General features: G+C 41.2%; 52 protein-coding genes and 2 pseudogenes (1 of these 54 running past the window's edge). 45 read left to right on the forward strand and 9 right to left on the reverse strand.

Annotated elements, in window-relative coordinates:
• Positions 1–504: 504 nt before the first annotated feature.
• From ACXJY6_RS09990 to ACXJY6_RS10000, 3 genes and pseudogenes are all read right to left on the reverse strand, one after another.
• Positions 505–1,056, reverse strand: a pseudogene (locus ACXJY6_RS09990) (peptidylprolyl isomerase); the annotation flags it as partial.
• Position 1,057: 1 nt separating this feature from the next.
• Positions 1,058–1,627: a YajG family lipoprotein gene (locus ACXJY6_RS09995; protein WP_456050691.1), complete on the reverse strand. Its 570-nt coding sequence runs from the start codon at positions 1,625–1,627 to the stop codon at positions 1,058–1,060.
• Between the two features lie 89 nt (positions 1,628–1,716).
• Positions 1,717–2,856, reverse strand: coding sequence for a methyltransferase (locus ACXJY6_RS10000; protein ID WP_458768236.1), 1,140 nt, complete (start codon positions 2,854–2,856; stop codon positions 1,717–1,719).
• Positions 2,857–3,036: 180 nt separating this feature from the next.
• Between ACXJY6_RS10000 and ACXJY6_RS10005 the strand changes: the two genes are divergently transcribed.
• From ACXJY6_RS10005 to ACXJY6_RS10060, 12 genes are all read left to right on the forward strand, one after another.
• Positions 3,037–3,354: a BolA/IbaG family iron-sulfur metabolism protein gene (locus ACXJY6_RS10005; protein WP_456050791.1), complete on the forward strand. Its 318-nt coding sequence runs from the start codon at positions 3,037–3,039 to the stop codon at positions 3,352–3,354.
• 439 nt (positions 3,355–3,793) lie between these two features.
• Positions 3,794–5,134: a Na(+)-translocating NADH-quinone reductase subunit A gene (locus tag ACXJY6_RS10010; RefSeq protein ID WP_456050693.1), complete on the forward strand. Its 1,341-nt coding sequence runs from the start codon at positions 3,794–3,796 to the stop codon at positions 5,132–5,134.
• Positions 5,135–5,139: 5 nt separating this feature from the next.
• Positions 5,140–6,384 carry an NADH:ubiquinone reductase (Na(+)-transporting) subunit B gene (locus tag ACXJY6_RS10015; protein WP_456050694.1) on the forward strand — a complete coding sequence of 415 codons (1,245 nt, stop codon included), beginning with the start codon at positions 5,140–5,142 and terminating at the stop codon, positions 6,382–6,384.
• Entirely contained in the window at positions 6,374–7,159 is a 786-nt protein-coding gene (locus ACXJY6_RS10020; protein WP_456050695.1) for a Na(+)-translocating NADH-quinone reductase subunit C, read from the forward strand. Before ACXJY6_RS10015 ends, ACXJY6_RS10020 begins: the two co-directional genes overlap by 11 nt.
• The gene (locus ACXJY6_RS10025; protein ID WP_456050696.1) at positions 7,159–7,791 is read left to right on the forward strand and encodes an NADH:ubiquinone reductase (Na(+)-transporting) subunit D; all 633 of its coding nucleotides are present in this window, start codon (positions 7,159–7,161) and stop codon (positions 7,789–7,791) included. Before ACXJY6_RS10020 ends, ACXJY6_RS10025 begins: the two co-directional genes overlap by 1 nt.
• 7 nt (positions 7,792–7,798) lie before the next feature.
• A complete protein-coding gene (gene nqrE, locus ACXJY6_RS10030) occupies positions 7,799–8,395 on the forward strand; it encodes an NADH:ubiquinone reductase (Na(+)-transporting) subunit E (RefSeq protein ID WP_456050697.1) in 597 nt (198 codons plus the stop codon).
• A gap of 32 nt (positions 8,396–8,427) precedes the next feature.
• Positions 8,428–9,651, forward strand: coding sequence for an NADH:ubiquinone reductase (Na(+)-transporting) subunit F (gene nqrF / locus ACXJY6_RS10035; RefSeq protein WP_456050698.1), 1,224 nt, complete (start codon positions 8,428–8,430; stop codon positions 9,649–9,651).
• A gap of 134 nt (positions 9,652–9,785) precedes the next feature.
• Positions 9,786–10,793 (forward strand): FAD:protein FMN transferase, encoded by a 1,008-nt coding sequence (locus ACXJY6_RS10040; protein WP_458768237.1) that lies wholly within the window; start codon positions 9,786–9,788, stop codon positions 10,791–10,793.
• 13 nt (positions 10,794–10,806) lie between these two features.
• A complete protein-coding gene (gene nqrM / locus ACXJY6_RS10045; RefSeq protein WP_456050700.1) occupies positions 10,807–11,040 on the forward strand; it encodes a (Na+)-NQR maturation NqrM in 234 nt (77 codons plus the stop codon).
• Positions 11,041–11,304: 264 nt separating this feature from the next.
• A complete protein-coding gene (gene dinB / locus ACXJY6_RS10050; protein ID WP_458768238.1) occupies positions 11,305–12,363 on the forward strand; it encodes a DNA polymerase IV in 1,059 nt (352 codons plus the stop codon).
• A gap of 268 nt (positions 12,364–12,631) precedes the next feature.
• Positions 12,632–14,329, forward strand: a complete 1,698-nt coding sequence (locus ACXJY6_RS10055) for an FAD-dependent oxidoreductase (protein ID WP_458768239.1) — start codon at positions 12,632–12,634, stop codon at positions 14,327–14,329.
• 198 nt (positions 14,330–14,527) lie between these two features.
• Positions 14,528–15,271, forward strand: coding sequence for a DUF2884 family protein (locus ACXJY6_RS10060; RefSeq protein ID WP_458768240.1), 744 nt, complete (start codon positions 14,528–14,530; stop codon positions 15,269–15,271).
• A gap of 71 nt (positions 15,272–15,342) precedes the next feature.
• On the opposite strand, the gene ACXJY6_RS10065 is transcribed toward ACXJY6_RS10060, so the two are convergent.
• Positions 15,343–16,818, reverse strand: a complete 1,476-nt coding sequence (locus tag ACXJY6_RS10065; RefSeq protein WP_458768241.1) for an aminoacyl-histidine dipeptidase — start codon at positions 16,816–16,818, stop codon at positions 15,343–15,345.
• 865 nt (positions 16,819–17,683) lie between these two features.
• Here ACXJY6_RS10065 and gpt point away from each other — a divergent pair.
• The 12 genes from gpt (at position 17,684) to pgpA (ending at position 27,485) form a co-directional block, all read left to right on the forward strand.
• The gene (gpt, locus tag ACXJY6_RS10070; RefSeq protein ID WP_456050705.1) at positions 17,684–18,148 is read left to right on the forward strand and encodes a xanthine phosphoribosyltransferase; all 465 of its coding nucleotides are present in this window, start codon (positions 17,684–17,686) and stop codon (positions 18,146–18,148) included.
• Positions 18,149–18,250: 102 nt separating this feature from the next.
• The gene (gene frsA / locus ACXJY6_RS10075) at positions 18,251–19,495 is read left to right on the forward strand and encodes an esterase FrsA (RefSeq protein WP_456050792.1); all 1,245 of its coding nucleotides are present in this window, start codon (positions 18,251–18,253) and stop codon (positions 19,493–19,495) included.
• Positions 19,496–19,602: 107 nt separating this feature from the next.
• Positions 19,603–19,992 (forward strand): sigma factor-binding protein Crl, encoded by a 390-nt coding sequence (gene crl / locus ACXJY6_RS10080; RefSeq protein ID WP_456050706.1) that lies wholly within the window; start codon positions 19,603–19,605, stop codon positions 19,990–19,992.
• 135 nt (positions 19,993–20,127) lie between these two features.
• A complete protein-coding gene (proB, locus tag ACXJY6_RS10085) occupies positions 20,128–21,264 on the forward strand; it encodes a glutamate 5-kinase (protein ID WP_458768242.1) in 1,137 nt (378 codons plus the stop codon).
• Between the two features lie 13 nt (positions 21,265–21,277).
• Positions 21,278–22,528 (forward strand): glutamate-5-semialdehyde dehydrogenase, encoded by a 1,251-nt coding sequence (locus tag ACXJY6_RS10090; RefSeq protein ID WP_458768243.1) that lies wholly within the window; start codon positions 21,278–21,280, stop codon positions 22,526–22,528.
• Positions 22,529–22,630: 102 nt separating this feature from the next.
• Positions 22,631–23,080 (forward strand): transcriptional regulator NrdR, encoded by a 450-nt coding sequence (gene nrdR, locus ACXJY6_RS10095; protein ID WP_456050709.1) that lies wholly within the window; start codon positions 22,631–22,633, stop codon positions 23,078–23,080.
• 30 nt (positions 23,081–23,110) lie between these two features.
• Entirely contained in the window at positions 23,111–24,220 is a 1,110-nt protein-coding gene (gene ribD, locus ACXJY6_RS10100; protein WP_458768244.1) for a bifunctional diaminohydroxyphosphoribosylaminopyrimidine deaminase/5-amino-6-(5-phosphoribosylamino)uracil reductase RibD, read from the forward strand.
• A gap of 6 nt (positions 24,221–24,226) precedes the next feature.
• A complete protein-coding gene (locus tag ACXJY6_RS10105) occupies positions 24,227–24,880 on the forward strand; it encodes a riboflavin synthase (RefSeq protein ID WP_456050711.1) in 654 nt (217 codons plus the stop codon).
• 114 nt (positions 24,881–24,994) lie between these two features.
• On the forward strand, positions 24,995–25,465 hold the full coding sequence (gene ribH, locus ACXJY6_RS10110) for a 6,7-dimethyl-8-ribityllumazine synthase (protein ID WP_456050712.1): 471 nt from the start codon (positions 24,995–24,997) through the stop codon (positions 25,463–25,465).
• Entirely contained in the window at positions 25,465–25,932 is a 468-nt protein-coding gene (nusB, locus tag ACXJY6_RS10115) for a transcription antitermination factor NusB (protein ID WP_456050713.1), read from the forward strand. The genes ribH and nusB overlap by 1 nt, the downstream gene beginning before the upstream one ends.
• A 75-nt stretch (positions 25,933–26,007) precedes the next feature.
• Positions 26,008–26,985, forward strand: coding sequence for a thiamine-phosphate kinase (gene thiL, locus ACXJY6_RS10120; protein ID WP_458768265.1), 978 nt, complete (start codon positions 26,008–26,010; stop codon positions 26,983–26,985).
• A complete protein-coding gene (gene pgpA, locus ACXJY6_RS10125) occupies positions 26,982–27,485 on the forward strand; it encodes a phosphatidylglycerophosphatase A (protein ID WP_458768245.1) in 504 nt (167 codons plus the stop codon). The genes thiL and pgpA overlap by 4 nt, the downstream gene beginning before the upstream one ends.
• A 50-nt stretch (positions 27,486–27,535) precedes the next feature.
• Here the strand turns inward: pgpA and ACXJY6_RS10130 are convergent, their stop codons facing one another.
• The 3 genes from ACXJY6_RS10130 to map form a co-directional block, all read right to left on the reverse strand.
• Positions 27,536–28,249, reverse strand: a complete 714-nt coding sequence (locus ACXJY6_RS10130; RefSeq protein ID WP_458768246.1) for a hypothetical protein — start codon at positions 28,247–28,249, stop codon at positions 27,536–27,538.
• 104 nt (positions 28,250–28,353) lie between these two features.
• The gene (glnD, locus tag ACXJY6_RS10135; RefSeq protein WP_458768247.1) at positions 28,354–30,978 is read right to left on the reverse strand and encodes a bifunctional uridylyltransferase/uridylyl-removing protein GlnD; all 2,625 of its coding nucleotides are present in this window, start codon (positions 30,976–30,978) and stop codon (positions 28,354–28,356) included.
• Between the two features lie 103 nt (positions 30,979–31,081).
• On the reverse strand, positions 31,082–31,924 hold the full coding sequence (gene map, locus ACXJY6_RS10140; RefSeq protein ID WP_456050717.1) for a type I methionyl aminopeptidase: 843 nt from the start codon (positions 31,922–31,924) through the stop codon (positions 31,082–31,084).
• Positions 31,925–32,254: 330 nt separating this feature from the next.
• Here map and rpsB point away from each other — a divergent pair, with 330 nt between their 5' ends.
• The 21 genes from rpsB (at position 32,255) to ACXJY6_RS10245 (ending at position 54,843) form a co-directional block, all read left to right on the forward strand.
• A complete protein-coding gene (rpsB, locus tag ACXJY6_RS10145; RefSeq protein WP_456050718.1) occupies positions 32,255–32,983 on the forward strand; it encodes a 30S ribosomal protein S2 in 729 nt (242 codons plus the stop codon).
• A gap of 127 nt (positions 32,984–33,110) precedes the next feature.
• Positions 33,111–33,956 (forward strand): translation elongation factor Ts, encoded by an 846-nt coding sequence (gene tsf, locus ACXJY6_RS10150; RefSeq protein ID WP_458768248.1) that lies wholly within the window; start codon positions 33,111–33,113, stop codon positions 33,954–33,956.
• Between the two features lie 192 nt (positions 33,957–34,148).
• Positions 34,149–34,874 carry a UMP kinase gene (pyrH, locus tag ACXJY6_RS10155; RefSeq protein ID WP_456050720.1) on the forward strand — a complete coding sequence of 242 codons (726 nt, stop codon included), beginning with the start codon at positions 34,149–34,151 and terminating at the stop codon, positions 34,872–34,874.
• A 69-nt stretch (positions 34,875–34,943) separates the two neighbouring features.
• On the forward strand, positions 34,944–35,501 hold the full coding sequence (frr, locus tag ACXJY6_RS10160; protein ID WP_458768249.1) for a ribosome recycling factor: 558 nt from the start codon (positions 34,944–34,946) through the stop codon (positions 35,499–35,501).
• 82 nt (positions 35,502–35,583) lie between these two features.
• A complete protein-coding gene (locus ACXJY6_RS10165) occupies positions 35,584–36,342 on the forward strand; it encodes an undecaprenyl pyrophosphate synthase (protein WP_458768250.1) in 759 nt (252 codons plus the stop codon).
• Positions 36,343–36,353: 11 nt separating this feature from the next.
• Positions 36,354–37,199: a phosphatidate cytidylyltransferase gene (locus tag ACXJY6_RS10170; protein WP_458768251.1), complete on the forward strand. Its 846-nt coding sequence runs from the start codon at positions 36,354–36,356 to the stop codon at positions 37,197–37,199.
• A gap of 16 nt (positions 37,200–37,215) precedes the next feature.
• Entirely contained in the window at positions 37,216–38,421 is a 1,206-nt protein-coding gene (gene ispC, locus ACXJY6_RS10175) for a 1-deoxy-D-xylulose-5-phosphate reductoisomerase (RefSeq protein ID WP_458768252.1), read from the forward strand.
• Positions 38,418–39,776 (forward strand): sigma E protease regulator RseP, encoded by a 1,359-nt coding sequence (gene rseP, locus ACXJY6_RS10180; protein WP_458768253.1) that lies wholly within the window; start codon positions 38,418–38,420, stop codon positions 39,774–39,776. The genes ispC and rseP overlap by 4 nt, the downstream gene beginning before the upstream one ends.
• A 46-nt stretch (positions 39,777–39,822) precedes the next feature.
• Complete coding sequence (bamA, locus tag ACXJY6_RS10185; protein ID WP_458768254.1) at positions 39,823–42,249, forward strand: outer membrane protein assembly factor BamA; 2,427 nt, start codon at positions 39,823–39,825, stop codon at positions 42,247–42,249.
• A 19-nt stretch (positions 42,250–42,268) separates the two neighbouring features.
• Complete coding sequence (locus tag ACXJY6_RS10190) at positions 42,269–42,778, forward strand: OmpH family outer membrane protein (protein ID WP_456050727.1); 510 nt, start codon at positions 42,269–42,271, stop codon at positions 42,776–42,778.
• A gap of 16 nt (positions 42,779–42,794) precedes the next feature.
• Positions 42,795–43,823, forward strand: coding sequence for a UDP-3-O-(3-hydroxymyristoyl)glucosamine N-acyltransferase (gene lpxD / locus ACXJY6_RS10195; protein WP_456050728.1), 1,029 nt, complete (start codon positions 42,795–42,797; stop codon positions 43,821–43,823).
• Between the two features lie 119 nt (positions 43,824–43,942).
• Positions 43,943–44,374: a 3-hydroxyacyl-ACP dehydratase FabZ gene (gene fabZ, locus ACXJY6_RS10200; RefSeq protein ID WP_456050794.1), complete on the forward strand. Its 432-nt coding sequence runs from the start codon at positions 43,943–43,945 to the stop codon at positions 44,372–44,374.
• Between the two features lie 2 nt (positions 44,375–44,376).
• Entirely contained in the window at positions 44,377–45,165 is a 789-nt protein-coding gene (gene lpxA, locus ACXJY6_RS10205; protein ID WP_456050729.1) for an acyl-ACP--UDP-N-acetylglucosamine O-acyltransferase, read from the forward strand.
• A 153-nt stretch (positions 45,166–45,318) separates the two neighbouring features.
• A complete protein-coding gene (gene lpxB / locus ACXJY6_RS10210; RefSeq protein WP_458768255.1) occupies positions 45,319–46,464 on the forward strand; it encodes a lipid-A-disaccharide synthase in 1,146 nt (381 codons plus the stop codon).
• Between the two features lie 2 nt (positions 46,465–46,466).
• A complete protein-coding gene (gene rnhB, locus ACXJY6_RS10215; RefSeq protein ID WP_458768256.1) occupies positions 46,467–47,087 on the forward strand; it encodes a ribonuclease HII in 621 nt (206 codons plus the stop codon).
• Between the two features lie 111 nt (positions 47,088–47,198).
• The gene (gene dnaE, locus ACXJY6_RS10220; RefSeq protein WP_458768257.1) at positions 47,199–50,675 is read left to right on the forward strand and encodes a DNA polymerase III subunit alpha; all 3,477 of its coding nucleotides are present in this window, start codon (positions 47,199–47,201) and stop codon (positions 50,673–50,675) included.
• Positions 50,676–50,715: 40 nt separating this feature from the next.
• Positions 50,716–51,675, forward strand: a complete 960-nt coding sequence (accA, locus tag ACXJY6_RS10225) for an acetyl-CoA carboxylase carboxyl transferase subunit alpha (RefSeq protein ID WP_458768258.1) — start codon at positions 50,716–50,718, stop codon at positions 51,673–51,675.
• A 111-nt stretch (positions 51,676–51,786) separates the two neighbouring features.
• Positions 51,787–53,103 (forward strand): tRNA lysidine(34) synthetase TilS, encoded by a 1,317-nt coding sequence (tilS, locus tag ACXJY6_RS10230; protein ID WP_458768266.1) that lies wholly within the window; start codon positions 51,787–51,789, stop codon positions 53,101–53,103.
• A gap of 60 nt (positions 53,104–53,163) precedes the next feature.
• Positions 53,164–53,469 (forward strand): c-type cytochrome, encoded by a 306-nt coding sequence (locus ACXJY6_RS10235; RefSeq protein WP_456050734.1) that lies wholly within the window; start codon positions 53,164–53,166, stop codon positions 53,467–53,469.
• A gap of 119 nt (positions 53,470–53,588) precedes the next feature.
• The gene (glnB, locus tag ACXJY6_RS10240) at positions 53,589–53,927 is read left to right on the forward strand and encodes a nitrogen regulatory protein P-II (RefSeq protein ID WP_456050735.1); all 339 of its coding nucleotides are present in this window, start codon (positions 53,589–53,591) and stop codon (positions 53,925–53,927) included.
• A gap of 40 nt (positions 53,928–53,967) precedes the next feature.
• Positions 53,968–54,843, forward strand: a complete 876-nt coding sequence (locus ACXJY6_RS10245) for an endonuclease/exonuclease/phosphatase family protein (RefSeq protein WP_458768259.1) — start codon at positions 53,968–53,970, stop codon at positions 54,841–54,843.
• Between the two features lie 434 nt (positions 54,844–55,277).
• On the opposite strand, the pseudogene ACXJY6_RS10250 reads toward ACXJY6_RS10245, so the two are convergent.
• Together ACXJY6_RS10250 and gloB are read right to left on the reverse strand one after the other, a co-directional pair.
• Positions 55,278–56,852, reverse strand: a pseudogene (locus tag ACXJY6_RS10250) (lytic transglycosylase); the annotation flags it as partial.
• 71 nt (positions 56,853–56,923) lie between these two features.
• Positions 56,924–57,671 carry the 3' portion of a hydroxyacylglutathione hydrolase gene (gene gloB / locus ACXJY6_RS10255; RefSeq protein ID WP_458768260.1) on the reverse strand. Its footprint extends 8 nt past the window's final position, so the window shows 748 of its 756 coding nt (coding positions 9–756); its start codon lies beyond the right edge, outside the window — the gene reads right to left on this strand; the stop codon is at positions 56,924–56,926.

Consider the following 57,671-nt stretch of genomic DNA (forward strand, 5'->3'; position numbering starts at 1 on the left):
TGCTTCGGCAGCGGCTTGTGCTTCAGCAGCGGCTTGTGCTTCGGCAGCGGCTTTTGCTTCAGCAGCGGCTTTTTCTTCAGCAGCGGCTTGTGCTTCGGCAGCGGCTTTTGCTTCAGCAGCGGCTTTTGCTTCGGCAGCGGCTTTTGCTTCAGCAGCGGCTTTTGCTTCAGCAGCGGCTTGTGCTTCGGCAGCGGCTTTTGCTTCAGCAGCAGCTTTTGCTTCAGCAGCGGCTTGTGCTTCAGCAGCGGCTTTTGCTTCGGCGGCGGCTTTTGCTTCGGCGGCGGCTTTTGCTTCGGCAGCAGCTTGTGCTTCAGCATCACTGCTATTTAAAGCGCTACTTACGATATCGCTTGCAACAGACGCAGCTCCAGCACTGGTAGTTGCTATAATTGCTGCGCTGTCTTTTGATCCTTCTGACGCTGCGATAGATGCGACATCACCAAGAGTTTCACTGAGTATGCCTTGACCATCTGTATCTTCTTCAATTGCTGCGACATCCTGAGCTGGAATATACGTAACATTAGTAATTAGAATTGGCTCTACGGGTACATTTTTCATAAACCCAACTTTCTCAGTTGGTTGTTCAGCCATTTGTTGGATAACTTCAAAACCTTCATTAACTTTACCGAAAACAGCGTACCCCGGTGGTCTTTCACCATAGTCGAGAAAATTGTTGTCGACTAAGTTAATGAAAAACTGACGAGTAGCCGAATCTGGTGCTTGAGTTCGAGCCATTGAAACAGTGGCAGTCAAATTCGTTAGACCATTGTTGGATTCGTTTTTGATGGGTGAATACGTGTCTAACTTGGTTAACCCTTCGTTGAAACCCCCACCTTGAACCATAAAGTCTGGGATAATCCGATGGAATATCGTTCCAACATAACTACCATCTTCAACGTAACGAATAAAGTTTTCGACACTGACTGGTGCTTTCTCTTCATTCAGTTCAATCGTAAAGTTGCCTAATGAGGTTTCAAATTCAACACTAGGCCCAGTCGATGCCCAAGAGCCGAAGCTAACTAATGCAACTAAAGATGCAGTCCAACAAGTTTTCATCTTAAAAACGCTCCGCCATATAGGTTTGAAGTTCTTGATCATTTGCTATTTTTTCTAATACGAGGTTTAAAACATCATTCAACACGAGTTGAATATCATCATTGGATGCGCTTAATGCACCAGTTTTCTTTGCGGTGCCAGTATACGTGCGAACCAATTTACTAATTGGTGTTTCAGCAATAACATTTAAGACGACAGAGGCATTGATCTCATTCTTCATCACCGAATGATTCACCGTAACCAATGTTTCATCAATTGATAAAGTGACTGCATTATTATTACTGGTAACAATCGAAAAACCTTGAGATTCAAACTGCTGAGCTAAAATGTTTTCTAGGGTTAATCGTAAATTTTGTTTTGCGTGTATCGGTTCTACTCGCGAGTGTCCACTATCAACGATGGCCACATATTGTGCGAGTCGAACATCTTTGCTGGTTAATATGAATGATTTATTTCTAACAATATCGCTATTGCTTAACGTTGCTTGTGGCATCAGGTCGATTTGTGCTTGTTCAGTTGAAGCACAAGCAGTCAATAGAAATATTGACATAATAACGAGCAATTTCTTCATATTAGATTCCTTTTCGTATCAAGGTATAAACAGCAATGTACGACAAAGTCGACGCTAGTTCTCTAAGCTAAGTTAATCGAGAACCAGACTTAACTTTTTATGGCTTGTAAGATAGCAAATTTATGATTCTTAGTGATAGTTTTTACTTGCGCTTTACCAAACAATTTGATGAGTTTTGTCTCATAACCGAGATGGCGGTTGCCTATCATCAATAAACGCCCACCGACTTGTAGAACATATTTGGCATCATTAAACATTTGCCAAGCAATATGATCAGTAATGGCATTTTGTTGATGAAACGGTGGATTACAGAGAATTAAATCAGCCGATTTTTCTGAGATGTTATCTAAGCAATTGTTTACCATGCAATTAAACCTAGATTCATCGCTTTTAATATTGTTTTTTAGGTTATCCCTAGCAGAAGCAACGGCCATATAGCTCTCGTCTATAGCTGTAATTTTGGCATTTGGGTTCAACTTTGCAGCTTTGACTGATAAAACACCATTGCCGCACCCAAGATCGATGATATGTTTTATTTTTGGATCGGCGGGAATGTTGGGCATAAAAAAGCGGGCTCCAATATCCAAGCTTTCCCCAGAGAACACATTCGCACGATTACTTATTTCAATTTCTTCATCTTCAATGTTCCAGCTTATCTCGTTGGGTACTTGCTCAGTTATATTAATATCAGGAGTGGTGAATACCAGTCGATGCTTCTTCCATGCTAGAGAAGTCGTTGTTGTACCGAGGTAACGTTCAAATAATTTTAATGTCGATGTGTGTATATCTTTGGCCTTATTAACGGCAATTACGGTGCAATGAGATGTTATCTGTTGTCGTAATTGTGTTAGTTGCCAACTTAAATAGCGATTACTTTTCGGAATCTGAATTAAGACCAGATCAATATCTTGAGGAATTGGATCTATACTCGAAAGGAATTCAATCTTTTGGCATTTATTAAGGCTAGCATTTTGCTTCATTCCCATCATAGAAACATAAGAGTCATTCATCGAGATGACTTGATGCTTCTGGCTGAACCAGATTGCCAAAGCTCCGAATTGATCATTTAACACTAAGATTCGCTGATTTGGAGGAAGCTCAAGAGATTCTACGTGTTTAATTATGTATTCGTCCCCAGCATCCCATGCCTGAAACGTTTCATTACTGCGTTTAGGGTAGCGGTGAAGGGTTAATTTTTTATCGAAATGTGTCAGTTCTGTGTGTGGCATCAGTTATTGTCTTGACCTATTAATGCATGTAAATTATCACGAATACAACAAAGGAGGGACTATAACCTCCTGCACATCATTCAACAATGATACGGATTTTATATTTTTTTGTAGTCCAATATAAAAGACAACAATCAATGAGTCAGAGTACTTAAAGGAAATTCTATGAAGCCAAGCACTATTGTTCAATCAACAATTACAACAAAGTTAGAAACGGCTTTGAATCTTGAATATTTGCAGGTGCTGAATGAAAGCCATATGCATAATGTTCCCGAAGGCTCTGAAAGTCATTTTAAAGTGATTGTGGTGAGCGATGACTTTGTCGATATGCGATTAATTGGAAGGCATCGCTTAATTAATCAAACTTTAGCCGATGAACTTGAGAATCATATTCATGCATTGGCAATTCATACCTATACTGTTCAAGAATGGTCAGATATTCAAAGTGCGCCAAGTAGTCCTCAATGTATGGGCGGAAGCAAGGGAGAACTTGGTTAGTTAACGTTTTGTGTTAATTGAAACTCTAAAATTATTAACATATTTCAATCTGTTCTTTCGTTGTATCTGTTGGTAACGGAATATTAATTGTTAAAAATAAAATGTAATGTTGTTAAATGTGCGGTAGTTCAAACTTATGTTTATTAGTTGGGTAAACCTAGACTTTTGTTCATAAATTATGCTGCCCTCGATAGTGATTGGCCATGGCATCATTTTGTCAAACAGGCTACACTATCGACCTTAAAAATCCTCTCATGTAATTATATATAAGAGAATTTAAAATGAATGTTGCGATTTTGTTTAGGACAAAGTCGGGCACCAATGTCGTGTCTAGGACATCTTTCGTATTACATAACTTTTAATCAAGATATGTTGAAAGCTTCCTTACATTTACGCAATTTATAGAATCTTTTTTCCCGATAAAGTAGTGCAAGTGCGTATGATTATAATAAAAAAGGGATTGGACCTACCTATAGCAGGAGCTCCTTCCCAGGTGATAAATGATGGTAACCCCATCACTAAAGTCGCCTTGCTTGGCGAAGAGTATGTTGGCATGCGTCCAACTATGCATATTCGTGTAGGCGATGAAGTAAAGAAAGCCCAGATTCTTTTTGAAGATAAAAAGAACCCAGGTGTGAAATATACTTCTCCGATATGTGGCAAAGTTGTCGAAGTGAATCGTGGTGCAAAACGAGTTCTTCAATCTGTTGTGATTGAAGCTTCTGGTGATGACCAAGTGACTTTTGATAAATTTGAAGCGAGTCAACTGTCCGGTCTTGACCGTGAATCGATTAAAGCTCAATTAATTGATTCCGGTTTGTGGACTGCGTTACGTACTCGTCCATTTAGCAAGGTTCCAGCAATTGATTCAACGACTAAGGCTATCTTCGTTACCGCGATAGATACTAATCCTTTAGCCGCTGATCCTAAAATAGTTATCAATGAACAGGCAGACGCATTCTCCGCAGGCCTCGATATACTTTCGGCTCTTAGTGAAGAGAAAGTATTCGTGTGTAAAACGGAAGAGAGCCTACCTCGTTCTACACAGGATAATATAGAGGAGCATGTATTTGGTGGACCACACCCAGCTGGGTTGGTGGGAACACATATGCATTATCTCTATCCTGTTAATCAAGAGACTGTTGCTTGGTCTATCGATTATCAAGATGTTATCGCATTTGGTAAGTTATTTCTTACTGGTGAGTTGTACAACGAACGAGTAGTAGCGCTAGCTGGGCCTGTTGTGAATAAGCCTCGTTTAGTGCGCACGACACTCGGTGCGAACCTTGATGAACTGGTCGAAAACGAAATTATGCCTGGAGATGTACGTGTTATTTCTGGTTCTGTTTTAACAGGAACGCACGCTACTGGTCCTCATGCCTATCTTGGTCGTTATCACAGTCAAGTATCTGCGTTACGTGAAGGTCGTGATAAGGATTTCCTTGGTTGGGCAATGCCAGGTAAGAACAAGTTCTCAATTACTCGTTCTTTCTTAGGTCATTTATTCAAAGGTCAACTGTTTAATATGACTACGTCAACAAATGGTAGTGATCGTTCCATGGTGCCAATCGGTAACTATGAGAAAGTAATGCCATTAGACATGGAACCAACATTACTGCTTCGCGATCTTTGTGCTGGTGATTCAGATAACGCAATCCGCCTCGGTGTACTCGAGTTATCTGAAGACGATCTAGCACTATGTACCTTTGTATGTCCCGGCAAATACGATTATGGGCAACTGCTTCGTGAATGTCTCGACAAGATAGAGAAGGAAGGGTAATTGCCATGAATCTTAAAAAGTTTCTTGAGGACATCGAACCTCATTTTGAGCCTGGTGGTAAGCATGAGAAGTGGTTCGCTTTATATGAAGCAGCTGCAACACTTTTCTATACTCCTGGTTTAGTTACAAAAAAAAGCTCTCACGTCCGTGATAGTGTTGATTTAAAACGTATCATGATTATGGTTTGGCTTGCGGTATTCCCAGCAATGTTTTGGGGTATGTACAACGCAGGTGGCCAAGCTGTGATGGCATTGAACCATTTATATGCTGGCGCTCAACTTGCTGGTGTGATTGATGGTAACTGGCATTATTGGTTAGTCGAAGCCCTTGGGGGAACGCTATCTAGTGATGCAGGGGTTGGCAGCAAAATGTTGCTAGGTGCGACGTATTTCTTACCAATCTATGCAACGGTCTTTATCGTTGGTGGTTTCTGGGAAGTACTGTTTTGTATGGTTCGTAAACACGAAGTTAATGAAGGATTCTTCGTCACTTCAATCTTGTTTGCATTAATCGTACCTCCTACGCTACCTCTTTGGCAGGCGGCTCTAGGTATCACATTTGGTGTTGTTATTGCAAAAGAAGTATTTGGTGGTACTGGGCGTAACTTCCTTAACCCAGCACTTGCTGGCCGTGCTTTCCTTTTCTTTGCTTACCCAGCTCAAATCTCAGGTGATGCGGTATGGACTGCTGCTGATGGCTTCTCTGGAGCAACGGCACTTAGCCAATGGTCTCAAGGTGGAAGTGGTGCATTGATTCATAATGTTACTGGTGAAGCAATTTCTTGGATGGATGCTTTTGTTGGTAATATTCCTGGATCAATGGGTGAAGTTTCTACTTTAGCACTAGCAGTTGGAGCTCTTTTCATTGTTTACATGGGCATCGCTTCATGGCGAATTATTGCTGGTGTCATGATTGGTATGGTTGTGCTGTCGACATTGTTCAACATGATCGGCTCTGACACTAATGCAATGTTTAATATGCCTTGGCATTGGCATCTAGTTTTAGGTGGTTTTGCATTCGGTATGTTCTTTATGGCAACCGATCCGGTATCGGCATCATTTACCAATAATGGTAAGTGGGCATACGGTATTTTGATTGGCGCAATGTGTGTATTAATTCGAGTTGTTAACCCAGCTTACCCAGAAGGGATGATGCTGGCGATACTATTTGCTAATTTGTTTGCACCATTGTTTGATTACATTGTTGTTGAGAAGAACATCAAACGGAGATTATCACGCTATGGCAAGTAATAACGATAGCATTAAAAAAACGCTGTTTGTTGTTATCGCATTGAGCTTAGTGTGCTCAATCATTGTATCGGCGGCGGCCGTTGGCCTTCGTCCACAACAACAAATTAATGCGGCCTTAGATAAACAGTCGAAAATTTTGGACGTTTCTGGCATTGATATGTCTCAAGGAACGGTACCAGAGCTTTACGAACAGTTCATCGAACCTAAGTTAGTGGATTTCTCCACCGGTGAGTTAGTTGACCAAACTGAAAGTGGCGTATTGGCGCAAGATTATGATCAACGTGCTGCTGCGAAAAACCCAAATAGTTCAATCAAGCTAGACGCTGATGTTGACCCAGGGAAAATTTTCAATCGAGCTAATTACGGCTTAGTTTACCTAGTGAAATCTGGCGATCAATTAGAGCGCATGATTTTACCTATCCATGGTAATGGCCTTTGGTCGATGATGTACGCATTTGTTGCAGTTAAAACCGATGGGAACACCGTAGATGGGATTGTTTACTACGAGCAAGGAGAAACTCCTGGCCTTGGTGGTGAAGTTGAAAACCCAAATTGGCGTGCTCAATTTGTGGGTAAAAAGTTGTTTGATGACAACTTTAAACCGGCAATCGAAATTGTCAAAGGTGGAGCCCCTGCGGGTTCAGAGCACGGTGTTGATGGCCTTTCAGGGGCAACATTAACCGGTGTTGGCGTACAAAACCAATTCAACTTTTGGCTTGGGGATTATGGCTATGGCCCGTTCCTAGCAAAAGTTCGTAATGGAGGCTTGAACTAATGTCTAGCGTAAAAGAACTTAAGAAAAGTCTGGTCGCGCCAGTATTGGATAACAACCCAATTGCACTTCAAGTTCTTGGTGTATGTTCGGCTCTCGCTGTAACAACCAAACTTGAAACGGCCTTTGTTATGACACTTGCAGTAATTTTCGTAACTGCATTGTCTAACTTCTTTGTATCTGTTATTCGTAACCATATTCCTAATAGCGTACGTATCATTGTTCAAATGGCAATTATTGCTTCATTAGTAATTGTTGTTGACCAAATTTTGAAAGCGTACCTATACGAAATCTCTAAGCAACTTTCGGTGTTTGTTGGTCTGATTATTACGAATTGTATCGTAATGGGACGAGCGGAAGCATTTGCAATGAAATCATCACCGCTTCCATCATTTATTGATGGAATAGCAAATGGTCTAGGGTATGGTTTCGTATTGATTTCGGTTGGCTTCTTCCGTGAACTACTTGGTTCCGGTAAGATTTTTGGTTTGGAAGTATTACCTCTTGTTAATAATGGCGGGTGGTATCAGCCTAACGGACTAATGTTATTAGCTCCGTCAGCCTTCTTCCTCATTGGTCTGCTTATTTGGGTTATTCGTACCATCAAGCCTGAACAAGTCGAAGCAAAGGAGTAAGGACGTCATGGAACATTATATTAGCTTATTAGTGAGATCCATTTTCCTAGAAAATATGGCCCTCTCGTTCTTTTTGGGAATGTGTACTTTCCTTGCTGTATCCAAAAAAGTAAAAACGTCTTTTGGTCTGGGCGTAGCGGTTGTCGTTGTTTTAACGATAGCGGTTCCGGTGAACAACCTTGTTTACAACCTGATCTTAAAAGATGGAGCTCTTGTTGGCGGTGTGGACTTAACCTTCCTTAGCTTTATTACCTTTATCGGTGTTATTGCTGCATTGGTTCAGATTCTTGAAATGATTTTGGATCGATTCTTTCCACCTTTGTACAACGCGTTAGGTATCTTTTTACCTTTGATTACCGTGAACTGTGCAATCTTTGGTGGTGTTTCGTTCATGGTGCAACGAGATTACAATTTCGTTGAATCTATTGTCTATGGTTTTGGCTCTGGTGTTGGCTGGCTATTGGCGATTGTTGCACTTGCAGGTATCCGTGAGAAGATGAAGTATTCTGATGTACCTCCAGGTTTGCGTGGTTTAGGTATCACCTTTATCACTACTGGTTTAATGGCGTTAGGCTTTATGTCTTTCTCTGGTGTTCAACTGTAAGTCGGGTAAACCGCAGCAAAAAGGAATAGTCAATGGACATAATTCTTGGTGTAGTGATGTTTACTCTGATTGTACTCGCTCTTGTTTTGGTGATCTTATTCGCTAAATCTAAGTTAGTACCAACAGGTGACATTACAATTTCAGTAAATGGCGATGCTGATAAAGCAATCGTTACTCAGCCAGGCAGTAAGCTACTTAGCGCGCTTTCAGGATCTGGTGTATTTGTATCTTCTGCTTGTGGTGGCGGTGGCTCATGTGGTCAATGTCGCGTTAAAGTAAAATCAGGTGGTGGTGATATCTTACCAACCGAGCTTGATCATATTTCAAAAGGTGAAGCTCGTGAAGGTGAACGTTTAGCCTGCCAAGTGGCGGTCAAAACGGACATGGATATTGAGCTTCCTGAAGAAATCTTTGGTGTTAAAAAATGGGAATGTGAAGTTATCTCTAATGATAATAAAGCGACCTTTATTAAAGAGCTTAAACTTCAAATTCCTGATGGTGAATCTGTTCCATTCCGTGCGGGTGGATATATTCAGATTGAAGCCCCGGCTCACCATATTAAATATTCAGATTTCGACGTACCTGAAGAATATCGTGAAGATTGGGATAAATTTAATTTATTCCGTTACGAGTCTAAAGTAGACGAAGATATCATTCGTGCTTATTCAATGGCTAACTACCCAGAAGAATTCGGTATTATTATGTTGAATGTGCGTATCGCTACGCCGCCACCAAATAATCCAGATGTCGCTCCTGGTCAAATGTCTTCATTTATCTGGTCTCTTAAAGAGGGTGATAAATGTGTGATATCTGGGCCATTTGGTGAGTTCTTTGCAAAAGATACTGATGCAGAAATGGTGTTTGTAGGTGGTGGTGCCGGTATGGCTCCAATGCGCTCGCACATCTTTGATCAGCTCAAACGTCTTAAGTCTAAGCGTAAGATGTCTTTCTGGTACGGTGCTCGTTCTAAACGTGAAATGTTCTACGAAGAAGATTTCGATATGTTGCAAGATCAGAATGATAACTTTAAGTGGCATGTGGCTTTATCTGATCCAATTCCTGAAGATAATTGGGATGGGTATACCGGATTTATTCACAATGTGCTTTATGAAAACTACTTAAAAGATCATGATGCTCCAGAAGATTGTGAGTACTACATGTGTGGTCCACCAATGATGAATGCTGCAGTTATTAACATGCTAAGAGAACTTGGCGTTGAAGAAGAAAACATTCTTCTTGATGACTTTGGCGGTTAAGATTCATTTGTTGAACTAAGATGGCTGGCTTTTATAGCCAGCCATTATTTTTTATTACGATAGTCAATATCAAATGTATTCGTGTGAAACAGGTTTGTCAGAACATTTGATATTGATTTTTGGGAGTGGTTTTAATGAAAGTTTTGGTATTGTTGTTTGTTACCATTTTTAGCTTAGTCGGCTGTGAACAGTCGATTGACCAAGTGCACTTAAGTGGGCCGACAATGGGTACGACATACAACGTTAAGTACTTAGATGATACCGAGCAAGCCCTTGAGGCTGGTAGGATACAAACTGAAATTGATCGTCTACTTGAACAAGTAAATGATCAAATGTCGACCTACCGTAAAAGCTCGGAATTAAGTTTATTCAATCAATACAAAGGTAGTGAGCCATACGAAGTATCACCAGAGATGGTTTTGGTGGTTCAGGAGGCTATTCGCCTGAATCACTTAACTCAAGGTGCGCTAGACGTTACCGTTGGCCCTTTAGTTAACTTGTGGGGGTTTGGTCCAGAAGCTAGACCTGATGTTATTCCAACTGACGAAGATTTAACTCAGATACGAAAGAGTGTAGGCATAGAGCACTTGCAAGTGAATAGTACGTCGCTAAGTAAAGATATACCAGATTTGTATGTCGACTTGTCAACGATCGCGAAAGGGTGGGGAGTTGACGTAGTTGCTCAATACCTCCAATCGTTAGGCTTGAAAAATTATATGGTTGAAATTGGCGGAGAAATTCGGTTGAGAGGTAAGAATCAACAAGGTGTTGGTTGGAGAATCGCAATTGAAAAGCCAGTTACGAATGAACGAGCTATTCAAGAAATCATTGAACCCGGTAATATGGGGCTTGCCACGTCGGGTGATTATCGTAATTATTTTGAAGAGAATGGTATTCGATATTCTCATATTATTGACCCTAAAACAGGTCGTCCAATTAGTCACAAAGTAGTCTCAGTCACTGTATTGGATAGTTCAACAATGACAGCAGATGGCCTAGCTACTGGTATCATGGTTATGGGAGAGGTTGATGGTATGGCTTTAGCCGAAGAGAATGATATCCCAGTCTTTATGGTGGTAAAAACTCAAGATGGTTATAAAGAGTTATCTTCAAGCCGTTTTAAACCGTATTTAAATAAATAGAGAAGGAGTAACAATGAATACTTTTTTAATTACTTTCGGCGTATTCCTTTTGGTCATTACTGCAATGGCTGTGGGGTATATCTTTCAACGTAAATTGGTAAAAGGAAGTTGTGGTGGATTGGATGCCGTTGGTATCGACAAAGTCTGCAATTGCCCTGAGCCTTGTGATGCAAGAAAGAAGCGTGAAGCTCGCGAAGCTTTACGCGCACAAAAATTAGCGGAATGGAATAAAGATCGAATTGCATAAGTTGTTTTAGTTCGTAGTTCAATCAACCTGCGTACTAGATAAAGATGATCACGATATCGCAAATGCTAAAGTCTATTCGTGGTGTATATTAACTGCTATACTGTGTTTATATACAGCAATAGGGTTTATCTGCGTTGAGAATATTTGATCATATCTAAATCGAGTAAACGAAATTGTGTTTCAGAGGTATTCTATAAACATAATTTTGTATTCACTTTTATGCTTTAGATGAATGATTATTTATTTTGAATTTGATCATTCATTATGAGAAAAATTATCCACATTGATCTCGATTGCTATTACGCTGCGGTTGAATCAAGAGATCATCCAGAATTAAAACACATCCCCTTGGCGATAGGAGGCTCTCAATATCGCCGAGGTGTTATTGCAACGTGTAATTACATCGCTCGTGAATATGGTGTCCGTTCAGCAATGTCCACTGCTCATGCTTTAAAACGGTGTCCAAATTTAACCGTAATTCCGGGTAATATGGAAAAATACAAAGCCGTTTCAAGACAAATCCACTCAATATTTTCTCGCTATACTGATCTCATCGAGCCGCTTTCTCTCGATGAAGCCTATTTAGACGTAACCGACTATCCGAACTTTCATGGTTCAGCAACCTTGATTGCTCAAGATATTTGTCGATCCATAGAGTCAGAACTGCAACTGACGGCGAGTGCCGGTGTTGCCCCTATTAAATTTGTTGCAAAGGTGGCTTCTAACATTAACAAGCCAAATGGAATTTTTGTCGTCGCCCCCAATGATATTCAAGGGTTTATCGATAAGCTCGATCTTAAAGAAATCCCCGGTGTAGGCAAGGTGACTTTAAATAAGCTACACAGGTTAGGATTTTATAAAGGAGCGGACATTAAACACACTGACCAGCATTATTTAATGTCACATTTTGGCAAGTTTGGAGGACTTTTGTGGGAGCGTTGTCATGGCATCGACGAACGAGAGATTACGTCTGACCGAGAGCGAAAATCCGTTGGTGTTGAACGTACTTTTGATCACGATATATATACCGAGGAAGAGTGTTTGTCGGCGATAGCCCCATTATTCGAAGAACTTGCTACCCGGTTTGGTAAGCTGTCTAATGAGAAAAAAATAGTCAGGCTAGGAGTTAAATTAAAGTTTGACGATTTTAAACAAACTTCGGTCGAGCATAGGTACACTGATGCGGAGAAGGAGTATTTTGCTCTTTTATTAAAGAAAGGGTTAGAGCGCCAATGCGGAAGAGGTGTTCGTTTAATCGGATTAAACCTTGGTATCGAAGCTAAGAGAGACGACAGCGAGCATCAGCTAAGCTTTGAATGGTAACTCCTATTATTATAAACACAATCTACTTCTCAAATAGAGCACTTCTGCCAGTATTCATGTGTCGCACCAACTTATCGAACGGTTTGATCATACGTATTTCTTAATAGTCAATCCCTCCTTATTTCATTTATATATTTCTTTTAATATTATTCTTGCTGGTAAAATTAGCATGTGCTAATGTTTGTTACTTTGCATATGCTAATTTATCTGAAAGTGTTTAACAAGCTCTGATGGGGTAGTGGTTAACTGGTATTTAAGGAAGACTTCAATGAATAAGAAAAAAATTGTTGTTATCGGCGGGTCGGCAGCGGGTCCTAAAACAGCTGCAAAGGCAAGAAGGTTAGATGAACACGCCGAGATTATTTTGTTGCAAAAAGACAAAGATCTCTCAATGGCTTCTTGTGGTTACCCTTATTATGTAGGTGGTGTATTTGATAACCGCAATGCTTTAATTAGTACCCCAACCGGTGTTGTTAGAGACCCTAAGTTTTTTTTAAATGCGAAAGGGATTGATGCTCGTACCGGTACAGAAGTAACTTCTATTGACAAAGAAACGAAGCAGTTAACATGTAAAAATGTTAAGAGTGGGGAAGTTGAATCTATTGATTACGACAAATTGGTGATATGTACGGGTGCACAGCCGATTATACCGCCGATTCCAGGTACTGATTTACAAGGGATCACCACGCTTCAATCAATGAAAGATGCCGATTTCCTTCGTAGCGTTAGAGATGAGAAGAAGATTAAGAAAGCGATTGTTATTGGCGGTGGACTTATTGGTATCGAAACCTGTGAAGCTTTGCAACTTGCTGGTATCGATATTACTGTTGTAGAACTTGCACCACAGTTATTAACTTTCCTCGATTGGGAAATGGCAGAAATTGTAGAAAATCACGTTCGAGCAAAGGGAGCGAATGTTATCACCAATAATGGAGTTGCTTCATTCTTAGGTGAGGATGGTGTATTGACTGGCGTTAAGCTCGCGAATGGTACTGAATTACCGTGTGAACTTGCGGTTGTCGCTATCGGCGTTCGTCCTAATTCAGCTCTTGCTCAGCAAGCTGGTATTAAGGTCGGCAGGACAGGTGGAATTGTTGTCAACGAATATATGCAGACTTCTGATCCATTTATCTATGCAGCAGGAGATTGTGTTGAATCTACCAATTTATTGACCAACCAAAAAGTTCACGCCCCTATGGGAGATTTAGCCAATTTACAAGGGCGAGTTGCAGGTGAAAATGTGATTGAAGGCAATAACGTCAGATTCCCGGGAGTACTTCAGACCGGAATTTGTAAGGTCTTCGACTTTTCTGCAGGCTCAACCGGATTATCAGAAGCAACTGCGAAACAACTTGGTTATGACACCTTTGAGACCGTGATCAACACTAGCCCAGACAAACCTGGATTTATGGGTGCTAAGCTGCTGATTAGTAAAATGTTGGCGGATAAAAAAACGGGCAAAGTACTAGGGCTGCAATGTGTTGGTAGTGGAGATGTAAGCAAGCAGATTGCTTCTGCAGCCATGGCACTAAAAGGCGGTTTTACGGTAGAGGATTTGATTAATCTCGATTTGCCTTATGCTCCGCCGTTTTCTTTGGCAATAGATCACTTTGTGGCGACTTCACACCTCATGCAGAATAAACTCAAGAATCGTCTGAAAGGCATTTCTTCCATCGAACTTAAGAAAAAGCTTGAGCAGCAGGATCCGTTATTTATCATTGATACTAGAGGCCCAGATGAATTTGAAGAGATGCGCTTAGGTATTGGTGAAACACTTATCCCTCTTGGAATGGTAAGAAAGCGTTTGGATGAGTTACCAGAAGACAAAAATACCGAAATCATCTGTTTCTGTAAGATTTCCCTTCGAGGTTACGAAGTGGCGTTGATTCTCGAAGCTAATGGGTGGAAGAATGTTAAAGTGTTGGAAGGTGGTGTAATGGCATGGCCATATAAGCGCGAGAAGTAGAGAAGTATTTCTGACCAAGCTCTTTATAAAGCGCTTTAGTTCGACCGGTTGGCGTATGCTTACCGGTTTTGTTTTTCTTACTCTGTTGCCATTTGTGGCTATTTTCTCTTTATATTATGATGTGAAGTAAATGAATAGAAGAGTTCCTAGGCGATTACAGTCTTGAGTAGCAAATCGTTTTGATTAAGGTGTGTTTTTATGAAAGTAATACTTTCTTTATTGTTAGTGATCGTTTCCTATTCAGTGAGCGCAGAGCAGTGTGATGTCTCGGTAGAGCGTGATATTAAGTCCAATGATGGTTGGTTACTTTTTCACTTAGAAGATGGAACCAACGTTGAAATTAATGATGAGAGCCAAGTATTGATTGGAGGAGATGTTGTCGAGCTCACTCCAGAGCAACTTCAAGCTGTACAACAATATCGTCAATCGGTTACTCATCATATGGAAAGTCTTGCAGATTATGCGGCAAGCAATGCACAGTTCCTTGACCATGTTATTGATGATATCGCTGCTTCGTTGGGAGCTCCTGGTGCCTTTGATGAGCTAAAAGAAGAGTTAGACCAGTTTTGGGGTGCTGCCTCTGAAGCATACCTTAATACTGATACGGTCATTTTACCAGCAGGGACTTTTGATTCGCTGAGTGAGACGTGGAAATCTCATGCATTGAAAGCTAAGGCTTTGTTTGATGAAGAATTTATTGAGCAAGTGTGGCAAGTGTTATTGAGTAAGATCCAAGAAGAGGGGGGAATTAGTTTATCGGCAATGGGCGGATTGCTTCTTGAGTTGGAGGCGAATATATCTGAACGTTTAGAAACACACAGCAAAGAATTGGATGTACAAGAGAACAAAATGTGTGAATCGTTGCATGAAATTGTCGATCAAGAAGATGATATGCGCAATCAAATCCCAGAGTTACAAGATTATAGAATCTTTACTATTTAGCCAAATGAATGACACATGATCGAACAGTAAAAAAGAGAGCACTGTGCTCTCTTTTTATATTTTTGAACAACTTAATTAATACTTGGAATATTTTTAAGTAACATGACCATTTGTTGCCAAAACTGACCAACTGTATCGATTTTAACTTTTTCGTCAGGAGAGTGGGGGAACTTGATTGTAGGCCCAAATGAAATCATATCCATCTGAGGGTAAGGTTGTTTGAACAATCCACATTCTAACCCAGCGTGAATGACCATAATATTGGGCTTTGCACCATAGACCTCTTGATATTTATCTCGGAATATAGCCATGACTTCGGATTCTGTATCTGGTTTCCACCCAGGGTAAGCATCATAGAAACGAACATCGGCACCCGCTAGTTGGGCAATAGAAGTCACCATACTCTCAGTATATTCTCGACCACTATCGATCAAACTTCGAACTAATATTAAAACAGACAGTTTTTCAAACTCTGTCGATACGATGCCTATATTGAGCGAGGTTTCAACAATACCTGGCACATCATTGCTCATACTTATCACGCCATTAGGCGTTGCATTGAGTGTATTGATGATGGTGTTCGTACTGGTTAATGTTATTGGATCAAGAGCATGCTCGGTCAACACGTCTGTTTTAGCGACAATATTGGGTTCAACCTGAATTAACTCTTTTTTAATTAAGGTGACGAACTGTTCGTACGCAACGATAATGTCCTGAGTTTGGCTTTTTGGACATTGAATGGTGACAGAGCCTTCTCGAGGAATCGCATTTCTTAACGTTCCTCCGGAAAAATCGATGAGTTGAATTTTATGTTTCTTATCAATTTCCGCTAAGAAACGAGACAGAAGTTTATTGGCATTCCCCCGACCGAGGTGAATATCGACACCAGAGTGTCCCCCTTTCAAACCCTTGAGCTCCAATTTTATTATCTGTGAGTCGCCTTTGGCCGGTTCACGAGTAATTGGTAGCTCTAGCAGACCATTGATCCCTCCGGCACAGCCAACATACACTTCGCCTTCTTGTTCTGAGTCGGTATTTAGTAAAATGTCAGCATCGAGCCATCCTGCCTCTAATCCAAATGCGCCTTCCATTCCCGCTTCTTCATTGATGGTGAGAAGAACTTCAAGTGGACCATGCTCAATATTCGTTGATGCTAACACGGCCAAGCACGTAGCCATACCAATCCCATTGTCAGCACCCAATGTTGTGCCATCAGCCGTGACCCACTCGCCATCGATATAGGGACGAATCGGATCGGTCGTAAAGTCGTGTTCTGTGTCTTCATTTTTTTGAGGAACCATATCGAGATGAGCTTGAAGGACAACAGTTTTGCGTTTCTCCATTCCACTCGTTGCGGACTTTTTGATAAATATATTTCCGATTTTATCGCGCTTAACATCGAGCTTGAGCTCTTGGGCCCAATTTACGATGTAGTTTGCTAATGCTTCTTCATGATAAGAAGGGTGAGGAATAGAGCAAATTTTATCGAATATCTCCCATACATTACTTGGAGATAAAAGAGCGATTTCTGAGTGATGTTGTGACATAGATAATTCCTCCCATGTTGAAAATGGGTTGATGATGAATAGACGTAAGCTATGAATACAAATGTAAGCTTTATATACAAAAAGACGCATTAAAGAATATCACTGATTGTGACAGGAGAGTAGTAACAAGGCTAACCTAGCTAACCGATGATATTGGTAAACGTTCATCGCTTACATATTGATGGAGCTTCAGTACGTAAAAAATATATTCTTGTAATTTAATTACCTAAATGTGTTATTAATTAATCACTTTTAAATGTTTTTTTATATTTAAAGTTGTTATGTTGTAATTTATTTTCTTTATGGTATTCTATTTATCAATCGATGAATGACTGCTTGGTTATTTTGATTGATTTATCATCAAGGCGCAGCTTGAGTTTATCCTGATTTCAATCTGTTCTGTTTTGATAGTCGCAATGATTGGTTGCTCTTTTGCATTGCGACAAATGTAAGACTAGTTTACTGGACTTGCATCTGAACATTTTTGTTCACCCCAAATTATTATTGGACTGTAAAGCCCCAAATGGTTAATAACTATCCATCGCCATCTTATATAATTTAAGATGGCGTTTTTTTGTCTGCAATACGGCTTATAGTGTTTCGTATATTGCTCTTTAGCGCTGATGGAATCTTGATCTAGAGGGGGCTTTTAGCGCCTTTTTACTATCATTTTTAACCCTAAATCTCTATAATCGCCCGGGCTGTGGCGAGTCTTGTTTTACGTATTTTTGTGACGTGAATATCCATAAGTTTGATTTGCTTTTAAGCACACCATTTCATCGTATAATAAGCTACGTTTGTTCTCTTTTACGTAAGATAGACCACCGTTTAGCGAATTTAGTGTCAATAACATTGGGATAGACTAATGAGTAAAAAATTTCTTATCACTTGGGACAATATGCAGATGTATTGTCGTCAACTTGCCGAACTCCAAATGCCAGCTGAACAATGGCGTGGTATCTTAGGGGTTAGTCGTGGTGGTCTCGTTCCTGCAGCAATTTTAGCTCGTGAATTAGGTATTCGTTATGTCGATACGATTTGTATAGCGAGTTACGATCACGACCACCAACGTGATATGAATGTAATAAAAGCACCAGATCATGATGGTGAAGGATTTTTAATTGTTGATGATCTTGTTGATAGTGGAGACACTGCAAGAAAAATTCGCGAAATGTACCCAAAAGCTAAACTTATCACTGTGTGTGCTAAGCCTTCAGGTAAAGATCTTGTCGATGAATATATTGTCGACATTGCTCAAGATACGTGGATTGAACAGCCGTGGGATACATCGGTCGTTTATATTGAACCGATAAACCGGAAGTTGAAGTAAAGCCGCGTATTGAATTTTGATTAATGGTCCTGTTTAGGGCCTTTTTTTCCGTTACCATTTTAAAAACGCCAAACTGCTGGGGATGTTATGTCTGCCAATTCCATTAAATCAAGTGAGAGTGCCAACTTATCTGAGAAGCTATTTGCCAATCACCGCCAGGCAAAAGAGACATCTTCTCTTACTCAATATATGCCCAGTAGTGCTCAGTTTATAGCAGACAAGATAGATGATCCTAATAACTCATGGTATCGAACACTATCTCGTATGCAGTGGATATGGCAAGGCATTGATCCTATTGATCAAGAAGAAGTATTAGCTCGAATCGCCTCTTCAACTCATTCGCGAACTCACGATGCTTGGTTAGATACGGTGATGGGCTATCATAGTGGAAATTGGGCCTATGAGTGGACTAAGCTAGGCAGTCGTTATCAGCAGCAAGCGAAACTACTTGAAGGCGAAAAAGCAGCAAACAAACTATTTTCTGCTTCTTTGTGCTTTAGTATTGCCGGGTACCCTCATCTGAAAAATGATAATTTATCCGTTCAAGCCCAAGCATTAGCCAGCTCGACTTATCATGAGGCGACAGAGAAAACAGCCTATGTGGTAAAACGATTAGAGTTTCCCTATAAAAATAAAAAAATAGTGGCTCATTTACATCTTTCTCACACTGAAAAACCCCAACCCGTAGTTATGATTTCGGCAGGATTAGACAGTCTACAAACTGATATGTGGCGGATTTTTCGGGATTACTTAGCGAAACGAAATATTGCGATGTTAACCATTGATATGCCATCGATTGGGACAAATTCGCATTGGCCTCTGACAGAAGATTGCTCTGTGTTACACCAAGAAGTACTCAACCAATTACCCACATTGCCATGGGTCGACCATCATAGTGTTGGGCTCTTTGGCTTTCGCTTTGGTGGAAACGCAATGATTCGACTTTCATTTCTTGCGCCAGAAAAAATTAAAGCGTGCGTAGCGATTGGTGCGCCACTTCACGATGTATTATCGTCACCACAGAAAGTAAAAAATATGCCAAAAATGTATTTAGATGTATTGGCGTCTCGGCTAGAAAAAGGAATGGTTGATGTGGATAGTTTATCTCGTCAACTTCGAGCTTGGTCACTAAAAGAGCAAGGTTTTCTCGCAGGAAGAAAAACAAAAGTGCCTATCTTAGCGCTGTCTCTTCAAGGGGACCAATTATCTCCTTTGAAGGACAATAAGCTTGTCGAAATATACAGTTCAGGTGGAAAAGCGAAGGAAATTAATTCGAAATCCATCTCTCATGGATATGATCAGTCACTTGATTTAGCAATTAATTGGCTAGAAGATGAACTAATTTAGTGACAAGTGGCTTTGAATTAGTTACAAACATATAATTAATAGACTATTGAAATCAATAATATAGCAAGTACAACTAAACGTTAGTGATTATGACAGGGAGTATAACAATGCCACATGAGGTTAAAATTCCGACGTATCATAGGCTATTGAGTGCATTCAAAGCGGTTGGTCCATATCTACGTCAAGAAAAATGCGAGCCAGAAATTTACTTTTTTGATTGCTTATCAGTATGTGTCGATGATACTCAATCTCCCGAAACACGTGAATTTTGGGGATGGTGGATGTTATTAATTGATACTGACAACGGCTTTCAAGCTAATTACCAATATGGCCGTTTTGATGTTGAAGGAAACTGGGTTAAAGAAGATTTAAAAGAAGCTGATGTTGCAGAAATTGAGCGCACTCGCAGTGTGTTTCATGACAAATTAACAGCAATGCTCGCTAAGGATTTTGAACTTAGTGTTGAATTAGACGAAAGTGAACTTGTGACCGTTTAACTTAAAAAGCGAAATAAAGATTCAATCTCGTTGAAAAGGTGCTTATTAGCGCCTTTTTTACTTGTTAAACTAACGCTAGATTGTTAAAACATCGTCTCAAATATTATTAGCTTAACCATAGATAAAAGATAGCTCATGACTACAAAGAAAAGCGAACAACTGCAGCATCCTCAAACGGTGATTGTAAAGTTAGGAACAAGTGTGCTTACTGGTGGAACACTTGCTTTAGATCGCGCCCATATGGTTGAGTTGGTGCGTCAGTGTGCTGAGTTAAAGAAGCTAGGTCACTCAGTTGTTCTGGTTTCATCTGGAGCCATCGCAGCGGGAAGAGAGCACTTAGACTTTCCTGCATTACCTTCTACGATGGCAAGCAAACAACTTTTAGCTGCTGTTGGGCAGAGTCAGTTGATTCAAGCTTGGGAGTCGTTATTTTCGATCTATGGTATTAAGATTGGTCAAATACTATTAACTCGTGCCGATCTTGAAGATCGTGAACGCTTTTTGAATGCGCGCGATACGATTAATGCGTTGGTTGATGGTGGAATTATTCCTGTTGTGAATGAAAATGATGCGGTAGCGACCACCGAAATTAAAGTCGGTGACAACGATAACCTATCAGCATTGGTTGGTATTTTGTGTGGCGCGGACAAATTACTGCTGCTAACGGATCAAAAAGGGTTATTTACTGCTGACCCTCGTAAAGATCCCAATGCTGAGCTAATCAAAGAAGTCACCCGAATTGATGATACCTTGCGCGAAATTGCCGGTGGAAGTGGCACCACGCTCGGTACTGGTGGTATGGCAACGAAGTTACAAGCCGCGGATATTGCTCGTCGTGCTGGTATTGAAGTCATCATCGCAGCCGGAAGAGCAACTAACGTTATATTCGATTCTTTAGGGGACTCACCTCAAGGAACTCGCTTTTTGCCATTGGAAGAATCGTTAGAAAACCGTAAACGTTGGATATTGGCGGGGCCTACAGCATCGGCCGACATTATGATTGACCAAGGTGCCGCTAACGCGGTGACAACCAATGGAAGCAGCTTGTTAGCTAAAGGGGTTATACGAGTTCGTGGTCGATTAGCACGTGGTGAAGTTGCTCGTGTTATTGATAAATCTGGTAAGATTGTCGCTAAAGGCATTAGCGCTTATTCAAGTCAGGATTTGGAAAAAATTCTCGGTAAGCACAGTAAAGATATTCTGGCCATTCTAGGATATGATTTTGGTGCCGAGGTGATACACCGTGATGACATGGTGGTCATTCAAGAATAGATAGGAGTACATCGTGGATTTAACTCTAATGGGGAAAGCGGGCAAAGAAGCGGCTTTTCAACTTGCAACCGCGTCGACCGCTCAAAAAAATCGAGCGTTATCATTGATTGCTGATGAATTGGAAGCACGTTCAGAAGCGATTCTGGCTGCTAATGCAATCGATATTGAACTGGGTCGAGAGGCTGGTTTAACGGAAGCCTTATTGGACCGTTTATTATTGAACGACTCGCGTCTCAAAGGTATTGCTTCTGATGTTCGTAACGTCATTAACCTCAATGACCCCGTTGGAAGTGAAATCGATAGCCGTGTACTCGAAAATGGTATGAGCCTCGCTAAGCGACGTGTCCCTCTTGGTGTGGTGGGGGTGATCTATGAAGCTCGCCCTAATGTCACGATTGATATTGCTGCATTGTGTTTAAAAACCGGAAACGCGAGTATTCTTCGTGGTGGCAAAGAAACGTTCAACTCTAATATGGAATTGGTTAACGTTATCCAAGCTGCATTAGAAAAGGCCGGTTTGCCAGCCGCTTCTGTTCAGTATATAGAAAAGCCAGATCGTGAGCTTGTTGGGCAATTGCTTAAGCTCGATCAGTTCGTCGATATGATCATTCCTCGTGGTGGTGCTGGACTACATAAAATGTGTCAGGAAAATAGCACAATCCCAGTCATTATAGGTGGTTTTGGTATTAGCCATATTTATGTTGATGCGAATGCGGATCTTGAGCGCTCACTTGATGTGGTTGAAAACTCGAAAGTTCAGCGTCCGTCTGCGTGTAATTCGTTGGATACGTTACTGGTGCATCAGGATATTGCAGAGTCATTTTTGACAAAACTCGCAGTACGACTAAACGATCAAGTCTCATTCGTTGCGACACCAGAAGCAAAAGAGTTAATGCCGATGGCGAAAGAGATCCGCGATGTAAAAGACGGCGATTTCGATACTGAATGGTTAAGTTATACTCTTGGTGTCAAAGTTGTTGCCGATGTGAATGAAGCCATTGATCATATGCGTGAACATAATGCGAGTCACTCTGATGCCATTATGACGAATGACTTAAACAATGCAGAACTGTTTATTAATTCCGCTGGTTCTGCTGCGGTATATGTTAATGCATCTACCCGCTTTACCGATGGCGCGCAATTTGGCCTTGGTGCCGAAGTTGCGGTCTCAACTCAAAAGCTGCATGCTCGTGGTCCGATGGGATTAGAAGAGCTCACCAGCTATAAATGGGTAGGAAAAGCAAACTATCTTGTTCGTTCTTAGTTTTATCTCGTGATCTAACATGCAAAGGGGCTATTTAGCCCCTTTTTGCATTTCTTCCGTTTTCCATTTCCGCTACACTCGTCTTATTCATGTGGAGGTTATATGCATTGTCCTTTTTGTTCTGAAACTGATACTAAAGTAATCGATTCCCGCTTGGTTGCCGATGGGCATCAGGTACGTCGTCGGCGTGAGTGTGTGGCGTGTCATGAGCGCTTTACCACGTTCGAAACAGCGGAATTAGTGATGCCTCGGATTATTAAATCTAATGGTAACCGAGAACCATTTAATGAAGAAAAAATGATGGGTGGGATTTTACGAGCACTAGAAAAGCGCCCTGTTAGTGCCGATGCTATCGATATTTCGTTAAGTTTGATTAAGTCGCAACTGCGGGCGACAGGTGAACGTGAAGTGCCGAGTGATTTAGTTGGAAATCTTGTCATGGAACAATTAAAAGAGTTAGATAAAGTTGCATATATCCGTTTTGCTTCCGTTTATCGTAGTTTTGAAGATGTGCGAGAATTTGGTGAAGAGATTGCCAAACTACAAGACTAGAGACGATAACAATAGAAGCGAGTTGGTTTAATGTCAGAGTTTTCGTTGTTCGATTATAAGATGATGAATCGCGCGATTCATCTCGCTAAACAAGGACGCTTTACCACAGCTCCTAATCCTAATGTCGGATGCGTTATCACCAACGATGAACATATTGTTGGTGAAGGTTACCACGCAAAAGCAGGGGAGCCTCATGCTGAAGTTCATGCTCTACGACAGGCTGGGGCAAAAGCCAAGGGCGCGACAGCTTACGTAACATTAGAACCTTGCTCTCACTATGGGCGAACACCGCCTTGTGCGGAAGGGTTAATTAAAGCTGGAATCGTAAAAGTGGTCTGTGCCATGAGTGATCCCAATCCTTTGGTTGCTGGGAACGGCTTTCAAATGCTTCGAAACGCCGGAATCGATGTGGCTATTGGTTTACTTGAATCCGATGCCGCCGCGTTGAATCCCGGATTTATTAAAAAGATGAGTTCGGGATTGCCTTATGTTCAACTAAAAATGGCAGCAACCTTGGATGGTCAAACCGCTTTAGCCAATGGTAAAAGCCAATGGATCACTTCAGCAGCAGCTCGCCAAGATGTTCAAGCTTATCGAGCGATAGCTGGGGCGATATTGTCGACCAGTCAAACGGTTATTGCTGATAACGCTTCTTTAGCGGTGCGTTGGCATGAATTACCGGATTCAATTCAAGCGAATTACCCTGAATCACAATTACGTCAGCCCCTTCGCGTTATTCTCGACCGCCAACAGAAGCTTACTCCGGATTTACGGATTTTTAATGACGGTAGTCCCCCGATTATGACGGTGGCTGAAAAGTCAGGAGATATCATTGTAGATGTTGATTCTCAAAAACAGTTAAACCTTGAAACTCTATTGAAAACACTCGCGACCGAGCAGCAAGTTAATCATGTTTGGGTAGAGGCTGGTGCGACACTAGCAGGATGCATGATTCGTCAAAATCTGGTTGATGAAATTGTGCTCTATTTAGCGCCTAAATTGATAGGCAGTGATGGGCGAGGGTTGTTTGGAGAGTTAGGATTAACAGAAATGAGCGACGTCATTGATTTAGAGATTCAAGAACTCACTAAAGTCGGGCCTGATATTAGAATCGTTGTCCGACCACAATATAAGAATTAATTAAATATGTTTACAGGTATTGTAGAAGCCGTTGGATCCCTAGCTGCGTTGACAGCAAAAGGTGAAGATATCAGCATTCGAGTGAATGCGGGTGTATTGGATATGAGTGATGTAAAGCTTGGTGATAGCATCGCAACCAATGGGGTGTGTTTGACTGTTGTTGCGATGACATCGACCAGTTATACCGCCGACTTATCCGTTGAAACACTAAATAAAACTGGATTTGCTCACTATAAGGTGGGCGACGATGTGAATTTAGAAAAAGCGATGTTGCCGACAACACGGTTTGGTGGGCATATTGTCTCGGGGCACGTGGATGGTGTTGGAACAATAATTGAGCGAAATAGTGTTGGACGGGCCATTGAGTTTTGGGTTGAAATGCCAAGCTCGCTTAGTAAATATGTTGCTGAAAAAGGGTCCATTACTGTTGATGGAATAAGCTTAACAGTGAATGATTTACGTAAAAACGCCTTCAAATTAACCATTGTGCCACACACATCATCAGAGACTACAATCAATGATTTTCAAGTGGGACGCAAAGTAAATTTGGAAGTCGATGTAATGGCTCGTTATTTAGAGCGATTAATTGGAGCGAAACAAGAAGCAGAGCCTGATTCCGTACTGACGATGGACTTTTTGCAAAAACACGGCTTTGCTTAGGTTTTCGTTGCAATAACTCGCTATAGTAAAGGTTAATTAGCAATAGATATTGCTCGTCGAATTGTGCTAGAATCCGGCGATTCTCATGGGTGAACAGAGTTTGAAGGAAAGTTTATGAAAGTGATCGAGGGTGGTTTTCCAGCACCAAATGCAAAAATAGCTATCGTTATATCTCGTTTTAATAGTTTTATTAACGACAGGCTTCTTGAAGGTGCAATCGATACTTTAAAGCGTCATGGGCAAGTTGCTGATGATAATATTACTATCGTTCGCTGTCCTGGAGCTGTAGAGCTTCCGCTTACGGCCAAAAAAGTGGCTATGACCAATAAATTTGATGCCATTATTTCTCTTGGCTCTGTTATTCGTGGAGGCACGCCACATTTTGATTATGTATGTAGCGAATGCAATAAAGGTTTAGCGCAGGTTTCAATGCAGTATGACCTTCCTGTTGCCTTTGGTGTATTGACGGTTGATACCATCGATCAAGCTATCGAACGAGCAGGTACTAAAGCTGGAAATAAAGGCGAAGAAGCGGCACTTAGCGCGCTAGAAATGATTAACGTTCTTGCAGAGATTGAACTCTAATGGGTGCACGTGTGAAACCACTTTCGCGTCGTAACGCTCGCCAGTTTGCATTACAGGCTATCTATTCATGGCAAATTACCAAGGATGATGTTGCAAATATCGAAGCGCAATTTCTTTCAAATGGTAAATATGACGATGAAGAGCACAGCGCTCAAGAACCTTCGTTGCAGGCACCTGAAACAGATGTTGAATATTTCCGTAATTTGCTTACTGGAGTCGTGCTAAACGTTACTGCTTTGGATGCAAAGATTCGTCCATATACGTCTCGTCCAATGCAAGACCTCGATATGATGGAGCTCGCTTTGTTACGTTTGTCCATGTACGAAATGACACAGCGTGATGATGTGCCGTACAAAGTAGTGATTAACGAAGCAATCGAACTTGCTAAAGTGTTTGCAGCAGAAGATAGTCATAAGTTTGTAAATGGTGTGCTTGATAAAGCGGCACCACATGTACGAAAGAAATAGTCGTAAATTTTAAAGAAAGGCCAGCCAATGCTGGCCTTTTTTCTATGTGTTAAACCTGTTTGGCTAGGAAAAGAGATGTCTGGGGAATTTAGTTTAATTAATCGCTATTTTATAAAGAAGCAGTCCGAGCGCAAAGATGTCCACCTTGATATCGGTGATGATTGTGCCATCGTTAAAGTCCCTGAAAACAGTCGTTTGGCGATTACGACTGATACCATGGTTGCTGGAACTCATTTCTTGCCTGACGCCAACCCTAAATGGATTGCTCATAAAGCATTAGCTTCAAATATTAGTGACTTAGCTGCGATGGGAGCAAGGCCTGCATGGTGCTCGTTAGCGATTTCTCTGCCAGATATAGATGATGCGTGGCTTGAAAGTTTTAGCGCTGCTTTTTTTGAGTTAGCCGATTACTATAATGTAAAACTTATTGGCGGTGATACAACAAAAGGGCCTCTTAGTATCACGTTGACACTTCATGGTTTTTTGCCTAATGACTATGCATTGACGCGGCATAATGCAAAAGCTGGAGATTGGATATATGTCACAGGAACACTTGGAGATAGCAAAGCTGGGTTGGATGTTATCCTAGATAACGCTCTCCGTTCTCAACCTTCTTCTGATGTACTTGAACAGAGACATTACCTTTCTACACCAAGGGTATTATTGGGGCAAGCTTTGCTCAATGTGGCCAGTTGTGCAATTGATATTTCTGATGGGTTGGTTTCAGATATTCAGCACATCCTGACTAGCTCAAATGTTGGCGCGACACTCAATGTTGAACATTTACCTATTTCTGATGAACTGGTTGGTTTTCTCAATAACGATCGTGACAAAGCACTGCAATATGCATTAACAAGTGGAGAAGAGTATGAACTTTGCTTTATCGTATCTCCATATAATATTGAAGCTCTAGAAAGCCATCTTAGTCATTGCAACACACCTTACCAATGCATTGGCCAAATTCGTGGCAAAGAAGGTCTAGAGTTGCATTCAGATGGGCAAGCTTTAACATGGCAACTATCTGGCTTTGATCACTTTGGAATATCAGTATGAATAACCCTAAACAGCTTCTTCGCTTATCAAATCCATGGCATCTTCTTGCTGTGGGGTTTGGCAGTGGGTTGTCTCCCTGGATCCCAGGAACAATGGGGACACTTGCCGCGGTTGTTCCATACCTAGCGCTAGCTCATTTACCTTTCTGGGCTTATATTGTTGTGTGCATTGTGGGCTCATGGGTTGGAATTACAATTTGCCAGAAAACTTCTGATGATATGGGCGTACATGACCATGGCTCTATTGTCTGGGATGAGTTTATTGGGTTGTGGATCACTATGTTAATTGTGCCTATTTATGGGCTTAACCCTTATGAATGGCAGTGGCTTATTGCCGGGTTCATCTTATTTCGCTTTTTCGACATGCTGAAGCCTTGGCCAATTAGTTGGCTTGATAAAAGAGTGCATGGCGGGTTTGGAATTATGATAGATGATATTGTTGCTGGGATTATCTCTGCGATTTGCTTAGCAGGACTAGGGCATTATTTAGCTTGGATTTAAAAGATCTCGTTGAATGAGATCTCTATGTTCTAACTGGCTTTTGATGAAAACTATTGGTATTTTTTCCAATCAAACTCTAGCGAGTTCAGTACTTCCTGTATTTCCTCGGTTTGGAGTGTGTGTTTTTCTCTATTTTTAGGTGAACAGCGTACACTATCTATTTTTCCATTATTTGGAAGTGTTACTTTATCAAAATGGAAATGATCACAAATTTTATCGATTACTCGTTGTGGTTCGAGTTGTAACGATTCATAACAAAGAATGAGTACTAGTTCAGGGTTTTTCTGTTCTAATTCACTCCACTTTTTATAGTATTGATCCCACTCTAATAAATATTTCTCTTTCCAATCTGGATCAGAGAGCGATGACCAGTCTTGCTTTTTTCCCCAAGAGTACACACTTTCAAGCCAACTCTCAGGTGTTTTAAATAACACAATGTGGGGATGATCATCTGGATATTTACACAAGTAATTTAATTCATGAATGGAGTTCACTTGGTAATAGTTAAGAAAAGATTCTCTATCCATGAAGATAGAGGATTTATCGTCCATTAATCGAAAGTGCTTGTGTGCCGGATGGTTTCTATAAGGGTCATAGGCATTTGAAACGTTGATAGATGTTTGTTTCAGTAATTGACATAAGTAGTTGGTCCCCGAGCGCTGTATTCCACTATGAGACAAGTCTGTACGATTTAAGTTTTTATACTTAAATTTGAGCATAGACAGGTTATCAGCTAACACTCGCCTCATGGACAATCCTTTCATTGAAACCGTTTCCTTTAAAATAGAATACCGTACTTTAAACGTACCACTACATATAAGATAGCTCAGTATATTTAATAATAGAAAAATATTTATGTGGCGAAATGTTAATTGGGCAATATTTCAGATACGTTTTCTATTATCATTTTGCTGAGAGATTGCTCTTGCTCTTCCGTTAGTCTTGTGTAGTCTTTGTTCGTTAATATAAATAGATCTTCAGCTCTCTCCCCCAACGTTGAAATTTTTGCTCCATGAAGAACGAAATTATTTTCAGCAAACGTTGCCGCGACAGTTGCAAGTAACCCTGGCATATCAAGGGCGACAAGTTCCACCAATGTGTGTTTTTTTGTTTTCGTTGGTAAAAAATCTACTTTGGTTCTTACTTTAAAGTGTTGAAGGTTGCTAGGTGCACGGCGCGTTTTATTCAGAATCGGTTCTCCTTTTAGGATTGCCGATTCAATGTGTTCGATCAGTAAACTATGACGTTCAAGATCGATCGCTTCACCATGTTGGTCGAGGACCATAAAAGTATCGAGAACAAAGCCGTCTTTACTTGTCATAATTTGCGCATCGTGAACGTTAAGACCTCGACGATCTAGTTCAGCCACGATAGCGGCAAATAGTGCTCGTTGATCTTTGGTATAAACGAACACTTCGGTTCCACCACGCGTTGCTCTTTTACTCATTAAAATTAATGGTTTGTTATGGTCATCGTGATTAAGTATATGAATACAATGCCAAGCAATTTGCTGGTGAGTGTGGCGAAGAAAGTAGTCGGCTTTAAATCGTTGCCATAACACTTCGATTTCACGAGCAGTAAACCCTTCTTTTCTTAATAAAGCAGAAGCAAGTTGCTGGTTATGACGAATTCGTTCGCGGACATCAACAGGGTTCTCCAACCCGCGTCGAAGTGCGCGTTTAGTCGAATAGAATAATTCTGCTAGCAGTGTCCGTTTCCAACTGTTCCAAAGCTCAGGATTTGTTGCGCAAATATCAGATACGGTCAAGCAAACAAGACATTCCAAATACTCTTCATCACGAACAGTTTTAGCAAATTCTATGATGACTTCTGGATCGTATATATCGCGCCGTTGTGCTGTTACAGACATGAGAAGGTGATTTTTAACAAGCCATGACACTAGCTTCGCTTCTGGCTTTGATAAACCGTGTTGAATACAGAAGGTGTATGCTTCTAGTGCGCCGATCTCAGAGTGATCACCCCCTCTGCCTTTTCCAATATCATGAAATATTGCGGCTAAAATGAGTAAATCGCGACGTTTTAGCTTTGGAAATAATTCACAACAAATTGGGTGTTTTTCGTTGTTTGCAGGATCTGAGAAAACGTGCAGATTATTAAGTACTCGAATACTGTGTTCATCGACTGTGTAGACATGGAAAAGGTCAAACTGCATTTGACCAACAATATGACTCCATTGAGGTAAATAAGCTGCTAACACGCCATGACGATGCATTAAGTCAAGAGCTTTAGTCAAACAGTTAGGGTGACGAATAAGCTCAATGAATTTGTCTCTTGCTTCAGGAATCGCACAAAGAAACTTAGTTAGGCGACGTCGAGCTGACCTTAGTTCACGCATGGTAGATGGCGTGATGCCCGTAATTGATGAGTCGTCAGCAATATGAATGAACATATCGAGAATTGTTTCTGGGTGGTCATTAAATAAATTATCAATTCGGCAGTCTATCAGCGCGCCACTACGCTGAAATTGGTCATTGATAATTTCAATATCCAAATCGTCTTCATCATGTAAGATCGCAAGGTCAAATAACTTAATGAGCATTTTATTGAGTTCGGCGACGCGACCTAAGGTACGATAGAACTCTTTCATCATTTTTTCGACAGCTTGGTTTCCTTCCCCAATAAACCCTAGGCGTCGAGCGACGGGTTCTTGGTGTAAGAAGGTTAACCGGTTGTCATAGCGTTTTAATTCGAGATGAAGGGCAAAGCGCACTCGCCATAGGAAATCCTGACATTCACTTAATTCGCGGTACTCAGCATCGGTAAGAAAACCATATTTACTCATTTCAATCAGTGACGTGGCACCGAAATGACGACGTGCAATCCAACTTAGAGTGTGTATATCTCGTAAGCCGCCGGGGGTTGATTTAATATCCGGTTCTAGGTTGTAAGTTGTATCGTGAAAGCGAGAGTGGCGTAAACGCTGTTCTTCGACTTTAGCCTGAAAAAACGTTTCTGTTGGCCAAAACGATTCAGATAATATCATTAAAGTCATTTTATGAAAGTTGCTTTCACTACCGACAATAAAACGTGCTTCTTGAAGGTTGGTTGCTACCGACAGATCTTCTCTGCCAATTTCAGAGCATTGATTAATCGTGCGGACAGCATGGCCAATTTCAAGTCTCAAATCCCACAAGAAAGTGATAAAATCGCTCACCTTACTTTGTATTTCAGGCGCTATTTCTTCTTTTGATAATATAAGAATGTCAATATCGGAAAGCGGGTGAAGTTCTTTACGTCCATAGCCACCAACGGCTACCAGACTGATATCTTCAACGGTATCGAACCCAAAAAAACGCCATAAACGTATCAATATTTGGTCTATATATTCTGCACGACCATAAACTAAATCAGTAACCGATTGTCGGTTAGAGAACAGGTCCTTCTGATGCTCTCCAAATTTGTCGAGCTCGTCTTTGAGTTTAGAGGTTGTGATGTCAGCATCAGGTATAGTCGACGGCGTTTGATAAAGCATGATTCGAGTCCGTAGATGAGTAAAAAACTAAGTGAGTAACTTATCAAAGATAGCACTAAAAAAAAATCCCTGCTCAATCAGGGATTTTTTATGTCATCGTTAATTAAGAATTTTTCATTATCCGCGGGATAGTTTCGTCTTTTCGTAAAGTGAGTACTTCACACCCTGTCGCAGTGACTAATAACGTATGTTCCCATTGAGCGGAGTTTTTTCCATCAGCGGTATAGACTGTCCAGTTATCTTCATCATCTAAACGACAACCGAATTTTCCTGCGTTAATCATAGGCTCAATAGTAAATGTCATGCCTTCCCTAAGAACGGTTTTATCTCCGTTACGGTAATGCACAACTTGTGGTTCCTCGTGAAATTTATCTCCGATACCGTGGCCGCAATAATCCTTAACAATAGAAAACTTAGTGCGAGGGTTATTTTTATTGTTAGTTTTTATGTATTTTTCTATTGCAGTACCGATTTCTCCAAGTTTGGCTCCGGGTTTTACTTGTTTCATCCCAATATAAAGAGCTTCTTGTGCAACAATGGAGAGACGTTTATCTTCTGGCGACACTTCGCCAATGAGAAACATGCGAGAAGTATCGCCATGATAACCATCTTTAATCACAGTAATATCAATGTTGAGGATATCGCCATCTTTTAATACGGCAGGGCGACTAATTTGACCAAAGGTCGAGTCTTTTGTTGCCGGTATTCCATGACAAATAATGTGATTAATCGAGGTGCAAATCGATTTTGGGAAACCATGATAATCCAAAGGAGCAGGAATTGCGCCTTGAACTTCTGTAATATATTTATGACAGATTTGATCAAGTTCCTCTGTTGTTACGCCAGCTTTAACGTAGGGTTCGATCATTTCTAGTACGTCAGCGGCAAGTTTGCCTGCAACACGCATTTTTTCGATCTCTTGGGCTGTTTTTATTTTAACTGACATAGGTATTCTCTAATTTTTCGGGGACACTTAAAGTGCAAACTGATGTATTGTAGCAATCGACCGAATGATCGCAACAAATCTAATGTGAATATAGCAAATATCAGCAGTTGCTAACCTTATGTTTCGCTATTTTTTACTAGCCAAAATGCTGTGAAATATGATATAAAGCGCGCCGGAATAGATTGCGTATCTCTAATGTGCGTTACGTGATTTTTCCACACACACTAATTGTAAATCACACACATTTCGTCACGTGTTCCGGGGTGCTCTCAATTTAGAGGGTCGGATGCATGGGAAATGTGGAGGCCTAACCCCATAGAGGATTTTAAAATGGCAACTGTATCAATGCGCGATATGCTTAAAGCTGGTGTTCACTTCGGTCACCAAACTCGTTACTGGAACCCAAAGATGAAACCATTCATTTTTGGTGCTCGTAGCAAAGTTCATATCATCAACCTAGAACAAACTGTACCAATGTTTAACGACGCTCTTGCTGAGCTTGCTAAAATCGGCGAGAAAAAAGGTAAAGTTTTATTTGTAGGTACTAAACGCGCAGCATCTGAAGCTGTTAAAGAAGCAGCTATTGCGAGCAACCAATACTACGTTAACAACCGCTGGTTAGGTGGTATGTTGACTAACTGGAAAACTGTTCGTCAGTCAATCAAACGTCTTAAAGAACTAGAAGCTCAGTCTTCTGATGGTACTTTTGATAAGCTAACTAAGAAAGAAGCTCTAATGCGTACTCGCGAAATGGAGAAGCTTGAGAAGTCTCTTGGTGGTATCAAAGATATGGGTGGTCTACCTGACGCTCTATTTATCATCGACGCAGATCACGAGCACATCGCGATTAAAGAAGCGAACAATCTAGGCATTCCAGTAATTTCTGTTGTAGATACCAACTCTAACCCAGATGGTGTTGACTTCATTATTCCTGGTAACGATGATGCTATCCGCGCTGTTCAACTATACTTGAATGCTGCAGCAGCATCTATCAGCGAAGGTCGTAACAAAGACGTCGTAGCAGTAGCTGACAAAGATGGTTTCGTTGAAGCTGAATAATTAGCGGCTCTGAATCATACTTTATTTTTGTTTATTTTTAGCATTAATAAGGTAAAAGTTAGTATTGGGGGCCATAAGATCGGCCCCTGATTTTTATCTCATCCAGAATTTAGTCGAGGAATATAGAATGGCTGTAACTGCTGCTCTAGTTAAAGAACTGCGCGACCGTACCGGCGCGGGCATGATGGAATGTAAGAAAGCGCTTGTTGAAACTGAAGGTAATGTTGAACTAGCGATTGAAAACATGCGTAAAAGTGGTGCTGCAAAAGCTGCTAAAAAAGCAGGTAATACAGCGGCTGAAGGTACTATCATCATCAAACAAGGTGAAGGCGTTGCTGCTCTTGTAGAAGTAAACTGTCAAACAGACTTTGTTGCTAAAGATGGTAGCTTTGTTGCATTCGCAAATGAAGTTGCTGACGCTGCGTTAGCGGGCAAAGCATCAATCGAAGAGCTACAAGCTCAATTCGAAGATGCTCGTATCGCACTTGTTGCGAAAATTGGTGAAAACATCAATGTTCGTCGTGTAGAGTATGTTGAAGGCGAAGCTATCGCAACTTACCGTCACGGTGAGCGTATCGGTGTTGTTGTTGCTGGTACTGCAAGTGACGAAGAAACGCTTAAGCACATTGCTATGCACGTTGCTGCATCACGTCCAGAATATGTTAACCCTTCTGACGTTCCAGCTGAAGTTGTCGCTAAAGAGCGTGCAGTTCAAGTTGATATTGCAATGAACGAAGGTAAGCCACAAGCGATCGCTGAGAAAATGGTTGAAGGCCGTATGAAGAAATTCACTGGTGAAGTTTCTCTGACTGGTCAACCATTTGTTATGGAACCAAAGAAATCTGTTGGTGATGTTCTGAAAGAGAAAGGTGCAACTGTAAGCACTTTTGTTCGCCTAGAAGTAGGTGAAGGAATTCAGAAAGACGAAGGCATGAGCTTTGCTGAAGAAGTAGCAATGGTAACAAAAGGCTAATTGTAGTCATTGCGTATAAATTAGAGACCGTAGCCTAGAGCTGCGGTCTTTTTACGACTAACGTAGTCAGATGTTAATCGTGATGCATCGAATTTTGTTTAATCGAGCGTTGTCTCTTGGCAATTTGTTCGCAGTACTAAAAATTCAATCCATGACGGTTAATAACAACTCTCTTAATTGAAGGTAAACTCCATGACGACGAATCCTAAACCCACATATCAACGTATTTTATTAAAACTTAGTGGCGAAGCATTACAAGGCGACGAAGGTTTTGGTATTGATCCAACTATATTGGATCGTATGGCACAGGAAGTTAAAGAACTGGTTGAACTTGGTGTTCAAGTCGGTGTGGTGATTGGTGGCGGAAATCTATTCCGTGGTGCCGGCCTAGCACAAGCTGGTATGAACCGTGTTGTTGGCGACCATATGGGTATGCTTGCAACAGTTATGAATGGTCTAGCAATGCGAGATGCGTTACATCGTGCCTATGTGAATGCTCGTGTTATGTCAGCGATTCAACTTAAAGGTGTATGTGATGACTACAACTGGGCCGATGCTATTAGTCAGTTGCGTCAAGGTCGTGTTGTTATTTTCTCTGCCGGGACTGGTAATCCATTTTTCACGACAGACTCAGCGGCTTGTTTACGTGGTATCGAAATAGAAGCGGATATTGTTTTAAAGGCAACTAAAGTTGATGGTGTTTACACCGCAGATCCTGTTGCTAACCCTGATGCCGTTTTGTGTGATAAGCTGAGTTATAATGAAGTTCTTGATAAAGAATTGAAAGTTATGGATTTAGCTGCTTTCACTCTAGCTCGTGACCATAATATGCCGATTCGAGTTTTTAATATGAATAAACCAGGTGCGTTACGTCGAGTCGTTATGGGTGAGGCTGAAGGCACTTTGATTGCTGAGTAATTAACACTCTGTGATCAGTAAGAGCGCGACAGCATAAGCAAGAAATAGATATAAGATAAAGGTGACATAGTGATTAATGAGATAAAAAATGATGCACAAGAACGCATGGATAAAAGCGTCGATGCTCTGAAAAACAGCTTGTCGAAAGTTCGAACTGGCCGTGCGCATCCAAGTCTTCTAGCGGGTATTTCAGTTGAATACTACGGTGCTTCTACACCTCTAAACCAAGTTGCAAACGTTATGGCAGAAGATGCACGTACATTAACGATTACCGTTTTTGATAGCGAGCTTACGCCAAAAGTAGAAAAAGCGATTATGGCATCAGATTTAGGTTTAAATCCAATGTCGGCCGGTACCGTTATTCGTGTTCCAATTCCTGCGCTAACTGAAGAACGTCGTAAAGACCTTGTTAAAATTGTTCGTGGCGAAGCTGAAAGTGGCCGAGTTGCTGTACGTAACATACGTCGTGATGCGAACGGTGACTTTAAAGCGTTACTTAAAGAAAAAGAAATTTCTGAAGATGAAGATCGCAGAGCGCAAGAGGAAATTCAAAAATTAACCGATATCGCGGTTAAGAAAATCGATGACGCCTTAAGTGCAAAAGAAAAAGAGCTAATGGAAATTTAGTTCATTTTTAATATGAGGCAGCGCTGGTATAAACAACTCAGCGCTGTTTTACTATTCCATTCAATCTATTCAAAAGTCCCTTATGCAAAACGTTCAATCGTTACCTGATGATGCTATTCCCAAACACATTGCCGTTATTATGGATGGTAATGGGCGTTGGGCGAAAGAAAAAGGTAAACCTCGTGTCTTTGGCCATAAAAATGGTGTTAGAGCGGTTCGTAAAACCATCGCTTCTTCTGCGAGGCTTGGAGTTCAAGCTGTAACTCTATTTGCGTTTAGCAGCGAAAATTGGCGACGACCACAAGATGAAGTGGGCGTATTGATGGAGCTGTTTCTTTCCGTCCTTGCGAGCGAAGTGAAAAAGCTCCATAAAAATAACCTTCGTTTGAGAGTTATAGGTAATACATCTCGGTTTAGTGACAAGCTTCAAGCTAAGATAGCCCAAGCAGAGCAAATGACGAGTGACAATACTGGGATGGTTGTGAATATCGCTGCAAATTACGGTGGTAAGTGGGATATTACCTCGGCCACACAGCAAATTGCCGCTCTTGTCAGTGATGGGAAGATACAGCCATCGGAAATAAGTGAAGAGTTGGTACAACAGTTCTTAACGATGAGCGATCTACCAGAAGTCGATTTACTTATTCGTACTGGTGGAGAGCGTCGGATCAGTAACTTTATGCTTTGGCAAATGGCCTATGCTGAACTCTACTTTACAGATGTTTATTGGCCTGATTTTGATGAAGATAATTTGGTTGAAGCGGTGACTTGGTTTGTCAATCGAGAGAGGCGTTTTGGTTGCACTGGTGACCAAGTAAAAGCATTAATGGATAAAAAATAAAGGTTTAGGATTTGAAACAACGAATAATTACCGCCTTGGTTCTTGCTCCTCTTATAATCTTGGGGATTTTTAAACTGCCTTTTGTCGCTTTTGTCGCCTTTATTGCAGCAATAACTTTGATAGGGTTTTGGGAGTGGTCGCAGTTTGTTGGTGGTTCTTCAAGAAAAGTGGCGATGATTCCTGGTGCTGCCTTGGGATTGATACTTGTTATTTTTGCTTATCCCCAACTCTCTTTTTCTCATTCAATTTCCGCTTTCCATCAAGTACTTCTTACTATTGGTGTTATTTGGTGGATTTGGGCAAGCTATGCAGCATTAAATTTTCCTAGCTCCTCTCGATGTTGGGAGAAGAAAATAACGCTTAAGCATTTATTTGGGCTTCTCACTCTATTGCCCTTTTTCTGGAGTGTTGTTTTGCTACGTTCAGAAGGTTTGGACAATGACCCATCTCATGGTGCCAAACTTGTTTTGTTCGTTTGCTTAGTTGTTTGGACTGCTGATAGCGCTGCTTATTTTACTGGTCGCCGATTTGGTAAACGTAAAATGGCACCGAATGTCAGCCCTAATAAAACTATCGAAGGCCTAATTGGTGGAGTTGTCGCTGCGGTCTTCATTGGCTGGATTGTTGCTCATTGGTTTGATATCCATTTTTCAAATTACCTTGTTATGGTTATAACGATTCTAATGACTGTTGTTTTATCGGTATTAGGTGATTTGGTTGAAAGCATGTTCAAACGAGTTTCTGGAATTAAAGACAGCGGTTCTTTGATTCCTGGCCATGGCGGTATATTGGATAGAATCGATAGCTTAACATCTGCTTTCCCAGTATTTGCTTTCCTTTATTTCCTGCTTAGCTAACTGAACCGAGAGTATTATGCGTCGAATTACAATCCTTGGAGCAACAGGGTCTATTGGTGCTAGCACATTAAGAGTGATAGCAAAAAACCCAGAACAGTACAAAGTTGAAGCACTGGTTGCTGGTAACAATGTTGATAAAATGGTTGAGCTTTGTGCCGCTTGGTCTCCTAAGTACGCGGTAATGTCGAATGAACTGGCCGCAAAACAGCTAACCCATAAACTCGCGCATTTGTCGCTGTCGACTGACGTTCTTTTTGGCTCTCAAGCAATGTGTGATGTAGCGGCGTTAGATAACGTTGATATGGTGATGTCTGCCATTGTAGGTGCGGCGGGCTTATTGCCAACTATGGCCGCGGTAAAAGCAGGAAAACGAGTATTGCTCGCGAATAAAGAAGCATTGGTAATGTCCGGACAACTCTTTATTGATGCTGTTGAAAAATATGACGCGCAACTGCTTCCCGTTGATAGCGAACACAACGCGATATTCCAGTGCTTGCCTTCAGAAATTCAACAAACACTTGGCCGTTGTCAACTCGCGCAGCATGGTATTTCTAATATATTACTCACAGGCTCTGGTGGCCCATTCCGCTATAGCGATATTGAAGAGTTGACCAGTGTCACTCCGGCCCAAGCTATCGCTCATCCAAACTGGTCTATGGGCCCAAAAATTTCAGTTGATTCGGCAACTATGATGAATAAGGGCCTGGAGTTTATTGAAGCAAAATGGCTTTTCAATACAAGCCAAGAACAGTTGAAAGTATTAATTCATCCTCAATCCGTTATTCACTCTATGGTTCAGTATCGAGATGGTTCTGTGATCGCACAAATGGGAGAGCCAGATATGGCTACTCCGATTGCATTGACTATGTCATATCCAGAAAGAATCGATGCAGGTGTAAAGGCTCTCGATTTCACTCAATTAAGCGAACTGACGTTTATGGATATTGACGACAAACGTTACCCTTGTTTAAAACTCGCTATGGAAGCGTGTTTTGTCGGGCAACATGCTACGACAAGCCTTAATGCCGCGAATGAAGTTGCTGTCGATGCGTTTCTCAAAGGGAAAATTCGTTTTACCGATATTGCAACTATTAGTGAAGTTGTGTTGTCGAAAGTTCACGGACATAAAAATGTTGATGTAACATCATTGGAAAGTTTGATAGCACTGGACAATGAAAGTCGATCATTGGCCCATTTGGTTGTAAAAGAGCGAGCACTATGAGCAGTATAATTTGGAACTTTGCATCGTTTATTGTCGCCCTTGGTATATTAGTTACTGTACATGAGTTCGGACACTATTGGGTTGCCCGTAAATGTGGAGTGAAGGTCGAGCGTTTTTCTATTGGTTTTGGTAAGTCACTTTGGCGTCGAATAGGTAAAGATGGTACTGAGTATACCATCGCTTTAATTCCATTAGGTGGTTACGTCAAGATGCTTGATGGTCGTGTAGATGATGTGCCAGAAGAACTCTCTGACTCAGCTTTTGATCGTAAACCTTTGTGGAAACGAGCTGCTATTGTGGCGGCAGGACCTGCCTTTAATTTCTTGTTTGCTATCTTCGTACTTTGGCTGGTTTATTTGATCGGTATTTCGACGGTGAAACCCGTCATCGGTGAAGTCACACCTCAATCTATTGTTGCTCAAGCTGGTTTAGAGCCAAAGATGGAACTAAAGGCAATTTCAGGCGTCAGAACACCGGACTGGGAATCGGTTAACATGGAAATTATTTCTCACATTGGTGAGAGAGAGCTCAGTTTAACTGTGTCATCAGATGATTTGATAGGAACAGAACAAGAGATAAAAGTAAACTTGTCGGATTGGGAATTCGACCCTGAAACCGAATCTCCAATGACAACCTTAGGTTTTACTCCATTTAGCCCTGAAATATTTACTGAGCTTGGGCTTGTTAGTGATGATGGCGCTGCTCATCTTGCTGGTTTGTTAGAGAGCGATATTATTCGCTCTATTGATGGTGTGGAAATTAAGACATGGCAAGAAATTGTCGATATCGTCAGAGGTAGTCCTGAAAAACCATTAAGTTTGATTGTTGAACGAGATGGGCAGAGTAGAACATTACTACTCACTCCAGGAGCCCGAACACTGTCAAATGGTGATGTGATAGGCTTTGCTGGCATTGCACCAAAAATGGCAGAGTGGCCAGAAGAGTATAAAATTGATTTGAAATTTGGACCGCTTGAGTCGATGTATAAAGCTGTTCAAAGAACGGGGCAGCTAATTGATTTGACCGCGACAATGTTGGGTAAGCTAATCTCGGGTGATATTGGGCTAAATAATTTAAGCGGACCTATTTCTATTGCGAAAGGCGCTGGTACAACTGCTGGGTTCGGCGTCGTCTATTTTCTCAGCTTTTTAGCCTTAATTAGTGTTAATTTGGGAATTATTAATTTAGTACCTTTACCTATGCTAGATGGCGGGCATTTAATGTTCTTCGCTATTGAAGCAGTAATAAAGAAACCTGTTTCAGAACGCATTCAGGAAATGGGGTATCGTGTCGGTGGCGCAATTATCTTTTCGATGATGGCGATTGCGATTTTTAACGATTTTGCACGACTTTAATAACATTACAACACCTATGTTGTATAACGGAACAATAAGAATAACGATGACGATAAAGAAGCTACTTTTGGCCACATTGCTTTTTAGCAGCCTCCCAACAAGTCTTTCAGCCTATGGTGCAGAGGCTTTTGTGGTTAAGGATATTCAATTCGATGGTTTACAGCGCGTTACCTTAGGTGCGGCATTATTGAAAATTCCTGTCCGGATTGGCGATACTATGGATTCTCAGGATGTTGCCAATACCATTCGTGCACTTTATGGCTCTGGGAATTTTGAGTCAGTTGATGTTTATCGTGATGAAGGCGTGTTATTGGTTCGAGTACAGGAACGCCCAACAATTTCTGATGTAACCTTTTCTGGGAATAAGGCAATCCAGGATGAGCAATTACAGCAGAATCTAGAAGCTTCTAATGTTAAAGTTGGCGAAGCACTTGATCGCACTGCACTTAGCAATATTGAAAAGGCACTAGAAGATTTTTATTACAGTGTTGGTAAATATAACGCAACAGTTAAGGCTGTTGTGACCCCTCTACCTCGTAATCGTGCTGATTTAAAGTTTGTATTTTCTGAAGGTGTATCAGCAAAAATACAACAAATTAACTTCATTGGTAATCAAGTCTTTAGTGATGATAAGTTGCTAGATTTATTCGATTTGAATTCCGATGTCGCGTGGTGGAATATTTTATCAAATGAAAAGTACCAAAAGCAGGTGCTCGCAGCGGATCTAGAAAAATTAAAGTCTTATTATTTAGACCGCGGGTATCTTAAGTTTAACGTAACCTCAACCCAAGTCTCAGTCTCCCCTGATAAAAAAGGTGTTTACATCACCCTTGCTATTGACGAAGGCAAGCCTTACACGGTGAAAAATGTATCATTCAATGGTGAACTGATAGGTAAACAGCGTGAGCTCTCGGAGTTGGTCCCGTTTGAAAGTAATGATATTTACCAAGGGTACAAGGTTACAGCACTCGAAGAAGATATCAAACGGATGCTCGGAGAGGCAGGGTATGCATTTCCGAAGGTTCATACTCAACCTGAATTTAATGATGATACACAAGAGGTTTCGTTAGCGGTTAATCTGGATGCAGGTGATCGAATCTATGTACGCGAAATTCGTTTTATGGGTAACACTAACACCAAAGATGAAGTTTTACGTCGTGAAATGCGTCAGATGGAAGGCACGTGGCTAAATGCAAAAGCCATTGAAACAGGTAAAACGAGACTTAACAGACTTGGTTATTTTGAAACTGTGAATGTTCAGACTCAAAGAGTTGCTGGCTCGAGTGACCAAGTTGATATTATTTACAGCGTTAAGGAAACCGAATCAGGAAGTCTTAACTTTGGTATCGGATATGGTACTGAGTCTGGTGTTAGTTTCCAGGTCGGGATTAGCCAAGATAACTATTTAGGATCCGGAAACAGTGTCGGCATTAGTGCTACGACCAATGATTATCAGCAAAACATATCGTTAAATTATACAGATCCATACTGGACTATTGACGGAGTAAGTTTGGGCGGAAAAGTCTTTTTCAATGATTTTGAAGCATCTGAAGCCGGTATCGTGGATTATAATAACCAAAGTTATGGCGTAAGTTTAACGTGGGGTTTTCCATTTGATGAACTTAATCGGTTCTCGTTTGGTTTGGGTTATACACACAATAAAATTGGTAACTTATCGCCTTACGTTCAGGTTGAGAACTTTCTTGTCGCACAAGAAAGTAACATTAATAGTGATGGTGATTTAGTTACCAATGATTTTACAATCAGTGCCAATTGGACGCGAAATAACCTTAATAGAGGCTACTTTCCTACGGAAGGTAATTACCAAAGAGCCTCTTATAGTATGACCACTCCAGGGTCCGACACTGCATACTTTAAGCTTCAATATGATGTTCGTCAGTACTTCCCGTTGACGGAAGAACACAATTTTGCTTTATTGCTACGCAGTCGATTGGGATATGGCAATGGGTATGGTCAAACGGATGGACAAGATAATTTGCTGCCATTCTATGAGAACTATTATGCTGGAGGTTTTAGCACATTGCGTGGCTTTGGCTCCAATTCTGTGGGCCCTCGAGCGGTATATCAAAGTTATGCGGACAGCAATAATGGTTCAATTTATGTAAGTGATGACTCTGTCGGAGGTAATGCCGTTGTCAACGCTAGCATCGAATTGATCGTACCAACACCATTTGCGTCTGAAGAAGCTCAAAGTCAAATTCGTACGAGCGTATTTTTTGATGCGGCAAGCGTGTGGGATACCGAATACGATTACTCATCTATTAGTGCCAATTATGGTGATGAGTATTATTATGACTTTTCTGACCCAACAAATTACCGTTCATCGGTTGGTGTCGCTTTGCAATGGATATCTCCAATGGGACCTTTAGTATTCTCTATAGCTGAGCCTATTAAGAAGTACACTGGTGATGACGAAGAATTCTTCTCATTTACTATTGGTAAAACGTTCTAAAATCAATAAGGGTATAATTTTGAACAAATCAATTAAAGCACTAGTCATCGGGCTATCATTAGCCTCTGCTTCACTTTCATCAATGGCTGTTGAAGCGGCTCAAAAGATTGGCTACGTCAATACAGCTAAAGTATTTCAAGCCCTGCCTCAGCGTGAAATTGCTCTGCAAAAAATTCAAGCAGAATTTAAAGATCGTGCACAAGAGCTAAAAAATATTGAAAATGACATTAAGACAAAGGCTGAAAAGCTAAAGCGTGATAGTTCATTGATGAGCCGTGAAGAAGTGGATCAATTACGCATTGAGTTGGGACAACTTGATAGTAGCTATAAGATTAAAGGTCAGGCTTTTAAACAAGCATCTGCTAAGCGCGAAGCTGAAGAAAACCAGAAGTTAGCGAAGATTATTGGTGAAGCGGTCAATAAAGTCGCTGATAAAGAAAAATTTGACCTAATCATTGATGCTCAAGCCGTTCGTTACGCTAAGTCTGAGTTTGATATCTCAGACAAAGTGATTAAAGCTATAAAATAACGCAAAGTAGACTCCAATGAAGAAAATTACGCTAGCAGAAATTGCCACATTAACCGGTGGTCAGTTATTTGGGGATCATGAATTAGAAGTTCATGCAGTCGCTCCGATGGATAAAGCAGGTGAGGGAGAAGTGACATTTTTGTCTAACCCTCGTTATGCTAAATTTTTGGCGCAGTGTAATGCATCGCTGATTATGGTTAAAGAGCAACAAAAAGATCTCTGCCTCGGCAACACTTTAGTGGTTTCAGATCCTTATGTGGCTTTTGCTAAACTTGCTCAAGCTTTGGATACTACACCTTCAATGGCGAGTGATGGCGTTCATTCGTCGGCGGTAATTGCAGGAGACGTATCTATTGGTGCGAATGTATCTATTGGAGCGAATAGTGTTATTGAGTCTGGTGTTTCACTTGCAGATGATGTTGTCATTGGCGCAGGTTGTGTGATTGGAAAAAATGCAGTGCTTGGCCGTGGAACCCGCTTATGGGCAAATGTAACGGTTTACCATAATGTTGATATTGGACATTCGTGCTTAGTTCAATCAGGTACGGTTATCGGCTCTGATGGCTTTGGTTACGCAAACGAAAAAGGTGAGTGGATAAAAATACCTCAGCTTGGATCCGTTAAAATCGGTAATCGAGTCGAGATCGGTGCAGGAACAACGATTGACCGTGGCGCACTAGAAGATACGATTATTGAAGACAATGTTATTATCGATAATCAAATCCAGATAGCTCACAATGTTCAAATAGGATATGGCTGTGCAATGGCTGGTGGAACCATTGTTGCCGGCAGTACCAAAATTGGTAAATATTGTATTATTGGCGGTGGCGCGGTGATTAATGGCCATATTGATATAGTTGATGGTGTAACTATTACAGGAATGAGTATGGTTATGCGTAGCATAGAGGAAAAGGGCGTATATTCCTCTGGTGTGCCAGTTCAAACTAATAAAGAGTGGCGAAAAATGGCGGCTCGGGTGCATCGAATTGACGAAATGCATAAGCAGTTAAAAGTAATACAAAAAGAGTTCGATAAAGAAGAATAGATAAAAATTTCTTTATCATTAAAAAGGTTCGCGAATTGCGAGCTTTTTTTGTTTATAATGTTAAATAATATTGTATTGAAGTGTATAGGAAAATGACTTTGACTACTGAAAAAAAGACCATGAACGTAACTGAAATTCGTTCTTTATTACCGCACCGTTATCCATTCTTATTGATTGATCGTGTAACTGATTACGAAGAAAGTAAGTATCTAATTGGTTTAAAAAATGTTTCAGTAAATGAACCCCAATTTACAGGTCATTTCCCGCAGCTCCCTATTTTCCCTGGTGTGCTAATTTTAGAAGCGATGGCGCAGGCAACAGGGCTCCTTGCGTTTAAATCTTTTGGAGCTCCATCTGAAAACGAGCTTTATTACTTTGCTAGTATTGATAATGCTAAATTTAGAAAACCAGTGGTACCAGGCGATCAGCTATTTATCAAAGTAGAATTTCTAAAAGAGCGTCGTGGGATCGCTTTATTTAATGGTGTGGCTACGGTCGATGGCGAAGTCGTCTGCTCAGCTGAATTGAAATGTGCCCGTAGAGAATTCTAATTATGATCCATGAAAGTGCGCAAATTCACCCTACCGCAGTTGTCGAAGATGGCGCTGTAATCGGGGCGAATGTTAAGATAGGTCCATTTTGTCTGGTCGATAGTAAAGTTGAAATTGGTGACGGTACTGAGTTACTGTCTCATGTGGTCGTAAAAGGCCCAACAACGATAGGTAAAGACAATCGTATTTTTCAGTTCGCCTCAATTGGTGAGCAGTGCCAAGACCTAAAATACAAAGGTGAAGATACGAAACTTATCATTGGCGATAGAAACACGATTCGCGAAAGTGTCACTATGCACAGAGGCACGATACAAGACTCTGGTGTTACCCAAGTCGGTAATGACAACTTGTTCATGATTAATGTTCATATCGCACACGATTGTATCGTCGGTGACCGCTGTATTTTTGCTAACAATGCTGCGATAGCTGGTCACGTAATAGTCGGTAACCAAGCTATTGTTGGTGGTATGAGTGCAGTGCATCAATTCTGTCAAATAGGCGATCATGCTATGTTAGGTGGTGGTTCTATCGTTGTTCAAGATGTTCCTCCATATGTTATGGCTCAAGGAAATCACTGTGCACCTTTTGGTATCAATATCGAAGGCTTGAAGCGTCGAGGTTTCGAAAAGCCGGAAATTCATGCTATTCGACGAGCTTATAAGTCTCTATATCGAAATGGATTAACCTTTGAAGCGGCAAAAGATGAAATTGCAGTAGAAGCAAAAGTGTATCCATCAGTTCAAATATTTTTAGATTTTCTAGAGCAATCTAAGCGCGGAATTATACGTTAATCGTGCTTGGTACTGTTTTTTATAAAGATCGTTATCTTTGATGGCGGTCTTTTGTTATTTTTACGCCTATATAAGCGTGATAAATACGAACCGTTACAGACGATATAGATACTTAGAGTTCTGACTGTCGACGATATATTCCTGGGTATACAGATGAATCAAACAGAAGTAATTAAAATTGGCATCGTCGCTGGAGAGCTCTCTGGTGATGTATTGGGAGAAGGGTTAATTCGTTCGATCAAACAGCGATATCCAAATGCTGAATTTGTTGGTATCGGAGGGCCTAAGATGATGGCTCAAGGATGCAAATCTCTATTCGACATGGAAGAATTGTCGGTCATGGGGTTAGTAGAAGTTCTCGGGCGAATTCGTCGTTTGTTTAAAGTGAAAGCGGACTTAATTGAACATTTTACTCAGAATCCTCCCGATTTATTTATAGGGATTGATGCGCCTGATTTTAATTTGAGATTAGAGCGAGACCTTAAAGATTCAGGTATAAAAACGGTGCATTATGTGAGTCCTTCAGTATGGGCTTGGCGCCAAAAGCGTATTTATAAAATAGCCAAGGCGACAGATTTAGTTCTGGCTTTCCTACCCTTTGAAAAAGCGTTTTATGACCGTTTTCAAGTACCGTGTGAGTTTATCGGTCACACGTTAGCTGATGCCATTCCATTGCATTCAGATCAGAAAGAAGCTCAAGATGCGCTTAACCTTGATTCTAGTAAGCGCTGGCTTGCTGTCCTCCCGGGAAGCCGTGGCAGCGAGTTGAAAATGCTGAGTGAACCGTTTATTAAAACATGTCAGCAATTACACCAACAGCACCCAGACTTAGGGTTTGTCGTCGCTTTGGTGAATCAAAAACGCCGAGAACAGTTTGAACTTGCATGGAAAACCTTTGCCCCGGAACTTGAATTTACCTTAGTAAATGATACTGCTCGCACGGTAATTACAGCATCTGATGTTGTGTTATTGGCTTCCGGAACCGTCGCGCTTGAATGTATGTTGGTGAATCGTCCGATGGTTGTTGGCTATAAAGTGAACGCGGTTACGGCCTTTCTTGCTAAACGTTTAGTCAAAACTAAGTTTGTGTCATTGCCGAATATTTTAGCCGACGAAGAGTTAGTCAAAGAATACCTTTTGGAAGAGTGCACAGTTGATAATCTCAGTTCTGAGGTGAGTCGTCTATTAACCAACGACAATCAACAGTTGCAGACTAAGTTTACTGAATTGCATCAATTGATTCGTAAAGATGCCGATCAACAAGCCGCACAAGCTGTTCTCAAATTAATAGGGAAATAACCGTGGCGAAAGTAACGATAGACTATCCGCCTTTTGAGTATCCACCAGCCTACCAACAATTTGCAGGTGTCGATGAAGTAGGGCGTGGACCTTTAGTGGGAGACGTGGTCACAGCTGCTGTGATTCTTGATCCGTTGAACCCGATTCTAGGATTAACGGACTCAAAAAAATTGTCTGAGAAGAAACGTTTGGCGTTGTTTCCTGAAATACAAGAAAAAGCGATTGCTTGGGCGATTGGGCGTTGCTCTCCACAAGAAATTGATGAGTTGAATATTCTCCAAGCAACGATGGTGGCAATGGAGCGGGCCGTAGAAGGGTTAAGCGTTCAACCTGATTATGTGTTGGTTGATGGAAATAGAACACCAAAATGGCAATATCGCAGTCAAGCTGTGGTAAAAGGGGACTTACGCGTTGCTGAAATAAGTGCGGCTTCTATTATAGCAAAAGTCGTGCGCGACCAAGAAATGGAAGCGTTAGATAAGTTATATCCGCAATTTGGGTTTGCAGCGCATAAAGGTTACCCAACAAAAGTGCACTTTGCAGCTATAGAACAGTATGGTGTTATCGATCAACATCGTAAAAGTTTTAAGCCAGTTAAAAGAGCGCTTGGTCTTATCGACTAAGCGTTAAGGGTTCGAGAAATAAGGGGAGTCCCTTGCTTTTTGACTTGATCGTAATTCGAACCAAAAGTTATTTGATCCGAAAGCAATTTGATCCGAAAGGAAAAGTGTTACATGTCAGAACCAAAATTTGTCCACCTTAGAGTACATAGTGATTACTCCATGGTCGATGGTTTGTCTAAAGTACCGCCGCTGGTAAAGAAAGTTGCTGAGCTCGGTATGCCCGCTATGGCGTTAACGGATTTTACTAATCTTTGTGGGTTGGTGAAATTTTACAGCACCGCTCATGGGTGTGGGGTTAAGCCAATCATTGGTGCTGACTTTTTAATGCAGTCGGAAGAGTTTGGCGATGAATTGACGCGTTTAACCGTGTTGGCTGCCGATAATATTGGGTATAAGAATCTCACACTTCTTATATCAAAAGCCTATTTACGTGGTCATGTTCAGCATCAACCTGTGATTGATAAATCTTGGTTAGGCGAGCTTTCCGAAGGATTGATCTTATTAAGCGGCGGTCGTCAAGGTGAGGTTGGCCGAGCATTGTTAAAAGGTAACCATAGCCTAGTCGAGCGCTGTGTTCAGTTTTACCAACAGCACTTTCCAAATCGGTTTTATCTTGAACTGATACGTACGGGGCGACAAGATGAAGAATCGTATCTTCATTTTGCGATCGAGTTAGCTGAGCAGCGAGATCTGCCTGTTGTTGCGACTAATGAAGTCGTTTTTCTTAACGATGAACTTTTTGAGGCTCATGAGATCCGCGTGGCGATTCATGATGGCTTTACGATGGAAGATCCCCGTCGTCCTAAAAATTACAGTTCACAGCAATATCTTCGTACTGAAGAGGAAATGTGTGAATTATTTTCAGACATTCCCGAAGCACTGCAAAACTCAGTTGAAATCGCTAAACGTTGTAATGTTACCGTTCGTTTAGGTGAATACTTCCTCCCCAATTTCCCGACAGAGGGGATGAAGATAGAAGACTTTCTGGTTAAGAAGTCTCAAGAAGGCTTAGAAGATCGCCTTGAATTTCTTTTTCCTGATGCAAAAGTCAGAGAAGAACGTCGTCCTGAATATGATGAACGTTTAGATATCGAGCTTAATGTTATTAACCAAATGGGGTTCCCTGGCTACTTTTTGATTGTTATGGAGTTTATCCAATGGTCAAAAGATAATGATATTCCTGTTGGACCCGGTCGAGGTTCAGGTGCGGGATCACTCGTGGCCTATGCTTTGAAGATTACTGACCTTGACCCTCTTGAATATGATCTTCTATTTGAACGATTCTTAAACCCAGAGCGGGTATCTATGCCCGATTTCGACGTCGACTTCTGTATGGATAAACGTGATCAAGTGATTGACCATGTTGCTGAACTCTACGGCCGTGATGCGGTATCTCAGATCATTACTTTCGGAACAATGGCCGCCAAAGCCGTTATTCGAGATGTGGGACGAGTGTTAGGACATCCCTTTGGTTTTGTTGACCGCATCTCCAAAATGATTCCGCCAGATCCCGGTATGACGTTGGAAAAAGCATTCAAAGCTGAACCCGCTTTACCAGAGCTTTATAATAACGACGAAGAAGTAAAAGAGCTCATCGATAAATGTCGTATTTTGGAAGGTTGCACTCGAAATGCTGGTAAACATGCCGGTGGGGTTGTGATTTCTCCCACCACGATTACCGACTTTGCACCGATTTACGCTGATGCTGAAGGTAACTTCCCCGTAACTCAATTTGACAAGAATGACGTTGAATATGCTGGGTTGGTGAAGTTTGACTTCTTAGGCTTAAGAACCCTGACCATTATTGACTGGGCACTAGGATTAATTAATCCAAGACTGCTTAAAGAAGGTAAGGAGTCGATTCAAATTGAGTCGATTCCACTTGATTGTGCCCGTTCATTTAGAACATTACAAAACTCAGAAACTACCGCGGTATTCCAGCTTGAATCTCGTGGCATGAAGGATCTGATCAAACGCCTACAACCCGATTGCTTTGAAGATATTATCGCATTGGTGGCACTGTTTAGACCCGGTCCATTGCAATCGGGCATGGTTGACAACTTTATCGACCGTAAGCATGGTCGAGAGCCAATTTCTTACCCTGATGAGACGTGGCAACATGAATCGTTAAAAGAAACGTTGGATCCAACTTACGGTATCATTTTATACCAAGAGCAGGTCATGCAAATTGCACAAATACTATCGGGTTATACCTTAGGTGGTGCCGATATGCTTCGTCGTGCAATGGGTAAGAAGAAACCTGAAGAAATGGCAAAACAGCGAAGTATTTTCGAACAGGGTGCGATCGACAATGGAGTCGATGGCGAGCTATCGATGAAGATTTTCGACTTGGTTGAAAAGTTTGCCGGTTACGGGTTTAACAAATCTCACTCAGCCGCTTATGCTTTGGTGTCTTACCAAACACTGTGGCTGAAGACGCATTATCCAGCAGAGTTCATGGCCGCAGTAATGACTGCTGATATGGACAACACAGAAAAAGTGGTTGGCTTGGTCGATGAGTGCTTGCGCATGAATCTAAAAGTTTTACCACCAGATGTTAACGCCGGCTTATACCGATTTAATGTCGATGAAAGTGGGGCAATTGTTTATGGTATTGGCGCGATAAAAGGGGTTGGCGAAGCACCCATTGATGCCATATTGGAAGCACGAAAAGATGGGCATTTTAAGGATTTGTTTGATTTTTGTGCTCGTGTTGATCTTAAGCGAATAAACAAGCGTGTTATTGAAAAACTGATTTATGCAGGAGCACTAGATAAACTAGGACCTCATCGTGCTGCAATGATGGCTTCATTAAATGATGCGGTAAAAGCAGCGAGTCAATTTCACCAAGCGGAATCGTTTGGTCAATCGGATATGTTTGGGGTATTAACCGAAGCGCCGGAAGCGGTTGAGCAGAAATATACGCAAGTACCTGCATGGCCTGAAAAAGTTTGGCTTGAAGGTGAACGTGATACCTTGGGGCTCTATTTAACCGGTCACCCTATTAGTGCCTATATTAAAGAACTAAATCATTACATTAGTTTCCGACTAAAAGACGCAACTCCAACTCGAAGAGATCAAACAGTAACACTGGCAGGATTGGTAATTTCTGCTAAAGTGATGACCACAAAAAGAGGATCGCGTATTGGAATCATCAGTTTAGATGATCGCTCTGGTCGAATGGAGGCGATGTTGTTTTCTGATGTACTTGAAAAGTACGCCGATATGCTTGAAAAAGATAAAATTCTTATCGTTTCGGGACAGGTCAGCTTTGATGACTTCAATGGCGGACTTAAAATGACCGTTCGTGAGATTATGGCATTAGGGACAGCACGAGAAAAGTACGCCCGTAGCCTATCGGTATCACTGTCAGAAAACCAAGTCAGTGATACATTTTTTGAGCGTTTTAGCCAAATTATGGAACCTCATAAAGCCGGAATTGTTCCGGTCAATATATACTATCAGCGCGAAGATGCTCGTGCACGGTTAACACTAGGAACAGAGTGGAGAGTCACGCCCAGTGATGTTCTGCTCGATGAATTAAAGCAACTGCTTGGCCAAGACCAAGTGGAATTAGAATTTAACTAAAATTCAGCCACATAATAATGACTGAGAAAAGGGATCGATAATGAGCCTCAACTTTTTAGAGTTTGAAAAACCAATTGCAGAACTTGAAGCTAAAATTCAAGCACTTCGTGAAGTTTCAATTCATGGTGGTGATACTTCTGTCGATCTGGCAAAAGAGATAGAACAGTTGGAGAAGAAAAGTATTGAGCTCAAGCATAAAATTTTTAGTAACTTAGGTGCTTGGCAAGTTGCTCAATTGGCGCGACATCCACAGCGTCCGTACACTCTCGATTATATCGAACATATTTTTACTGATTTCGATGAGTTATGTGGTGATCGTGCTTATGCCGATGATAAAGCGATAGTTGGTGGCATTGCGCGTTTAAATGATCGCCCAGTAATGATCATTGGCCATCAGAAAGGACGAGAAACACGTGAGAAAGTGCGTCGTAATTTTGGTATGCCTAAACCAGAAGGTTACCGTAAAGCTCTTCGTTTAATGCGTATGGCAGAACGTTTTAATATGCCGATTATTACATTTATCGATACAGCTGGCGCTTACCCAGGAGTTGGTGCTGAAGAGCGCGGTCAGTCTGAAGCGATTGCTCAGAACTTGAAAGTTATGTCTTCTTTGAAAGTGCCAGTGATCTGTAATGTTGTCGGTGAAGGTGGTTCAGGTGGTGCTCTAGCCATCGGCGTTGGTGACTATGTCAACATGCTACAATATTCAACTTATTCGGTTATTTCACCGGAAGGGTGTGCATCGATTTTATGGCGAGATTCGGATAAAGCATCACAAGCGGCGGAAGCGATGGGATTAACGGCACAACGTTTAAAAGAGCTTGAATTGATTGATTCTATTGTTGAAGAGCCATTAGGTGGTGCTCATAGCGATCATGTTCAAACCGCATACAATATGAAAGAAACATTGATAAAACAGTTAGACGAAATTAGTGGGCTCGACAGCGAGCAGTTACTTGAGCGTCGTTACGAACGTTTAATGTCGTACGGATACTGTTAACTAGCTATTAGTTATAGAAAAATGAAGGGTTGAGCCAATGCTCAACCCTTTTTCTTTGTGTGATATATTTTAAGCTGTAAACTCAAATCAGATGAACTAAGAGAGAATGGGATAACTATGTTACTGGGTGAGGTTGAGTCGATATTACAGCCATATCTAAAGGAACCGAGACAGATAGTCTTAGCACTAAGTGGCGGTATCGATTCTAGGGTATTACTTGATGTACTGATTCAATTACGTCATCAAACCCCGTTTCTATTGAAAGCAGTTCATGTGCATCATGGCTTGAGTCAGAATGCCGACGATTGGGCAGAGCAATGTAAAGGCTGGTGTGAAAAGCATGATGTCGACTTTGCGTTAGAGCGAGTTACGCTCGATTGTGATAGTGGCAACAGTATCGAAAGTATGGCACGTACGGCTAGATATGAAGCGCTCGAAAAACACCTTCAGCCTCAAGGTATTCTCCTTACCGCTCAACATAATGATGATCAGGTAGAAACATTTTTACTCGCATTGAAACGTGGTAGTGGCCCCAAAGGGCTATCGGCTATGGCGTTAGCAAGGCCTTTCCAACAAGGTTTTTTAGTTCGCCCCTTACTCAAAAGCCGTCGTTTTCTGATAGAACAGTACGCAGAGGAACACGGACTGACATGGGTTGAGGATGAAAGTAATCAAGATACTCGGTTTGATCGCAATTTTATTCGCCATCAAGTTGCGCCCGTACTTAGTCAGCGGTGGCCCCATTTCCCTTCGGCTATACAGCGTTCAGCTGAGCTATGTGCACAACAAGAGCGCCTATTAGATGAGCTACTTGAGGAGCGACTTAATACTAGTCTTGCGCCTGATATGAGCTTATCGATCACATCTTTAAATTTTATGAGTGAGGATGTGCGATATAGGGTATTGCGGATGTGGCTATCAAAGTTTGATGTACTCATGCCCAGTCAGGTTCGCCTGAAATTGCTTTGGTCCGATGTCGCAATGGCTAGGATAGATGCAAATCCGAAGTTTCAGTTTAAAGAACACGAAATACGTCGTTATCAACAGCATCTATTTTGCATTCCGAAAATGCAGGATGTTGGACATTGGCACAGATCACTAACCATAAATCAACCATTAGAGCTTCCGAGCTTTTTAGGGAAAGTGACATTATTTGACACAATAAGTACCGGAAAAGGTTTAGCTTTAAGTAGTATGGTTTTAAAAGGAAAACTGGAGATTACATTTCGCTCCGAGGGACTCAGTGCTCACCCTGAAGGGAAAGTAGGTCACAAAACGTTGAAGAAATGGTATCAGGAGTTTGGAGTACCGAGTTGGCAACGTCGAAGAACACCTATTTTGTTGTGTGACGAAAAGGTAGTCGCTGTTGCTGACTTATACGTCGATCGTCAATTTTGTGGCGGAGAATGTGAATTCATCTGGGAATAACCTTATGGGTTGTGCCAGAATTAACAAGAGGATTATTATAAAACTAACTTAGGAGCAATTATGAAAAGAGGAATGCTAGCAATAATGTTATTCGCAGCTTCAGTTTCAGTTCAGGCGGGAGATATAGAAGCTGGGAAGGCAAGATCAATTGTATGTGCTGCCTGTCATGGGCAGGATGGTATTGCAACAATCGACGGCTATCCAAATCTACGCGGACAAAATGAAAAGTACCTAATATCATCATTGAAAGCATACAAAGATAAAAGCCGAAGTAGTGGCAATGCCGCGGTGATGCAACCACAAGCGAGTATATTAAGTGACTCAGATATTGAGAACTTAGCCGCTTACTATGCTAGTTTGAAGTGAGTCAAAGGGTTGTAAATTTTGGCATACTGATTGCTTAGTTAATAGCATCTGTGTGTAAGTGATAGTTTTATGTCGTTGATTTCTATGATCAGTGATTAAGAAATGTTTAAGGGATCTAAATGAAAAAAATAGAAGCAATAATTAAGCCTTTTAAGCTAGATGATGTACGCGAAGCACTTGGTGATGTTGGCGTTACAGGTATGACTGTGTCAGAAGTCAAAGGGTTTGGTCGTCAAAAAGGCCATACGGAACTTTATCGTGGCGCTGAATATATGGTGGATTTTTTGCCTAAAGTGAAACTGGAGATAGTAGTTTCTGGTGATGTGGTTGATAAATGTATCGATGCGATTATTGAAACGGCTCAAACTGGAAAGATTGGTGATGGTAAGATCTTTGTCACAGATGTTGGACGAGTTATCCGAATTCGTACTGGTGAAGAAGACGAAGATGCAATTTAATTCGTTGATTATAATAAATAATTAACGAGCATTTTATTTCATGAAAATAAGAATAGCTCTATTTGCGGTATTCGGTATTTCGCTAATTATTTTAGCAAGCTTTTTGGTTATGTTTAAAAACACCAATTCAATTGAATTGATGACCATAGCGAAACCGGATACACGCATTAGCAGCCAGCTATCAGTGTCTCTGCCTAGTTCTTGCATTATGCAGCCAGGTAAAAAGGCAATCGATAATAACGGTGAACTAAACTTATTGGTGTGGAATATACATAAGCAACAAGACTCTTATTGGATTCGTGATCTTTCCGATTATAGTGAAGGGTTACAGTTGTTGATGATACAAGAAAGTATTTTAACTCCAATGTTGGCAAGTTGGATTAAGCTGAGACAGTTAACGTCAACTCAAGTGAATGCATTTTTGTTTCGTGGCGAGTCGGTTGGTGTGATGACCATTGCCACAGAAGAGCCATCATCGAGCTGTGGGTATATCGAACTTGAGCCGTTTATTCGGCTCAATAAATCGTCATTAGTGAGTTATTACCCGCTGAGTAATGGAAAAACACTCGCCATAGCTAATCTACATAGCATTAATTTTACGCTGACAGTATATGAATATAAGCGTCAGATTAAGAGCATCATTATGCAACTTTATGATCATAAAGGTCCAGTAATTGTTGCTGGTGATTTTAATGATTGGAGCGCAGAGCGCAAAGCAGTCGTTCGAGATATGGTTGAGTCGTTGGAGTTAGTTGAAGCGGATTATGCTCCTGATAATCGTACTATTTTTGCCTATGGTGATGGTACACCCGTTGATCACTTATTTTACCGTCAATTAGAGTTAGATAGTGCGATAGTATCGTTTTCACGCTCCTCTGATCATAACCCCATAATCGCAAGTTTTAGTATCAACTAATTTATTTCCTCAAGTTCGTTAGCTGACTGGTTTGAAAAAGAAGTTACTCTTTCTAGACAGCACAAGCAGGATCCCCTTTACGTATTTTCTTTCACATAAAGTGTTAGAGTTTGGCCTATTTGTAATACTGCACGTTGAGAAAGTTTATTCCATTTCATGATATCGCGGCTTGCTAAGTTAAACCTCATAGCAATAGCACTAAGGGTATCTCCAGATTTTACTTTATAGTTAACCGCTTTTTGAATTGGAGCGCCGCTGTTTTCTTTTAGGATCAGGGTTTGACCTATTTGCAAAACTGAACGACTAGATAATTTATTCCACTTCATAATATTGCGGCTAGTTGTATTAAACTTCATCGCGATATCACTAAGTGTATCTCCAGACTTTACCTTGTATTTCGTTGTCTTTTGAGTTGGTACGGATTTGACATCTTTAAGGGTTAAGGTCTGGCCGATTTGCAAAACTGAACGACTTGATAACTTATTCCACTTCATAATATCGCGACTTGCCAAATCATATTTCATCGCGATACCACCCAGTGTATCTCCGGACTTAACTGTGTACTTAACGGTACTTTGAGTTGGAGCACTTGTCCCTTGTCTAATTTTTAGGTTTTGTCCAATTTTTAGCGGTGTTGAAGATTTTATATTATTTAACCGAGCAATAGCTTGATGAGAGACATTGTACAGCTTGGCGATATCCCACAAATTATCACCACTCTTCACCTTGTGGTTAATGGTTTGAGATGAGGGCGAGGTCGAGTTGCTATTGTCTAATTGTGCGATTGTTTGATTGCTAGCTTTCGGTGAGCTAGATCCAGAAGCACTAGGGACCAAGATGGTTTGACCAACGCGAATAAGCGAGCGCTTGAGGTTATTGGTTTCTTTTAAACTGGTCGTTGGAATATTGTTTCGTGCGGCTATGGTACTGAGTGTATCGCCTCTCTTTACGGTATAACGTGCAAATCTAACACCCTTACCACGGTTTTTTTCCAACATATTATTGAACTGGTCAACGTGGCTTAATGGTATCAATAACTGTTGAACGCCTTTAGGTGACGTTGCCCATTGGTTGTAAGCCGGATTTAGGTTGTTCATGGTATCGAAATCAATACCAGCATAATTCGCTGCAATTCTTAAATCCATCTGTTCTTTAGGATCGACTAATTTCAAATAGGGCTTGTTGGCTATTTGAGGAATTGAGATACCATACTTTTCTTGGTTAGAAAGCACGTCGGCAAGTGCAAGCAGTTTTGGTACGTATTGGCTCGTTTCTTTGGGTAACGATAACGAGAAAAAGTCAGTGGGTTTATTCGCTTTTTTATTTCTTTTAATCGATCGTGCAACACGTCCTTCACCGCTGTTGTATGCGGCGATCGCGTGATACCAGTTACCATCAAAGAATTTATTTAGATACGCTAAATAGTCTAGAGCCGCATCCGTTGCCGCATAAACATCTCTACGGCCATCGTACCAAAAGCTTTGCTCTAAACCATAGATCTTTCCAGTACCAGAAAGAAACTGCCAAAGGCCAGAAGCGTTACCGTGAGAGTAGGCTCGGACATCAAATGAGCTTTCTACAATTGGGAGTAAAGCCAGTTCGAGTGGAAAACCTCGTTCTTCAACCTTTTCTGTAATTAAATACAAAAATGGGGTCGCACGTTTCGCAACCTTTTCGAGGTGTTGTGGATGCTTTATAAACCACTTACGGTGCTGCTCTATCGCTTTATGATCAGGTACCTCAATTGAAAATTGCATACTAATACGTCGCCACAAATCTTCTTGAGACTGTGGTGTACTTTTACTCACCGATAATGTTGCCTTATCGGTGACTTCGCCGTACTCAGATATAATTTGATCGGCACTTCTTAGTGGACCTTCCAACTCCGATGTTGCTGTCTCACTGATAACTTGCGTTGTTTCTTCATTGTTTGGGGTATGAGTTGATGGCGCTTGAATTGATTGACAACCTGTCAATAATAACAGGGACAAACTTAACCTAAACTTCATATCTCATAACCTTTTTCAATGCGAGCGGGTGATAGTATTGTCACCTCAATGAGAAGACAAGAAGGAAATTGTTAAAATTGATTTTTCCAATCTCTTAATGCAGAAAAAATGGCGAGAGGATCACATTGTGGCGAGGTATTCGCTACCGCTTTTATCACACTGGGCTCTTGTGTTCTCAAGAAAGGATTGATCTGTTTTTCTTGTCCGATCGTTGTTGGTATGGTTGCTTGATTATTCGCTCGCAAGCGATTGACAGTATCGCGATATTGATGAAGCTCTTTGTTTTCCGGTTCAACAGCCATTGCAAACGCGACATTTGCCGCTGTGTACTCATGCGCACAGTATACCTGAGTCGTATCATCAAGTGCCGCGAGCTTATTCAGCGCACCAAACATTTCTTCGTAACTGCCTTCAAAGACTCGTCCACACCCAGCAGAGAACAGTACATCACCGCAAAAAAGAGCATTTTCGGTTGTGTAGCCTATATGTCCTTTAGTATGTCCAGCAAGGGAGAGCACATTAAATTCTTGATCGAGTAATGTGAACTTATCACCTTCATCCACACTTAGGGATAACCCCATTACTGGATCGTTCTTCGGACCAATAACGCTAATGTTTGGATACTCACGTGTTAGTTCTACAATTCCACCTGTATGGTCCGCATGATGATGAGTAATGAGAATGGCCTTTAAAGTCAGATCGTGGTCTTGAAGGTACTTTAATACTGGTTGAGCATCACCCGGATCGACCACAATACAATGTTGATTAATTTGAATTAGCCAGATGTAATTGTCATTAAATGCAGGTATGCTTTTTATT

It is taken from the genome of Vibrio phycocola, assembly GCF_054404255.1.

What these genes read in the sequence shown, in the direction of transcription:
- nqrF (WP_456050698.1), top strand. Translation starts at nt 8,428, where the DNA reads ATGGACATAATTCTTGGTGTAGTGATGTTTACTCTGATTGTACTCGCT.
- pgpA (WP_458768245.1), top strand. Translation starts at nt 26,982, where the DNA reads ATGAATAACCCTAAACAGCTTCTTCGCTTATCAAATCCATGGCATCTT.
- lpxA (WP_456050729.1), top strand. Translation starts at nt 44,377, where the DNA reads ATGATCCATGAAAGTGCGCAAATTCACCCTACCGCAGTTGTCGAAGAT.
- tsf (WP_458768248.1), top strand. Translation starts at nt 33,111, where the DNA reads ATGGCTGTAACTGCTGCTCTAGTTAAAGAACTGCGCGACCGTACCGGC.
- pyrH (WP_456050720.1), top strand. Translation starts at nt 34,149, where the DNA reads ATGACGACGAATCCTAAACCCACATATCAACGTATTTTATTAAAACTT.
- crl (WP_456050706.1), top strand. Translation starts at nt 19,603, where the DNA reads ATGCCACATGAGGTTAAAATTCCGACGTATCATAGGCTATTGAGTGCA.
- map (WP_456050717.1), bottom strand. Translation starts at nt 31,924, where the DNA reads ATGTCAGTTAAAATAAAAACAGCCCAAGAGATCGAAAAAATGCGTGTT.
- ACXJY6_RS10000 (WP_458768236.1), bottom strand. Translation starts at nt 2,856, where the DNA reads ATGCCACACACAGAACTGACACATTTCGATAAAAAATTAACCCTTCAC.
- ACXJY6_RS10020 (WP_456050695.1), top strand. Translation starts at nt 6,374, where the DNA reads ATGGCAAGTAATAACGATAGCATTAAAAAAACGCTGTTTGTTGTTATC.
- nqrM (WP_456050700.1), top strand. Translation starts at nt 10,807, where the DNA reads ATGAATACTTTTTTAATTACTTTCGGCGTATTCCTTTTGGTCATTACT.
- ACXJY6_RS09995 (WP_456050691.1), bottom strand. Translation starts at nt 1,627, where the DNA reads ATGAAGAAATTGCTCGTTATTATGTCAATATTTCTATTGACTGCTTGT.
- fabZ (WP_456050794.1), top strand. Translation starts at nt 43,943, where the DNA reads ATGAACGTAACTGAAATTCGTTCTTTATTACCGCACCGTTATCCATTC.
- ACXJY6_RS10010 (WP_456050693.1), top strand. Translation starts at nt 3,794, where the DNA reads ATGATTATAATAAAAAAGGGATTGGACCTACCTATAGCAGGAGCTCCT.
- lpxD (WP_456050728.1), top strand. Translation starts at nt 42,795, where the DNA reads ATGAAGAAAATTACGCTAGCAGAAATTGCCACATTAACCGGTGGTCAG.
- dnaE (WP_458768257.1), top strand. Translation starts at nt 47,199, where the DNA reads ATGTCAGAACCAAAATTTGTCCACCTTAGAGTACATAGTGATTACTCC.
- ACXJY6_RS10015 (WP_456050694.1), top strand. Translation starts at nt 5,140, where the DNA reads ATGAATCTTAAAAAGTTTCTTGAGGACATCGAACCTCATTTTGAGCCT.
- proB (WP_458768242.1), top strand. Translation starts at nt 20,128, where the DNA reads ATGACTACAAAGAAAAGCGAACAACTGCAGCATCCTCAAACGGTGATT.
- accA (WP_458768258.1), top strand. Translation starts at nt 50,716, where the DNA reads ATGAGCCTCAACTTTTTAGAGTTTGAAAAACCAATTGCAGAACTTGAA.
- lpxB (WP_458768255.1), top strand. Translation starts at nt 45,319, where the DNA reads ATGAATCAAACAGAAGTAATTAAAATTGGCATCGTCGCTGGAGAGCTC.
- nrdR (WP_456050709.1), top strand. Translation starts at nt 22,631, where the DNA reads ATGCATTGTCCTTTTTGTTCTGAAACTGATACTAAAGTAATCGATTCC.
- ACXJY6_RS10245 (WP_458768259.1), top strand. Translation starts at nt 53,968, where the DNA reads ATGAAAATAAGAATAGCTCTATTTGCGGTATTCGGTATTTCGCTAATT.
- glnD (WP_458768247.1), bottom strand. Translation starts at nt 30,978, where the DNA reads ATGCTTTATCAAACGCCGTCGACTATACCTGATGCTGACATCACAACC.
- dinB (WP_458768238.1), top strand. Translation starts at nt 11,305, where the DNA reads ATGAGAAAAATTATCCACATTGATCTCGATTGCTATTACGCTGCGGTT.
- glnB (WP_456050735.1), top strand. Translation starts at nt 53,589, where the DNA reads ATGAAAAAAATAGAAGCAATAATTAAGCCTTTTAAGCTAGATGATGTA.
- ispC (WP_458768252.1), top strand. Translation starts at nt 37,216, where the DNA reads ATGCGTCGAATTACAATCCTTGGAGCAACAGGGTCTATTGGTGCTAGC.
- rseP (WP_458768253.1), top strand. Translation starts at nt 38,418, where the DNA reads ATGAGCAGTATAATTTGGAACTTTGCATCGTTTATTGTCGCCCTTGGT.
- thiL (WP_458768265.1), top strand. Translation starts at nt 26,008, where the DNA reads ATGTCTGGGGAATTTAGTTTAATTAATCGCTATTTTATAAAGAAGCAG.
- bamA (WP_458768254.1), top strand. Translation starts at nt 39,823, where the DNA reads ATGACGATAAAGAAGCTACTTTTGGCCACATTGCTTTTTAGCAGCCTC.
- ACXJY6_RS10235 (WP_456050734.1), top strand. Translation starts at nt 53,164, where the DNA reads ATGAAAAGAGGAATGCTAGCAATAATGTTATTCGCAGCTTCAGTTTCA.
- nusB (WP_456050713.1), top strand. Translation starts at nt 25,465, where the DNA reads ATGGGTGCACGTGTGAAACCACTTTCGCGTCGTAACGCTCGCCAGTTT.
- ACXJY6_RS10055 (WP_458768239.1), top strand. Translation starts at nt 12,632, where the DNA reads ATGAATAAGAAAAAAATTGTTGTTATCGGCGGGTCGGCAGCGGGTCCT.
- ACXJY6_RS10165 (WP_458768250.1), top strand. Translation starts at nt 35,584, where the DNA reads ATGCAAAACGTTCAATCGTTACCTGATGATGCTATTCCCAAACACATT.
- nqrE (WP_456050697.1), top strand. Translation starts at nt 7,799, where the DNA reads ATGGAACATTATATTAGCTTATTAGTGAGATCCATTTTCCTAGAAAAT.
- gpt (WP_456050705.1), top strand. Translation starts at nt 17,684, where the DNA reads ATGAGTAAAAAATTTCTTATCACTTGGGACAATATGCAGATGTATTGT.
- ACXJY6_RS10060 (WP_458768240.1), top strand. Translation starts at nt 14,528, where the DNA reads ATGAAAGTAATACTTTCTTTATTGTTAGTGATCGTTTCCTATTCAGTG.
- ACXJY6_RS10065 (WP_458768241.1), bottom strand. Translation starts at nt 16,818, where the DNA reads ATGTCACAACATCACTCAGAAATCGCTCTTTTATCTCCAAGTAATGTA.
- rpsB (WP_456050718.1), top strand. Translation starts at nt 32,255, where the DNA reads ATGGCAACTGTATCAATGCGCGATATGCTTAAAGCTGGTGTTCACTTC.
- ACXJY6_RS10025 (WP_456050696.1), top strand. Translation starts at nt 7,159, where the DNA reads ATGTCTAGCGTAAAAGAACTTAAGAAAAGTCTGGTCGCGCCAGTATTG.
- ACXJY6_RS10130 (WP_458768246.1), bottom strand. Translation starts at nt 28,249, where the DNA reads ATGAAAGGATTGTCCATGAGGCGAGTGTTAGCTGATAACCTGTCTATG.
- ACXJY6_RS10105 (WP_456050711.1), top strand. Translation starts at nt 24,227, where the DNA reads ATGTTTACAGGTATTGTAGAAGCCGTTGGATCCCTAGCTGCGTTGACA.
- ribD (WP_458768244.1), top strand. Translation starts at nt 23,111, where the DNA reads ATGTCAGAGTTTTCGTTGTTCGATTATAAGATGATGAATCGCGCGATT.
- ribH (WP_456050712.1), top strand. Translation starts at nt 24,995, where the DNA reads ATGAAAGTGATCGAGGGTGGTTTTCCAGCACCAAATGCAAAAATAGCT.
- ACXJY6_RS10040 (WP_458768237.1), top strand. Translation starts at nt 9,786, where the DNA reads ATGAAAGTTTTGGTATTGTTGTTTGTTACCATTTTTAGCTTAGTCGGC.